This window comes from Ruegeria sp. D6 (genome assembly GCF_056534365.1).
The window spans coordinates 1242918-1300588 of the sequence record NZ_JBQFPH010000001.1; the positions used below are offsets into that span (position 1 = coordinate 1242918).

At 56.7% G+C, this 57671-nt stretch carries 48 protein-coding genes (1 of these 48 only partly in view); 30 read left to right on the plus strand and 18 right to left on the minus strand.

All coding sequences use genetic code 11. From position 1 onward, the window contains the following. Positions 1–18: 18 nt before the first annotated feature. On the plus strand, positions 19–2106 hold the full coding sequence (locus tag ACR0A1_RS06220; protein WP_170393301.1) for a dipeptide ABC transporter ATP-binding protein: 2088 nt from the start codon (positions 19–21) through the stop codon (positions 2104–2106). A gap of 115 nt (positions 2107–2221) precedes the next feature. Here the strand turns inward: ACR0A1_RS06220 and ACR0A1_RS06225 are convergent, their stop codons facing one another. The 3 genes from ACR0A1_RS06225 to ACR0A1_RS06235 all read right to left on the minus strand — a co-directional run bounded on the left by ACR0A1_RS06225 (position 2222) and on the right by ACR0A1_RS06235 (position 4967). Beyond that, positions 2222–3208 (minus strand): MBL fold metallo-hydrolase, encoded by a 987-nt coding sequence (locus ACR0A1_RS06225; protein ID WP_480866665.1) that lies wholly within the window; start codon positions 3206–3208, stop codon positions 2222–2224. 130 nt (positions 3209–3338) lie between these two features. After that, positions 3339–4301: a LuxR C-terminal-related transcriptional regulator gene (locus ACR0A1_RS06230; RefSeq protein WP_170405297.1), complete on the minus strand. Its 963-nt coding sequence runs from the start codon at positions 4299–4301 to the stop codon at positions 3339–3341. 87 nt (positions 4302–4388) lie between these two features. Next, complete coding sequence (locus ACR0A1_RS06235; RefSeq protein ID WP_170405293.1) at positions 4389–4967, minus strand: lytic transglycosylase domain-containing protein; 579 nt, start codon at positions 4965–4967, stop codon at positions 4389–4391. Between the two features lie 207 nt (positions 4968–5174). Between ACR0A1_RS06235 and ssb the strand changes: the two genes are divergently transcribed. Together ssb and ACR0A1_RS06245 are read left to right on the plus strand one after the other, a co-directional pair. Further along, a complete protein-coding gene (gene ssb / locus ACR0A1_RS06240; protein ID WP_170393305.1) occupies positions 5175–5660 on the plus strand; it encodes a single-stranded DNA-binding protein in 486 nt (161 codons plus the stop codon). Between the two features lie 18 nt (positions 5661–5678). Next, on the plus strand, positions 5679–6749 hold the full coding sequence (locus tag ACR0A1_RS06245) for a site-2 protease family protein (RefSeq protein ID WP_170510331.1): 1071 nt from the start codon (positions 5679–5681) through the stop codon (positions 6747–6749). Between the two features lie 3 nt (positions 6750–6752). On the opposite strand, the gene aroB is transcribed toward ACR0A1_RS06245, so the two are convergent. Continuing rightward, positions 6753–7865 carry a 3-dehydroquinate synthase gene (gene aroB / locus ACR0A1_RS06250; RefSeq protein WP_480866666.1) on the minus strand — a complete coding sequence of 371 codons (1113 nt, stop codon included), beginning with the start codon at positions 7863–7865 and terminating at the stop codon, positions 6753–6755. Next, complete coding sequence (locus ACR0A1_RS06255) at positions 7865–8452, minus strand: shikimate kinase (protein ID WP_170393308.1); 588 nt, start codon at positions 8450–8452, stop codon at positions 7865–7867. The genes aroB and ACR0A1_RS06255 overlap by 1 nt, the downstream gene beginning before the upstream one ends. Positions 8453–8670: 218 nt before the next feature. On the opposite strand from ACR0A1_RS06255, the gene ACR0A1_RS06260 reads away from it, so the two are divergent. The 8 genes from ACR0A1_RS06260 to ACR0A1_RS06295 all read left to right on the plus strand — a co-directional run bounded on the left by ACR0A1_RS06260 (position 8671) and on the right by ACR0A1_RS06295 (position 20086). After that, positions 8671–10197: a hypothetical protein gene (locus ACR0A1_RS06260; RefSeq protein WP_170595840.1), complete on the plus strand. Its 1527-nt coding sequence runs from the start codon at positions 8671–8673 to the stop codon at positions 10195–10197. 2 nt (positions 10198–10199) lie between these two features. Next, on the plus strand, positions 10200–11156 hold the full coding sequence (locus ACR0A1_RS06265) for a site-specific tyrosine recombinase XerD (RefSeq protein WP_480866668.1): 957 nt from the start codon (positions 10200–10202) through the stop codon (positions 11154–11156). Positions 11157–11219: 63 nt separating this feature from the next. After that, positions 11220–12527 carry an HlyC/CorC family transporter gene (locus ACR0A1_RS06270; protein ID WP_170393312.1) on the plus strand — a complete coding sequence of 436 codons (1308 nt, stop codon included), beginning with the start codon at positions 11220–11222 and terminating at the stop codon, positions 12525–12527. 105 nt (positions 12528–12632) lie between these two features. Continuing rightward, a complete protein-coding gene (locus ACR0A1_RS06275; RefSeq protein WP_480866670.1) occupies positions 12633–15050 on the plus strand; it encodes a GcvT family protein in 2418 nt (805 codons plus the stop codon). A gap of 31 nt (positions 15051–15081) precedes the next feature. Further along, positions 15082–15696 carry a nucleotidyltransferase family protein gene (locus ACR0A1_RS06280; RefSeq protein ID WP_480866672.1) on the plus strand — a complete coding sequence of 205 codons (615 nt, stop codon included), beginning with the start codon at positions 15082–15084 and terminating at the stop codon, positions 15694–15696. A 746-nt stretch (positions 15697–16442) separates the two neighbouring features. After that, positions 16443–17879 (plus strand): DegQ family serine endoprotease, encoded by a 1437-nt coding sequence (locus ACR0A1_RS06285; protein ID WP_480704618.1) that lies wholly within the window; start codon positions 16443–16445, stop codon positions 17877–17879. Between the two features lie 163 nt (positions 17880–18042). Next, the gene (locus ACR0A1_RS06290) at positions 18043–18723 is read left to right on the plus strand and encodes a response regulator transcription factor (RefSeq protein ID WP_170393316.1); all 681 of its coding nucleotides are present in this window, start codon (positions 18043–18045) and stop codon (positions 18721–18723) included. Further along, the gene (locus ACR0A1_RS06295) at positions 18680–20086 is read left to right on the plus strand and encodes a sensor histidine kinase (RefSeq protein ID WP_480866675.1); all 1407 of its coding nucleotides are present in this window, start codon (positions 18680–18682) and stop codon (positions 20084–20086) included. The genes ACR0A1_RS06290 and ACR0A1_RS06295 overlap by 44 nt, the downstream gene beginning before the upstream one ends. Positions 20087–20121: 35 nt before the next feature. Here the strand turns inward: ACR0A1_RS06295 and ACR0A1_RS06300 are convergent, their stop codons facing one another. Next, positions 20122–21345, minus strand: coding sequence for a cytochrome P450 (locus tag ACR0A1_RS06300; RefSeq protein ID WP_480866677.1), 1224 nt, complete (start codon positions 21343–21345; stop codon positions 20122–20124). A gap of 92 nt (positions 21346–21437) precedes the next feature. Between ACR0A1_RS06300 and ACR0A1_RS06305 the strand changes: the two genes are divergently transcribed. Beyond that, positions 21438–21785 carry a TfoX/Sxy family protein gene (locus ACR0A1_RS06305; RefSeq protein ID WP_170563089.1) on the plus strand — a complete coding sequence of 116 codons (348 nt, stop codon included), beginning with the start codon at positions 21438–21440 and terminating at the stop codon, positions 21783–21785. On the opposite strand, the gene rpiB is transcribed toward ACR0A1_RS06305, so the two are convergent. From rpiB to ACR0A1_RS06320, 3 genes are all read right to left on the minus strand, one after another. Then, complete coding sequence (rpiB, locus tag ACR0A1_RS06310; protein WP_170563093.1) at positions 21782–22231, minus strand: ribose 5-phosphate isomerase B; 450 nt, start codon at positions 22229–22231, stop codon at positions 21782–21784. The two genes, ACR0A1_RS06305 and rpiB, sit on opposite strands and share 4 nt — an antisense overlap. A gap of 118 nt (positions 22232–22349) precedes the next feature. After that, the gene (gene ndk / locus ACR0A1_RS06315; RefSeq protein WP_008757405.1) at positions 22350–22772 is read right to left on the minus strand and encodes a nucleoside-diphosphate kinase; all 423 of its coding nucleotides are present in this window, start codon (positions 22770–22772) and stop codon (positions 22350–22352) included. A gap of 104 nt (positions 22773–22876) precedes the next feature. Then, positions 22877–24079, minus strand: coding sequence for a multidrug effflux MFS transporter (locus ACR0A1_RS06320; RefSeq protein WP_170405251.1), 1203 nt, complete (start codon positions 24077–24079; stop codon positions 22877–22879). A gap of 105 nt (positions 24080–24184) precedes the next feature. Between ACR0A1_RS06320 and ACR0A1_RS06325 the strand changes: the two genes are divergently transcribed. The 7 genes from ACR0A1_RS06325 to ACR0A1_RS06355 all read left to right on the plus strand — a co-directional run bounded on the left by ACR0A1_RS06325 (position 24185) and on the right by ACR0A1_RS06355 (position 31109). Beyond that, on the plus strand, positions 24185–26038 hold the full coding sequence (locus ACR0A1_RS06325) for an ABC-F family ATP-binding cassette domain-containing protein (RefSeq protein WP_480866679.1): 1854 nt from the start codon (positions 24185–24187) through the stop codon (positions 26036–26038). Next, positions 26035–26655, plus strand: a complete 621-nt coding sequence (locus ACR0A1_RS06330; RefSeq protein WP_170393323.1) for a MarC family protein — start codon at positions 26035–26037, stop codon at positions 26653–26655. Before ACR0A1_RS06325 ends, ACR0A1_RS06330 begins: the two co-directional genes overlap by 4 nt. A 41-nt stretch (positions 26656–26696) precedes the next feature. Beyond that, the gene (locus ACR0A1_RS06335) at positions 26697–27278 is read left to right on the plus strand and encodes a retropepsin-like aspartic protease family protein (RefSeq protein ID WP_480561666.1); all 582 of its coding nucleotides are present in this window, start codon (positions 26697–26699) and stop codon (positions 27276–27278) included. Between the two features lie 49 nt (positions 27279–27327). Then, positions 27328–27954, plus strand: coding sequence for an ImuA family protein (locus tag ACR0A1_RS06340; protein ID WP_223118162.1), 627 nt, complete (start codon positions 27328–27330; stop codon positions 27952–27954). Positions 27955–27997: 43 nt separating this feature from the next. Further along, positions 27998–29212, plus strand: coding sequence for an MFS transporter (locus tag ACR0A1_RS06345; protein WP_170510795.1), 1215 nt, complete (start codon positions 27998–28000; stop codon positions 29210–29212). After that, entirely contained in the window at positions 29209–29805 is a 597-nt protein-coding gene (locus tag ACR0A1_RS06350; protein WP_480866682.1) for a YceI family protein, read from the plus strand. Before ACR0A1_RS06345 ends, ACR0A1_RS06350 begins: the two co-directional genes overlap by 4 nt. An 80-nt stretch (positions 29806–29885) precedes the next feature. Next, positions 29886–31109 carry an MFS transporter gene (locus ACR0A1_RS06355; RefSeq protein WP_480866684.1) on the plus strand — a complete coding sequence of 408 codons (1224 nt, stop codon included), beginning with the start codon at positions 29886–29888 and terminating at the stop codon, positions 31107–31109. 31 nt (positions 31110–31140) lie between these two features. On the opposite strand, the gene ACR0A1_RS06360 is transcribed toward ACR0A1_RS06355, so the two are convergent. The 3 genes from ACR0A1_RS06360 to ACR0A1_RS06370 form a co-directional block, all read right to left on the minus strand. Continuing rightward, on the minus strand, positions 31141–32814 hold the full coding sequence (locus tag ACR0A1_RS06360) for a flotillin family protein (RefSeq protein ID WP_480866686.1): 1674 nt from the start codon (positions 32812–32814) through the stop codon (positions 31141–31143). A 35-nt stretch (positions 32815–32849) separates the two neighbouring features. Next, entirely contained in the window at positions 32850–33566 is a 717-nt protein-coding gene (locus ACR0A1_RS06365; protein WP_170393710.1) for an OB-fold-containig protein, read from the minus strand. A gap of 206 nt (positions 33567–33772) precedes the next feature. Beyond that, positions 33773–34699, minus strand: coding sequence for a hypothetical protein (locus tag ACR0A1_RS06370; RefSeq protein ID WP_480866688.1), 927 nt, complete (start codon positions 34697–34699; stop codon positions 33773–33775). A gap of 210 nt (positions 34700–34909) precedes the next feature. Here ACR0A1_RS06370 and metG point away from each other — a divergent pair, with 210 nt between their 5' ends. The 3 genes from metG to ACR0A1_RS06385 all read left to right on the plus strand — a co-directional run bounded on the left by metG (position 34910) and on the right by ACR0A1_RS06385 (position 41238). Then, a complete protein-coding gene (gene metG / locus ACR0A1_RS06375; protein WP_480866689.1) occupies positions 34910–36628 on the plus strand; it encodes a methionine--tRNA ligase in 1719 nt (572 codons plus the stop codon). A 291-nt stretch (positions 36629–36919) separates the two neighbouring features. Further along, the gene (locus ACR0A1_RS06380) at positions 36920–38101 is read left to right on the plus strand and encodes an efflux RND transporter periplasmic adaptor subunit (RefSeq protein ID WP_170393332.1); all 1182 of its coding nucleotides are present in this window, start codon (positions 36920–36922) and stop codon (positions 38099–38101) included. Continuing rightward, entirely contained in the window at positions 38101–41238 is a 3138-nt protein-coding gene (locus tag ACR0A1_RS06385; RefSeq protein ID WP_170626018.1) for an efflux RND transporter permease subunit, read from the plus strand. The genes ACR0A1_RS06380 and ACR0A1_RS06385 overlap by 1 nt, the downstream gene beginning before the upstream one ends. Positions 41239–41317: 79 nt before the next feature. On the opposite strand, the gene glpD is transcribed toward ACR0A1_RS06385, so the two are convergent. Next, positions 41318–42895, minus strand: coding sequence for a glycerol-3-phosphate dehydrogenase (gene glpD, locus ACR0A1_RS06390; protein ID WP_480866878.1), 1578 nt, complete (start codon positions 42893–42895; stop codon positions 41318–41320). 189 nt (positions 42896–43084) lie between these two features. Between glpD and ACR0A1_RS06395 the strand changes: the two genes are divergently transcribed. From ACR0A1_RS06395 to ACR0A1_RS06410, 4 genes are all read left to right on the plus strand, one after another. Continuing rightward, positions 43085–43843 carry a DeoR/GlpR family DNA-binding transcription regulator gene (locus tag ACR0A1_RS06395; protein WP_170510387.1) on the plus strand — a complete coding sequence of 253 codons (759 nt, stop codon included), beginning with the start codon at positions 43085–43087 and terminating at the stop codon, positions 43841–43843. Positions 43844–43932: 89 nt separating this feature from the next. After that, the gene (locus ACR0A1_RS06400; protein ID WP_170393336.1) at positions 43933–44295 is read left to right on the plus strand and encodes a DUF3302 domain-containing protein; all 363 of its coding nucleotides are present in this window, start codon (positions 43933–43935) and stop codon (positions 44293–44295) included. A gap of 21 nt (positions 44296–44316) precedes the next feature. Then, complete coding sequence (locus tag ACR0A1_RS06405; protein ID WP_170393337.1) at positions 44317–45462, plus strand: HlyD family secretion protein; 1146 nt, start codon at positions 44317–44319, stop codon at positions 45460–45462. Between the two features lie 11 nt (positions 45463–45473). Then, positions 45474–47024, plus strand: coding sequence for an efflux transporter outer membrane subunit (locus ACR0A1_RS06410; RefSeq protein WP_480503170.1), 1551 nt, complete (start codon positions 45474–45476; stop codon positions 47022–47024). 3 nt (positions 47025–47027) lie between these two features. On the opposite strand, the gene mprF is transcribed toward ACR0A1_RS06410, so the two are convergent. Both mprF and ACR0A1_RS06420 read right to left on the minus strand, forming a co-directional pair. Continuing rightward, positions 47028–49634: a bifunctional lysylphosphatidylglycerol flippase/synthetase MprF gene (gene mprF, locus ACR0A1_RS06415; RefSeq protein WP_170405209.1), complete on the minus strand. Its 2607-nt coding sequence runs from the start codon at positions 49632–49634 to the stop codon at positions 47028–47030. 91 nt (positions 49635–49725) lie between these two features. Beyond that, positions 49726–50154, minus strand: coding sequence for an Lrp/AsnC family transcriptional regulator (locus tag ACR0A1_RS06420; RefSeq protein WP_170393340.1), 429 nt, complete (start codon positions 50152–50154; stop codon positions 49726–49728). Between the two features lie 86 nt (positions 50155–50240). On the opposite strand from ACR0A1_RS06420, the gene rocF reads away from it, so the two are divergent. From rocF to ACR0A1_RS06435, 3 genes are read left to right on the plus strand one after another with little or no spacing between them, the layout of a single operon-like run. Beyond that, complete coding sequence (gene rocF / locus ACR0A1_RS06425; protein ID WP_170510828.1) at positions 50241–51161, plus strand: arginase; 921 nt, start codon at positions 50241–50243, stop codon at positions 51159–51161. Next, positions 51161–52081 (plus strand): citrulline utilization hydrolase CtlX, encoded by a 921-nt coding sequence (gene ctlX / locus ACR0A1_RS06430; RefSeq protein WP_170393342.1) that lies wholly within the window; start codon positions 51161–51163, stop codon positions 52079–52081. The genes rocF and ctlX overlap by 1 nt, the downstream gene beginning before the upstream one ends. A 6-nt stretch (positions 52082–52087) precedes the next feature. Further along, positions 52088–53131, plus strand: a complete 1044-nt coding sequence (locus ACR0A1_RS06435) for an ornithine cyclodeaminase (RefSeq protein WP_304621968.1) — start codon at positions 52088–52090, stop codon at positions 53129–53131. A gap of 50 nt (positions 53132–53181) precedes the next feature. Here the strand turns inward: ACR0A1_RS06435 and ACR0A1_RS06440 are convergent, their stop codons facing one another. The 3 genes from ACR0A1_RS06440 to ACR0A1_RS06450 are packed head-to-tail and all read right to left on the minus strand — an operon-like array spanning position 53182 to position 56294. Next, positions 53182–54585: a TRAP transporter large permease gene (locus tag ACR0A1_RS06440; RefSeq protein ID WP_170393344.1), complete on the minus strand. Its 1404-nt coding sequence runs from the start codon at positions 54583–54585 to the stop codon at positions 53182–53184. A 3-nt stretch (positions 54586–54588) separates the two neighbouring features. Beyond that, positions 54589–55218 (minus strand): TRAP transporter small permease, encoded by a 630-nt coding sequence (locus ACR0A1_RS06445; RefSeq protein ID WP_170801114.1) that lies wholly within the window; start codon positions 55216–55218, stop codon positions 54589–54591. Positions 55219–55277: 59 nt separating this feature from the next. After that, complete coding sequence (locus ACR0A1_RS06450) at positions 55278–56294, minus strand: C4-dicarboxylate TRAP transporter substrate-binding protein (RefSeq protein ID WP_170405200.1); 1017 nt, start codon at positions 56292–56294, stop codon at positions 55278–55280. Between the two features lie 408 nt (positions 56295–56702). On the opposite strand from ACR0A1_RS06450, the gene acs reads away from it, so the two are divergent. Then, positions 56703–57671, plus strand: the 5' end (the start) of a protein-coding gene (gene acs / locus ACR0A1_RS06455; protein WP_223118173.1) for an acetate--CoA ligase. The gene runs 996 nt beyond the window's last position; the window shows 969 of its 1965 coding nt (coding positions 1–969); it begins with the start codon at positions 56703–56705; its stop codon lies off the right edge, out of view.

Consider the following 57671-nt stretch of genomic DNA (forward strand, 5'->3'; position numbering starts at 1 on the left):
CTCGCGAGGAGTAATAAGATGAACAAACTGGCGGATTATGACGGGCCAATCCTGGAGATCGACAAGCTTTCGATTTCCTTCTTTACCCGCCTTCGTGAGATCCCTGCCGTGATGGATTTCTCGGTCAGTGTGCAACCCGGCGAAGCCGTCGGTTTGGTGGGTGAATCAGGTTGTGGGAAATCTACCGTGGCGCTGGGTGTCATGCAGGATTTGGGCAAGAATGGCCGCATCGTCGGTGGCTCGATCAAGTTCAAAGGCCGCGATTTGGGCGAGATGACCACCGAAGAGCTGCGCGACATACGTGGCAATGAAATCGCGATGATCTATCAGGAGCCGATGGCATCGCTGAATCCGGCGATGAAGATCGGCAAACAGCTGATGGAAGTGCCAATGATTCATGAGGGCGTTGGTGCAGAAGAGGCCTATGCTCGTGCGTTGGAAGTGGTCACCGATGTACGCCTGCCCGACCCTGAGCGGATGCTGAACTCGTTCCCGCATCAGCTGTCAGGCGGTCAGCAGCAGCGGATCGTGATTGCGATGGCGCTGATGTCGAAACCTGCCTTGTTGATCTTGGATGAGCCAACAACTGCTCTGGACGTGACGGTCGAGGCCGCCGTGGTCGAGTTGGTCAAGGATCTGGGCAAGAAATACGGCACCTCGATGCTGTTCATTTCGCACAATCTGGGTCTGGTGCTGGAAACCTGCGACCGGCTGTGCGTGATGTACTCAGGTGAGGCCGTCGAGCGCGGCTCGATCAAGGATGTATTCGACGAGATGCAGCACCCGTATACCCAGGCGCTGTTCCGCTCGATCCCGCTGCCGGGCGCTGACAAGAACTCGCGCCCACTGGTCGCCATACCTGGGAACTTTCCCCTGCCCCATGAGCGGCCTCCGGGCTGTAACTTTGGTCCGCGCTGCGACTATTTCGAAGAAGGCCGCTGTGACGCCAAGGATATCCTGATGGAGGCGGTACCGGGCAACGACCGACACCACACGCGATGCTTGAAATTCCAGGAAATCGACTGGAACGCGCCAATCACCGTTGGTGAGCAGAAAGAGAAAGGCGAGATTGGCCGGACTGTTCTGAAAATGGATAACCTCAAGAAATACTATGAGGTGGCTGCGAATGCATTGTTCGGCGGTGGTGAGACCAAAGTGGTCAAGGCCAATGAGACGCTAAGCTTTGAAGCGCATGAATCCGAGACGCTTGCCATTGTCGGCGAATCCGGTTGCGGCAAATCCACTTTTGCGAAGGTTTTGATGGGGCTAGAAACAGCCACCGACGGGCAGATCCTGCTGGACAATCGCAATATCGAGGACGTGCCCATCGAAGAACGCGACGCCAAGACCGTTGGCGAAGTGCAGATGGTGTTTCAGAACCCGTTCGACACGCTGAACCCGTCGATGACCGTAGGCCGTCAAATCATCCGGGCGCTGGAAATCTTTGGCGTCGGTGACTCCGAGGCCGATCGCAAGAAGCGGATGCTGGAACTGCTGGATCTCGTGAAATTGCCCCGCGCCTTCGCGGACAGGATGCCACGCCAGCTATCAGGCGGTCAGAAGCAGCGCGTCGGTATCGCCCGCGCCTTTGCCGGTGATGCACGGATCGTGGTTGCGGATGAACCGGTGTCGGCACTGGACGTATCTGTACAAGCTGCCGTTACGGACCTGTTGATGGAGATTCAGCGCGAGCACAAAACCACGCTGCTGTTCATCAGTCACGACCTTTCAATCGTGCGCTATCTCAGTGACCGTGTGATGGTGATGTATCTGGGGCATGTGGTTGAACTGGGCACCACCGATCAGGTCTTTAGCCCACCCTATCATCCCTACACTGAGGCATTGCTAAGTGCGGTTCCAATCGCGGACACATCGATCGAAAAACAGCACATCGTGCTTGAGGGCGATATCCCCTCGGCCATGAACCCGCCGCCGGGTTGCCCGTTCCAAACACGCTGTCGCTGGAAATCAGAAGTGCCGGACGGGCGATGCGAATCCCATGTGCCTCCGGTGCAAACACTTGCGGATGGTCATCAGGTGAAATGTCACCTTGCCGAAGACATTCTGGCCAAAATGGAGCCGGTTATCAAAATTGCGGCCGAATAAATCCGCGCGAACGAAAGAAAAGGGCCGGTCAAAGACCGGCCCTTTCAATTTGCGTCACGTTTTTTGGGGAGACAGGCGACGCAGGTCGTGGGTGAGTGGCAGTTTCTGATCGTAATCAGCCCGTCATCACGTTGTTGCCGAAGTGCATGAACTCCTGATTCATACCCGCCACATCTCCGGCTTCCAGTTTTAGACTGGCGCTGTCGAGCATCTTGTAACTCTGCTGGCTTTTGACCCAATCGTCTGCGGCCTGCAGCGTCGTAAGCGTGTATGACGTAACCTCATTGAGGTAGTGCGTCGGGATGATGATCTTGGGCTTGAGCTTGGCGACAATATCGTTGCCCTGATCGAAGCTAAGGATGTGTTCCGATCCGTCGACGGGCAAAGTCAGCACGTCTACCTGTCCTATAGCATCCCAGAACTCCTGAGGCGGATTGTGGCGGTTGTCGCCCCAGATCAAGGTGCGAATGCCTCCGGTTTCGACAAGGTAGACCACCATGTCCATATGTCCGACGTTGTTGGGCGGACAAGCTTCCGCGCCAAACTCGGCCAAGGCGTTGGTCCATTCGTACCAACCCGGCGCAACGCAGGCATGTTTGTCAGCAAAACCTGTGATCTTAAGATCAGCAAATTCAAAAATGCCCGCCATCCTGTCTAAAACCATTGTGGAACTTGGCCGCTCGATAGCGTCATGGTCAAAATGAGCATGAGTGGACATAGTGATATCAACTGGGATCTGCGGGAACTCGTTGCGGAACCACAGGCCCCACGCGCCGGAGGGATCATCGCGCCAAGGATCAAACAATACGGTCGCTCCGTTTGGAGAGGTAATTTTGATCGCGCAGTGACCGTAATAATCGATTCCAACCGCTCCCGTGCTTGCCTGACCAGTCGAGCCCTGTAGATCGATTACGTGGTTATTATTGCCAGGCTGCAGCCAGGCCTGCGATTGCGCCTCGGCCGGTTTGCTACCCAACAGTGAGGCCCCTGCACCGACACCGGCGGCCCCGGCAGCCATAAAGAACGATCGACGCGACAGACCAGTTGCCAATGTGTCGCGTTCTCCGTTTAGAATTGTGGGTTTCAGATCTTTGCGATCCATTTTTTATCCTCCCGAGTTGAAAAGGCCCGGCTTGGTCCGCACCCTTGCGACCAGCCTAGCGCGCGTGGCACAGGTTGCTCAGATCAGAAAAATCGGGGGGTAATATGGGGGAAATCCCCATATTCAGAAATCACGAAATCGACAAAAGATGGCTTCGCAAGTTCTGGTCACGGCCTTCGAGGCCAAGTTTTCGACGAATATTATTCCGATGAAAATCAATTGTAGAAGTTTCGCGCGACATGGCCCGGGCGATATCTTTCGTGGTTTTGCCCGACATGACCAGCTGAGCAATTTCGATCTCGGTCGGCGTCATGACCGAAAACGCATCCGATAGTTTGTCGGAAATCATTGAAGTAATCTCTTGCAGATTGCGCTCGGCCAATTCCAGATAAACTTGCGAGGCGTCGCCTTCGGTCAATAGCCCGCGCAACTTGTCCAGATAAGGCAACACCATCGTGCGAACCTGATCTACGATATCCTGATCCCGGTCTTTCCGATCGTCGTCCAAACTGGTCAACAGCACCCGTAGCGCCGTGTTTGTTTCCTGCAGCTCCCGCGTCCTCGCCGCGACGCGGTGCTCCAGTTGCGCCAGAGTTTCATTCAACTTCACTTCCAGCGCTCGACGCAGGTAAACCTCTTGGATCAAAGCCAAATCCGATTCAACCATGCGCGCAAACTGTGCCAAACCTTCACGAAACAACAAGGCCCGGCGATTGCGGTGACGGTCCAAGACGCAGATTGTTCCGAATACCGAACCATCCGGCCACTTCAGCGGAAAACCGATATAGAAGGACATGCCATGCTCCATGTCCTCATTGTCGCTCCAGGCCGGGTCACATGTTGCGTCCTCGACAACAAATTCGCCGTCGCGTTCCAGAACGCCCTGACAATAGAGCTTGGGGTTCAGTCGAAAATTCATGCCGACCGGGTATGGGTTTTCTGGATGATCCGATGTGATCAGAACCGCATGATCCGGCGCTTCGGTCTTCATGATCAAAGTGGCGGGCACATCGGCCAGCTGCGAAACAAGGTCGACCAAACGCTGCCAGTTCGCCATTGTTTCGGGTGGTATGTTGGGTCGATCTTGGATCATCGTAATTCGCACAAGTCCGAAAGGTTATCCAATCAGACTAGGACAGCGTTTGGCGGTAGATCAAGAAACAGACACGCTGCGGCGCAGCTAGCCCCCCCAGATCACTTTTACGTAGTTCTGGGTTTCCTTGTAGGGTGGAATTCCGCCGTGCTTTTCAACTGCTTTGGGCCCTGCATTGTAAGCTGCCAGTGCAAGGCGCCAGGACTTGAACTTGCGGTATTGCCAGGAAAGATAACGCGCACCACCCTCCAGATTCTGGATCGGATCGTGCGGATTGACGCCAAGCAGCCGCGCGGTCTGGGGCATCAGTTGCGCAAGACCCAACGCCCCTTTGTGGGATTTGGCATTCGGGTTCCACCCGCTTTCTTGTTGAACAAGTCGCAGGAAAAGTTCTTCCGGCACATTATGTTGCCGCGCTGCTTTTCTGGCATGATCGAGATACTGGCCCCGATAGTTACCAGTGTAACGCTTGACGAATTTCCCACGCTCGGTCTTGGGTTTAAGCCGTTCAGAGCCGCGATATTGCGTAGCGGCCCGATTATCCAAAACCTTGGATTGCTTGAGGAATATCGCCTTACGATTCTTAGTGGACAGCGTTTCTGCCTGCGTCGCAAACGACGTCAGACAAAGACCCAATACCGAGATACCGCCGACCAGAAAACGCATTAATGCCAATCCTGCACCCTCAACAACCAATCAGATTATAGTTAAATCAGCCGGAAATGAAAGCTTGGTTAAGACAGTCCTAATGTTTTCCTGCTCAGCGTTGCACGATCAATCATGTTTCAACCAAGTCGTAGCCCGTATAGGGTCAGCACCAGAATACAGCGCCAGATTCGGGCGCCATCCAGTCAGAGTAAAACGAGGGAATATATGGCGGGTTCAGTCAACAAGGTCATTCTGATCGGCAATCTCGGTGCCGACCCCGAGGTGCGGTCGTTCCAGAACGGTGGTAAGGTGTGCAACCTGCGCATCGCAACGTCAGAGACATGGAAAGACCGCAACACTGGTGAGCGTCGGGATCGAACCCAATGGCACACAGTCGCCATCTTCTCGGAACCTCTGGTTCGCGTTGCCGAGCAGTATTTGCGTAAAGGCAGCAAAGTCTATGTCGAGGGCCAGTTAGAGACCCGCAAGTGGCAGGATCAGTCGGGGCAGGATCGCTATTCGACTGAGGTTGTCCTGCGCCCTTACCGCAGCGAGCTGACTATGCTGGATGCCCGCGGTGAAGGCGGTGGCGGCGGTGGTGGCTATGGCGGTGGTCAGGCCGGAGGAGGCTATGGTGATCCCTATGGCGGTCAGTCCAGCGCCCCTGCCCCTGCATCCGGCGGCATCGATGACGACGAGATTCCGTTCTAAACCAAACGGAGAAACAACATGGCATGGTCCTTCTCACTTGGCCGATTGCTCGGCTCGGAACTGAGGGTCCATGTCACCTTCTTCCTGCTGCTCGCCTGGGTTGGTTTTGCAGCGTATTCCAGCGGCGGTTGGCCCGCTGCGCTCAACAACATCCTGTTCGTTCTGGCTTTGTTTGCCTGTGTCGTCGCGCATGAATTCGGTCACGCGCTCATGGCAAAGCGATACGGGATTCGCACCCCTGATATCACTTTGCTGCCAATCGGTGGACTGGCACGTCTTGAGCGGATGCCAGAAAAACCGATGCAGGAGGTTTGGGTCGCCTTAGCAGGCCCGGCCGTAAACGTCGTCATCTGGGCCATCCTCGTGGTTTTAGGCGCGGGGATACAACTTGGATCGCTGGCCCAGATCGACTCGGCAGGCACGAACCTATTGAGCCGTCTGGCCTATGTGAATCTGCTGCTGGCGGCCTTCAACATGATCCCGGCATTTCCGATGGACGGCGGGCGTGTATTCCGCGCTTTGCTATGTATGAAGATGGAACGTGCCAAGGCCACGCGGATCGCCGCCCTTGGCGGTCAGATCGTAGCGGTCGGGCTTGGTTTTCTGGGGCTGACCTCTGGCAACCCGATCCTGGTTCTGATCGCCGTATTTGTCTTCATTGCCGCGAATTCCGAAAATCAGGACGTTGCGCTACGTTCAGTTGCGCGGCGTGTTAAGGCCCGGGATGCGATGATCACCGAGTTCAAGGCGTTGTCGCCCGATGATACGTTGGCGACGGCGGCTCAAGCAGTCATTCATACGACCCAGCACGAGTTTCCGGTCTTGGCCGAGGATGGCAGCCTTTTGGGTTTTGTCACCCGTGACCGACTGTTCGCAGCGTTAGCAAGCGACCATCCCCGATCCGAGCCTGCAGCGTCGATTATGGATAAGAACATACCACAAGTCGCACTCACCAGCGGATTGGACCAAGTTTTGAATGGCCTGCATAAAGGTGCACCCGCAATTGCTGTATGCACCAAATCGGGACACATGGTTGGCTATATCACCCGCGAAAACATCGGCGAGTTGATGGTAATCCAGGGGCGCTGAATCTCAGCAGGCGGCCAGCGCATCATCAAGCACCGAGACCACTGTCTCGCGCGGCACTTCTGAAGTGACGAATGCCTGCCCGATGCCTCGTGCCATAATGAAACGCAACTGGCCATCCACGACCTTTTTGTCCTGCGCCATCAGATCGACCAGTGTTTCTGCATCCGGCAGTTCACCCGGAATATCGGCCAGATCAGTCTTCATGCCCATGGCGCGCAAATGCGCCCTGACACGGCTTGGATCTTCTTGCGGGCAAAGCCCCAAGCGAGAAGAAGTTTCAAACGCCAGCGCGCACCCGATCGCAACGCCTTCGCCGTGCAGTAACCGATCGGAATACCCCGTTGCGGCCTCAAGCGCGTGGCAGAAAGTATGACCCAGATTGAGCAGCGCCCGGTCGCCCTGCTCGGTCTCGTCGCGTGCCACGATATCGGCCTTCATCTGAACCGAGCGTGTGACGGCCTGCACGCGCGCAGCCATGTCGCCGGATGCTAACAGAGGCCCGTTATCTTCAAGCCACTCAAAGAACTGGGCATCGCCCAACAGTCCATATTTGACGACTTCGCCATATCCAGCGAGAAAGTCCCGCGTCTGTAACGTACCCAGCACGTCCGTGTCGGCCAACACCAGTGACGGCTGGTGAAACGCTCCAATCAGGTTCTTGCCCTGTGGCGCATTTATCCCAGTCTTGCCGCCAACCGAGCTGTCGACCTGTGCCAGCAGCGAAGTCGGTATCTGAACAAAGCGTACCCCGCGCCGCATCACTGCTGCAGCAAATCCCGCCAGATCACCGATCACACCCCCTCCTAGCGCAACGACGATGTCGTTCCGTTCGACCTTCTCCGCCAGCAACCATTCTACCGCGCGCTCAAAATGCGGCCAGCTTTTGGTGGCCTCACCCGCTGGCAGTGCCAGAGCATTCATCTCGATCCCGGCTGAGGCCAGGCCTTCACGCAGTGCATCCAGATGCAGGCCCGCGACAGTCTCATCCGTCAGAACCGCGACACGCTTACGCTTTATCAGTGGAGCAATCCGTTCCCCAGATTGCGCCAAAAGGCCGGGGCCGATCTCTACATCATAAGAACGCTCGGCCAAATCAACATGTACGGTTTGATGCATTAAATTCGTTCCAATATATCCGGGCGCGTCACCAATGCGGCAATCACCCGATCCACCATATCTTCGATTGCGGTTTCGCCATCTGAGTCAGCCACCAGATCGGCCTGTTCATAGATCGGCACGCGCGCCTCGTACAAACCACGCAACGTTGCATACGGGTCTGCCGTACGCAGCAATGGGCGCGTGTCTTTATGTTTGACGCGATTCCACAACACGTTCAGATCGGCCCGCAACCACACAGATGCACCACGATCTGAGATCATTTTTCGATTGCCTTCTGCCAGAAACGCGCCGCCTCCAGTCGACAGAATGCCTTTTTCCTCGTCCAGAAGCCGCCCGATGATCTGACTTTCCTTGCTGCGAAAGAACGCCTCGCCATCACGGGCAAATATCTCGGGGATGGTCATGTTGGCTGCCGATTCGATCTCGGAATCGCTATCGAGAAAGGGAACGCCGAGCCGAGCCGCCAGAGCCCGGCCCACCGCAGTCTTTCCAGCCCCCATCATTCCGACCAAAACGACGGTTTTGTGCAGTTGAAACTGCGCGGCTGTGTCGGAACGCACCGTGTTATGCTTAATTTCGCTCATTTCGTCGTGAATGACGTGATCTTAAGAAAAATGCTAGTTATAACTTGGGCAAAAGCAAAAATTGAGGCAGCGTTCACCCATGGGCCGTTTAATCAAGTTCCTGATTTACCTCATCTGCCTGTGTTTCATCGGGCTGGTTGGGTATGCCTATGTCGGGCCGTTTTTTGGTGCGGACTTTTCCGCTCCTCAAAGTGAAGTCCGCGAACCGGTCATCTTGAATGCCGACTAGAACCACTCTTCTGGCGGTTTTTCTAGCCGGAACTGCGCACGCACAATCGACGGAGCCCTTGTCGATCATTGACTGGCTGACCGACCCCCCAGAAAATCTACCGGGCACAGTGCTGATGGAACCGCCTGTGACCCAGACAGGGTTGCAGCCGGATATTCAGGTCACCCCGCTTGAGGCGCTGTCGCCACCGCTGGGTTTGGTGGCCTCTTCCGTCACAGGTCTGCCGGTCAACTTGTGGCAGAACAGCGATGCGGATCGGTTGGCGGAACTGATCGCGCAGGTGCGGGTCAAGTCCAACCCCGCAATGCAGCGGCTGCTGTTCACCCTGCTCCTTTCCGAGGCACGTCCCCCGAGCGGAGGACAGGCAGAAGACAAATTGCTGATGGCGCGACTGGACCGCCTTATGCAATTGGGCGCATCCGATCCGGTACAATCTCTGGTTCAGCTGGCCGGTCCGACCGATACGCAAGCTCGTTTCAAACGCTGGTTCGATGCAACTTTGCTGACGGGTGACGAAGACCGGAGTTGCACCGCGCTGATCGCGCAGCCGAATTTGTCTCGGGATTACGCGGCGCAGATATTCTGCAAGGCCCGTCGTGGAGATTGGGCCTCAGCCGCGCTGACGCTCGAAGCCGCTCATGCGCTGCAGGTGCTTCCCGAAGACCAGCTTGCCTTGCTCGATCGCTTTCTCAGCCCGGAATTGTTCGAAGGGGCTGAGTATCTTCCTCAGCCCGACGACCCGAATCCGCTTACGTTCCGTCTGTTCGAAGCCATTGGTGAACGTTTGCCCACGGCTTCACTGCCACGGGCGTTCGCCAATGCCGATCTGCGCGATGTGGCGGGCTGGAAAGCTCAGGTCGAAGCTGCTGAACGATTGACGCGGATTGGCGCGCTGACACCCAATCAGTTGCTTGGCCTATATACCGAACGTTCGCCGGCTGCTTCGGGTGCTGTCTGGGACCGCGTGGCTGCCATCCAACGGTTCGAAACCGCATTGGAAACCGGAAATCCCGAGGCAGTTTCCAAAACTCTTGTTGAGGTCTGGGCTCAGATGAAAACCGTCGGGCTTGAGGTTCCGTTTGCCGAACTTTTTGCCCCGCGTCTGGCAGCAATGAAACTATCAGGTTCGGCCGCCAAGAATCTGCGGTGGCGTATTCTGCTGTTGTCCGAGCTTTATGAAGACGCGGCGCAAGATGTGCCCGAAGGTTCCGATGCGAATATGTTTCTGGCCGCCCTGGCACAGGGCGATCCGCAACGCGCGCCGTCGCCAACCCCTCTGGCGGATGCCATTTCGCAGGGCTTTGCCTGGTCCGCGCCCATCCCTTCGGATATCGACGGGCTGCTGAGTAACGATCAATTGGGCGAAGCCATTCTGGAAACGATGCAATTGTTCGCCCATGGCGCGCGCGGCAATCTGGTCGACCTGACCGCTGCAATCGCTGCGTTCCGCCGCGTGGGTCTTGAAGACACCGCACGTCGGGCCGCGTTGCAGTTGATGATCTTGAACGGGGCTTGAGCATGACCGCGCCCGCGTCTCAGGAGCTGTGGATTTCCACCTTCCTCGAAGCGCAAGCTGCCGAGCTTGGCGCTGCCACCAACACCCTGCTCGCCTATGGCCGGGATCTGAAAGATTTCTCTGATTGGTTGACGCGTCGGAAATCGGGCTTTTCCGAAGCGGATCGCGATCGGATCGAAGGTTACCTGATCGATTGCGATGCGCAGGGCCTGTCGCGCTCGACAAGGGCACGGCGGTTGTCGGCGATCAAACAATTGTATCGATTTGCTTTCGAAGAAGGCTGGCGCGAAAGCAACCCGGCCATCCAGATCAAGGGACCAGGGCGCCCCAAGCGATTGCCTAAGACACTGGACGTGCCCGAAGTTGACCGCCTGCTTGCAGCAGCGCGGCGCACGGGTCGTTCCGACGCAGACAAAATTCGCAACACGTGCCTGATGGAACTGCTCTATGCGACGGGGATGCGGGTGACAGAACTGGTATCGCTGCCGGTCAGTTCAGCCAGAGGTGATCCGCGCATGCTGCTGGTTCTCGGCAAAGGCGGGAAAGAGCGGATGGTTCCGCTGTCCCCCCCTGCCCGCGAGGCGTTGGCAGACTGGCTGCAAGCCCGCGATGCGGCCGAGGAAAAAGCCGTTTCCAAGGGAGGACAAGCGTCGCGTTTCCTGTTCCCGTCGCGCGGGAAATCCGGGCACCTGACGCGGCATCGCTTCTTTCTGCTGGTCAAGGAACTGGCCGTCGAAGGCGGTGTTTCGCCTGAAAAAGTCACACCTCACACGCTGCGCCATGCGTTTGCGACGCACCTGCTGGCCAATGGCGCGGATCTGCGCTCGATCCAGACGCTGTTGGGCCATGCAGATGTGGCGACGACCGAGATCTATACGCATGTTCTGGATGAACGCCTGTCGGAACTGGTGTTGGAACACCACCCGCTGGCCAAAGACGACTCCACAGATCAGGGCTAACCCCTTGATTGGCCGGGCCCGCACCCCCATAACGAATGCAGCAACACGAACAACCTAGGACCAATGGAACCCACTCCTTCTCTGCTTGATGGCGCATTCTGGATCACGACAGGATCCATTCTTCTTCTCCTTGTCCTATCGGGCTTTTTCTCGGGCTCCGAAACTGCGCTGACCGCATCATCGCGTGGCAAGCTGAGAGCGCAGGCTGACAAAGGCTCGCGCGGGGCGAAAAAAGCGCTGGAAATCACCGATGATAACGAACGTCTGATCGGCTCGGTCCTTCTCGGCAACAACCTTGTCAACATCCTTGCCGCTTCGTTGGCAACCGCCCTGTTTACTCGCCTGTTCGGCGAAAGCGGTGTGGCGCTGGCGACGCTCGTGATGACCCTTCTGGTGCTGATCTTTGCCGAGGTGCTGCCCAAGACCTACGCGATTACCAACGCCGAAAAAGCCGCCGCCTTGGTGGCACCCGTTATCAGCGTCGTCGTAACGGTGTTCTCGCCGGTGGTGGCTGCCGTCCGACTGCTAGTGCGCGGTGTATTGCGCCTGTTCGGCGTACAGATCGACCCCGATAGCAACATCCTTGCGGTCCGTGAAGAAATCGCTGGCGCATTGCAACTGGGCCATTCCGAAGGTGTGGTCGAAAAAGAAGATCGCGACCGTATTCTGGGCGCGCTCGATCTTGGCGACCGCGCGGTGGAAGAGATCATGCTTCACCGCTCGAATATTGAGATGATCGATGCGGATGACGAACCCGAGGCGATCCTGAAACAGTGTCTGGAAAGCCCACACACCCGCCTGCCTGTGTTCCGTGAAGAACAGGAAAACATCGTGGGTGTCGTGCACGCCAAAGACTTGTTCCGCGCAATGTATGCACAGGTAGGCGGCGCGGATGGTGATCCAGAGCGGCTTAAGAATTTCGACATCGCGAAGGTTGCCAACGATCCTTATTTCGTGCCCGAAACCACCACTCTGGACGACCAAATGCGTGAGTTTCTTCGCATGCACAGCCATTTCGCGCTTGTTGTTGACGAATATGGATCGCTGCGCGGGCTGATCACGCTGGAAGATATTCTGGAAGAGATCGTGGGCGAGATCGCAGACGAGTTCGACATCGACGAAGATGTCCCCGTTACCCGATCTGACGACGGACAGTATCTGGTCGAAGGCGCAATGACCATCCGCGACGCCAACCGCGCGCTTGACTGGTCGCTGCCGGATGAAGAAGCAAACACGCTGGCCGGTTTGGTGATCCACGAGGCTCAGATGATCCCCATTGTGGGCCAAGTATTCTCGTTCCACGGTTTCCGATTTGAGGTCACGGCCCGCGAAGGCAACAGGATCACCGCCCTCAAGGTTCGTCCTCTCTAAGCCCTACAGCGCGCGTATTCAGCAAACGACGCGCAGTGTCGCGAACGGAACAGTAATACGCCAGAGCCCTCGGCAGGCTCGGCCAAAAGCCGAGGGAGAAACATCGTGAAAACCACCACCCGTGTCGCAGTTATCGGAGGCGGCGTTGTCGGATGCTCGGTCCTCTATCACCTGACCAAGCTCGGTTGGTCGGATGTGATGCTGCTGGAACGGTCAGAGCTGACCAGCGGCTCGACCTGGCATGCGGCGGGCGGGTTTCACACCCTGAACGGTGACACAAACATGGCCGCCCTGCAGGGCTATACCATCCGGCTGTACAAAGAGCTGGAAGAGATCACGGGCATGTCGTGTGGACTGCACCACGTCGGCGGCGTCACGCTGGCCGACAATCAAGACCGGTTCGACATGTTGCTCGCCGAACGCGCCAAGCACCGATTCATGGGTCTTGAGACCGAGATCGTCGGGCCTGAGGAGATCAAAAAAATTGCTCCGATCACCAACACCGATGGCATCCTTGGTGCGCTGTATGATCCGCTGGACGGGCATCTTGATCCGTCGGGTACAACACACGCATACGCCAAGGCCGCGCGTATGGGCGGGGCTACGATCGAAACACATTGCATGGTGCGCGAGACCAACCAGCGCCCGGACGGAACTTGGGACGTGGTGACCGACAAGGGTACAGTTCACGCCGAACATATCGTCAATGCGGGCGGATTGTGGGCGCGCGAGGTCGGTGCGATGGCCGGGATCTATTTCCCGTTGCATCCGATGGAGCATCAATATCTGGTCACCGATAACATACCCGAGATCGAGGCCATCATCGACGCAGGTGGCGAGCACCCGCATGTGATGGACCCCGCTGGCGAAAGCTATCTGCGGCAGGAAGGGCGTGGACTGTGCATCGGCTTCTACGAACAGCCCTGCAAGCCTTGGGCGGTCGACGGCACCCCGTGGGAGTTTGGCCATGAATTGCTGCCCGATGACTTCGACAAGATCACCGATAGCATCGAATTCGCCTACAAACGCTTCCCTGTTCTCGCTGAGGCGGGTGTCAAATCCGTCATCCATGGGCCGTTTACCTTTGCCCCGGATGGCAACCCTCTGGTCGGTCCGGTGCCTGGCGTGCGGAACTACTGGTCAGCCTGCGGTGTCATGGCCGGTTTCAGCCAAGGCGGTGGTGTTGGCTTGACCCTTGCTCAATGGATGATCGAAGGCGAACCCGAACGCGATGTGTTTGCCATGGATGTGGCGCGGTTTGGCGATTGGATCAGCCCGGGCTATACGCGCCCCAAGGTGATCGAGAACTATCAGAAGCGGTTCAGCGTCGCTTATCCGAACGAGGAACTGCCTGCAGCGCGTCCCAACCGAACAACACCAATGTACGACATCTTCAGCGATCTCGGTGCCGTTTGGGGGCAGCAATACGGGCTGGAAGTACCAAACTACTTTGCCCAAGGCGATGAACCGGATTTCGAGACACCCTCGTTCCGCCGTTCCAACGCCTTTGAGGCCACCGGCCGCGAAGTTCGTGCCGTGCGTGGAGGTGTTGGGATCAACGAAGTCCACAATTTCGGAAAATACCGTATTACCGGTGCCGGTGCTCGTGCATGGCTGGATCGCATCATGGCGGGCCGCATACCCAAACCAGGCCGCGTTTCACTGACGCCAATGTTGTCGCATAAAGGTAAGCTGATCGGGGATTTCACCGTCTCCTGCTTGGGCGACGACCTGTTTCACCTGACCGCTTCATACGGCAGTCAGGCATTTCATACGCGCTGGTTCCTGCAAAACCAGGACCATGGCGTGGGCATCGAGAACATCAGCGACCGGTTGAATGGGTTTCAGATCGCAGGCCCCAAGGCCACCGAGGTTTTGTCGGCCTGCACCCGAGAAGCAGTCACCTCGCTCAGGTTCCTCGACGTGCGCGAGATGACAATTGGCATGACGGACTGCATCGTTCAGCGTGTCAGCTATACCGGCGATCTGGGTTATGAGATTTATTGCGACCCAATGGCCCAACGGCAACTCTGGTGGAGTTTGTGGCAAGCGGGTCAAGCCCATGACATGACCCCATTTGGCATGCGCGCAATGATGAGTCTGCGTCTGGACAAGTTCTTTGGCTCGTGGATGCGAGAGTTTTCACCCGACTATACAGCGGCAGAAACCGGGTTGGATCGGTTCATCTCATTCTGCAAGAACAGTGATTTCATAGGCCGAGCAGCGGCCGAGGCCGAGCGCGCATCTGGCGTTGATCGCCGCTTGGTGGCTTTTGAGGTCGACGCGGCAGATGCGGATGTAAACGCGTACGAACCGATCTGGTTAGACGGCGCTGTTGTCGGCTTCTGTACATCTGGTGGGTATTCGCACTTTGCGGGCAAGTCGATTGCCATGGGGTTCCTCCCGACTGAACAGGCCACCGAGGGACGTGCGGTTGAAATTGAAATTCTAGGTCAGATGCACAAAGCGCGTGTCATCACGACCCCACTTTTCGATCCCGATGGCGCAAGAATGCGGGGATGACTTAATCATCCACCGACGGCATGCTTGCGAAATGACCCAGATTCCCATCATCCTGCTCGCTGCCGGGCAATCCAGCCGCATGGGTGGTGCTGATAAGTTAATGCAACCGATTGAAGGCGTGCCGCTTCTGCGCCGAGTGGCTCAGCGGGCGCTTGCCGCAGGTCAAGTTATCATCGCCCTGCCCCCGGCCCCACATCCCCGATATACGGTGCTACAGGGCCTCGATGTTCAACTGGTCGAAATCCCAAATGCGCAAGAAGGCATGAATGCCAGTTTGAGAGGCGCAATGGCCTCCGTTCCAGCAAATGCACCTGCGGTCATGATCCTGTTATCGGACCTTCCGGACCTCACAACCCAAGACCTGAACAGCGTTCTCCGATCAGTCAAAACCCACCCTGACAATCTGATATGGCGTGGGGCTACTGACGAAGGCGCTCCCGGCCATCCTGTCGTCTTTGATCGTTCTCTATTTTCAGAGCTTTCGGAACTGAACGGTGACAGCGGCGCGCAGATTGTCGTGCAACGCTACAAGGGCAAGGTTCATCTGCATCGCCTGCCCGCCCAGAATGCGCTGCTTGATTTGGATACACCCGCCGATTGGACCCGTTGGAATGCGGGCCGACCGCAAAAGCAGCCCCTCAAATAAACGCGACCCGGTCAATAATGACCGGGTCGCATGCCCAAAAACAGGACTACCACTTTCACCAATCTCTAAAGCGCGGTCAGATCGCCAATCAGGCTTCCCGACGTTGTGCTGCTGAACCTAAACAAGACCCCCTCGTTAACATGCCGCTCAGCGCTATGGAGACTGAGATGCGCCTTTGACACCCCCTAGTGCCTAAGGCCCCCCTCACTTGGGCAACTCCAATGTCGCTGATCCGATGCGTTCAAACAATGTAAAATTGGATGAAATGGTAAATTTCAGCGCAGGTGCACTGGCTTTTGAGCAACAATGCAACACTCTGGATTCTACCAATGGTTGCATCGTCTTATACTTTTTCCAGAAGTTTCCGTCAGTTGCGCACTTAGAATACTGCTAACTTACCTATTTCAAAGGCATCGACGGGCGTGTTCGAAATTTGAACACTCCATCTCACGCAACTTTTAGGAGAAGTATTTTTGAGACCGCAAAAGCGTCGTTTCTTTGTTAACAAAAATGAATCAATTCAATGCTTTTTCGAAATTATTGACTTTATCGGCAACAATCCACCGATTCGCCACATAGTACCCAAGCTGATTCTTGCTACCCGAGCACGTTGAACGGAGTCATTAAAGCGGCAAAACGTGGCGAAATTAAGGTTTCTTAATATTTCTCTCAGGATATCCCAAGGTTGCCAGTGCATCTCCTGTCTCAATGCGCGGGATCAACCGCCGAAATAGACAGGAGTCAAAATGAGCATCCGTAAATCCTCACTGCTTATTCCACGCACATCCAGCTGGATGGGAGCTACCGCACTGGGTGCGGCCATGATGGCCACCACCGCCCTGCCCGCAATGGCAGACGAGGCTCTGGCCGATCTAGTCGAAACCGTCTCGCCTTCGGTGGTCACGATCACCGCCAAGCAAGATGCCAAACCGCGCCCCACACAAGGTCAGGAGTTCGACCTCGAAAACCATCCCTTTGGCGAGTTCTTTAAGCGGTTCGGCGGTCCTGAAGGATTTGACATGCCGCAGCGAGGCCCCAGCCAGGGTTTGGGATCAGGCTTTGTGCTGGATAAGGCAGGATACATCGTCACCAACCACCACGTTGTCGACAACGCCAGCGAAGTGACCGTACGTCTGAGCGATAACCGCACGTTCGAAGCTGAAATCGTTGGTACAGATCCGCTTACGGACATCGCCGTGCTTAAAATCGACGCAGGAGAAGACCTGCAAGCCGTTCAAATGGGTGACAGCGATGTCATTCGTGTGGGCGAGGACGTCGTCGCCATCGGCAACCCGTTTGGCCTGAATGCAACTGTTACGACCGGTATTGTTTCCGCGAAGGGGCGCAATATTTCGGAAGGCCCCTACGCCGAATTCATCCAGACCGATGCTGCAATCAACAAAGGCAACTCGGGTGGTCCGCTATTCAACATGGATGGTGAGGTGATCGGTGTGAACTCGGCGATCTATTCGCCCAGCGGCGGCTCAGTCGGGCTCGGCTTTGCGGTGACTTCGAATATTGTAGATCACATCACGGCTGATCTGCGCGATGACGGCGAGGTCAGCCGCGGTTGGTTGGGAGTGTCGATCCAGAATGTCAGCCCCGAACTGGCTGCTGCGATGGGTATCGATACGGCAACAGGTGCACTGGTATCGGATGTTGTACCTGACAGCCCGGCCGATGGCGTACTGCAGCAAGGTGACGTGATCCTGACCTTCAATGACGAAGCCGTTGATTCCAGTAGCGATCTTCCGATCCTGGTTGGCACGACCAAGGTAGGTACTGATAGCACGCTGACTGTTCTTCGAAATGGCAAAGAAGAACAGATCGAACTGACAATCGGTCAGCATCAGTCAGCCTCGGCGGCGACCGATAGCGTGGTTGAAGACAAGTTCGAAGGTACGTCGCTGGGCGTAACCGTGGCACCGCTGACCGAAACCGCCCGCGCCGAGATTGGCGTGGCCGAGAACATCGATGGTGTTGTTGTCACCGATCTGGAGCCCGAAAGCCCTGCGGCCAAGGCCGGATTGCAGCGTGGTGATGTGATCGTTCGACTGGGCAATCTGGATACCGTTACGCCAGACGCTTTGAAAGAAGCGCTGGAGAACGAAAAGACGGATCCAGCTCTGGTTTTGATCAATCGCGGTGGCAACCAGATCTTCGTCGCGGTCGAAATCGCCTAACCCTACACCTAAGCGCGCCACATGATGGGGAAATCTGGAGCGCTTATTCTGGCAGGCACGGATTGTCCACGTGCCGCCGGAACAGCCGGGTGCACCTTTGCACCCGGCATGTTTTTTTCAAAGAGTATGTGTGCTTAAATCCCATTGGGAAGGAGCCCTGACCATGAGCAGACGCTTGTTGATCGTTGAAGATGACCAAGACACACGGGACTTCATTGCCAAGGGATTTGGTGAAGAAGGCTATGTTGTCGAAGTCGCATCAGATGGCCGCGAAGGCCTGTACCACGCAACTGACGGCGGATTTGATGCGGTCGTACTGGACCGAATGCTTCCCGGGCTGGACGGGTTATCACTGATTAAGTCAATGCGTGCGGCTGGGTTGAAAACACCTGTTCTGATGTTAACCGCCATGAGTGCAGTGGACGAGCGAGTCAAAGGCCTCCGCGCGGGCGCAGACGATTATCTGGTCAAACCATTTTCATTCCAGGAACTTCATGCCCGGATCGAAGCCCTGTTGCGTCGACCGCAAGAAGCCGAAGAAACGCCTACCCTTGCCTGCCGCGATCTCGAAATGGATCTGTTGACCCGCAAGGTCACGCGCAACGGTCGTGAAATCACCCTGACCCCGCGCGAATTTCAAATTCTGGAGTTCTTTCTGCGCCGAAAAAACCGCGTCGTCTCGCGCACGATGTTGCTTGAAGGTGTGTGGGATTACCACTTTGACCCGAACACCAACGTGGTCGACGTCCATATTTCGAAACTGCGCCGCCAGCTTGATGAAGACGGAGCCGACCCGGTGATTGAAACAGTCCGAGGCGCCGGATACATGGTTTCGGATGGATAACCTGCGCCTGTCGCTGAAAAACTCTCGTACTCGGTTGGTTCTGGCCAGCATGGTGCTTAGCACTTTGCTGACGGCGACCGTTCTGACGATGGTGTATTTTACGGCCAATCGCACGATTTCAGGCGAGACGCGTTCGGTCGTTCAGGCCGAGCTTACGGGCCTGGCAGATGAATATGAACGGCGTGGCATGATCGGGTTGATCTCGGCCATCGACCGCCGCTTGCCGACAGCGGCTGAGCGGGATGCCTTGTACTTGCTGACAGGTCGGCAAGGCACGAAACTGGCGGGCAACCTGACGCATTGGCCGGAAGGGATAACTCCGGGTAGCGGCTGGGTCGACCTTCAGCTTCGCAAAGAAGATACGGATCAATATGTCCCGATCTCTGCCGCTTCGGTCCGGCTGCCGGGTGGCGAAAGGCTGCTTGTCGGGCGTGATTCATTGGCCAGACAGCAATTCGACCGGGTTCTGTTCCGGTCTGTTGCACTGGCACTTGCCACTGCATTGGCGCTGAGTTTGTTGACCGGCTGGCTGCTGACCCGGCTGGTGTTTTCACGACTGAAAGACATCGCCAATACAGCCGACAATATCGTTTCCGGCGATTTAGCTCTGCGCATGCCTCTACGTGGCACGGGCGATGAATTCGATCAGGTCGCAGGCACACTGAACAACATGCTGGATCGTATTGAAGAACTGATCAGCAACCTGCGCACAACCTCCAATTCGATTGCTCATGACCTGCGCTCTCCCTTGTCGCGGCTGCGGCAAAGGGTCGAATCCCTGGCTGAGCCCGGCAAAAGCGATCAAGATCGCGAGATCGACATGGCGCGCGCGACCGGAGAGATTGACCACTTGCTGCGCGTTCTCAGCCAACTGACCGAGATTTCGCGCGCCGAGGCCGGTCTGGGCCGCGAACAATTTGAACCGGTAAAGCTTTTGCAACTGGTCGGTGATGTGGTTGAGTTATACGAACCTGTCGCGTCTGATCAGAACATCCGACTCGAGGTCGTTGGAAACGCGAAACCCATCCAAGGCCACCGCCCTTTGCTGTCTCAAGCGCTGTCGAACCTTCTTGAAAACGCCATGCGCTACGCCCCGCCCGGCACAGCGATCACCATCGAAATTCAAGACGACGGCTACTATGCTTTACTCAGCGTTCGCGACCGGGGCCCTGGCGTACCAGAAAGCGATCTGCCTCGATTGCAGATGCCGTTTGTCACGCTTGATCCTGCAAGGACCGGGCGCAATGCTGGTCTTGGACTGGCGCTTGTGGCGGCAATTTCGCATATGCACGGCGGCACATTTCTTGCGCGTAACCGGAAGCCAGGGCTTGAGACAACTCTGAAGTTGTCACGCAATTCGTAATTACATGAAGAACATCTACTAGATTATTGAACAGATTATATAAGTGCAGACAACGACGCGTATCCGTGAAAACGAATGCGACCGCCCTGCACCCGTTTTCCTTGAATCTGGTAATCGGGAAATCGCTTCAGCAATCGATCCAGTGCAACACGACCTTCAAGGCGCGCCAAAGTCAGGCCAACGCAGACATGCGGCCCGCCCGCGAAGGCCAGGTGCCTGTTCGGCTTGCGTGTGATGTCAAATCGGGTCGGGTCGGCGAACACCTCGGGATCACGGTTCGCTGCCCCGATACAGAGATGCAGGTTCGTTCCTTTGGCGATCTGATGTCCTCGGATTTCAACGTCCTCCGTGGTTTCCCGGTTGCCAAATTGGTTGGGTGACCGAAAGCGCAAGACCTCTTCAACCGCCGGGGCAATCAATTCGCTATTTTCCAGTAGTCTTTGGCGTTGTTCTGGATAGTCATGAAGCAGCGCCAGCCCATTGCCGATCAGATTGGTGGTCGTTTCGTGACCCGCATTCAGGATAAAGATACAGTTTTGCAGAAGCTCAATCTCGCTCAGCATCTCGTCCGCGCCTTCGCCTCGGATCAGACGTGTCAGAACATCTGTTTCCGGATCTCCCGGATTTGCGCGACGACGGGCAACAAGATCCTGAAGATAGGTTTTGAATTCGCGAACAGCAGTGTGGCCCTTTTCCAGCTGAGCTTCTGTCAAAGCGGGTTCCAAAGCACCAAGGATGGCCAACGACCAATCGCGCAGAGGCGCGCGTTCGTTCATCGGTACATCCAGCAGATTGCCGATGATCTGGATCGGAATGGTCGAAGCAAAATCCGCGATCAGGTCAACCTGCCCCCTGCCCGCCATATCATCCAGCAGCGTATCAACGGTTTCGATCAGACCCGGCTCCATCCGCGCGATTGCCCGGGGCGTCAGGGCTGAGGTCATGATCTTGCGCACACGCGTGTGCAAAGGCGGGTCGGAGAACACCAATGAAGTTGTATGATGTTCGAATAACGGCGAGCCAACACCGAATTTAGGGCCAAACGCCGCCTCCTTATCCGAGGAATAAAGCGTCGTGTTGCGATAAATGGCATCCAGATCCGCATGGCGTGACAACAACACGGAACCGTCCGGCTGTCGCAATACTGGCGCATGCTCAAGCAGTGCATCGTAAAAGGGGAACGGGTCGTCGACAAACCCCTCGGGCGGGTTCATCAGGTCCAGATTTTGCGCGACATTCTCTAGGCTTAGATCGTTCATTCTTGACCCCTCCAATGCTTGGGTAGCGGAAAGGGAAGCCGCAAACAACCTTGAGCGGGTGACAGGCCGCTTCGGGCGGGATAAGACAAGGCATGTCTGATCCGATCTCCTCCATCCGCAATCTTGGCCCGGCATTCGAACAAGCCTGCGCACGAGCGGGCATTATGACAGCTCAGGAGTTGCGCGCGTTGGGAGCAGACGAGGCTTATTCGCGCCTATTGCAGGCCGGAACGCGCCCTCATTTCATCGGCTATTATGTATTGGTCATGGGCTTGCAAGGTCGCCCCTGGAATGACTGCAAGGGCGAGGAAAAGAAGGCCTTGCGCGAACGGTTCGATGCGATCAAGGCCGGAGTCAGCATAGCACCAAAGCATCAGATGATTGCCGATCTTGATGCTTTGGGGGTGCGTATATCGGCCAAGGATTTGGCGGCAGACTAGGCTTCGAGCGCCCCGATCATATCGACCCGCATTGCGTGGCGACCACCTTCAAATTCGGATGTCAGGAAAGCAGCCGTGATTTCCAGTGCTTGCTTTTCATCGAGAATCCGCGCCCCCAGCGAGAGCATGTTTGCGTCATTGTGCTGCCGGATCATCTGGGCCGAAAAGACATCACTGCAAACACCACATCTGACGCCGTTGATTTTGTTGGCCGCTATCATGATGCCCTGCCCGGTGCCACACAGGATGATACCAAAGCGACAATCACCCGATGCCACGAGGCGTGCGGCGGCGGCTCCGTGTTCGGGATAATGAGTGCTTTCCGATGTGGTCGGACCGATATCTACGGCCTCCCAACCTTGGGATTCAACGTAAGCAGAGATAGCCTGCCTGAGGTCGATTGCAGCGTGATCACTGGAAAGAACAATGCGTTTGTTTGTGCTCATGACGGCATTTCGCTCCTGTCGACTAAAGCAATGCGGACAAACACTCTTGAGCTCTGCCCTCATAAGAAAGGCCGCACCCGATATGGGGTACGGCCTAAAGCTGTGATCTGACGGCCGATTAACCGACCAGTTCGATGCCCGAGAAGAAGTAGGCGATCTCAACCGCGGCAGTTTCCGGAGCGTCCGAACCGTGGACCGAGTTTTCACCGACCGATTCAGCGAACTCGGCGCGGATGGTGCCAGGTGCTGCGTCTGCAGGGTTGGTTGCACCCATGACTTCACGGTTCTTGGCAATGGCACCTTCGCCTTCCAGAACCTGAACAACAACAGGGGCCGACGACATGAATTCGCACAGTTCGTCATAGAATGGACGCTCGGCGTGCACGTCATAGAACTTGCCAGCTTGAGCTTTGGTCATGTGGATGCGCTTTTGCGCAACGATGCGCAGGCCAGCTTCTTCGAACTTGGCATTGATCTTGCCAGTCAGGTTGCGGCGGGTTGCATCGGGTTTGATGATCGAGAATGTGCGTTCCAGTGCCATATTGGCCTCTCCTTGACTTAAGGGCGCGATACCCGCGCCGAAATCCATCGCGCGCCGCCTAACATGGTATTTGCCTCATGAAAAGCGTTATGATCGTTTATCACTCAGATCGCCTCGGGCAGTGGGTCGGTACGATCCAACCGGCGGACATAGAGCACTGCCAAAAGACCAGCAAAGCTGCTGCCGCACATCATACTCAGCACCAGATATGGCCCGTTTTCAGGGCTTACAAACGTCCCGGTCATCATGGTCAAGACAGCCCCCAATGCCACGATCAAGGCGCCTGATAATCCAGCCGCACTGCCGGCCAGTTTCGGACGTACCGACATCACCCCGGCCGAGGCATTTGCATTGGTCAAACCATTTCCGAAACCAACGCAGATGGCGGATCCAAAAAACACCCAGACCGAGCCCATATTGCCGATGAACAGCAGCAGCCCGCAAAATGGCCCAACCGAGGCCACGACCCGACCGAACAAGATCATTGTCGTCAGCTGGGTACGCTTTGCGATGCGCCCGGTAACAAAGTTGCCGACCATAAACCCGCCCGTGATGATACCGATGCCCAGACCCAGCATTGCTGGGCTCAGGTCGAACCAGGCTGCGGCGACCAGAGGCGCGCCGGTGATAAAACTAAAAAAACCGCCGATGGAGAACGCGGCGCATAAGGCGTAACCCCAGAACCTACGCGCGCGGAACAAATGCGGGTATTCCCGCATCTGCGCCGCGAAAGTCGACGAGCGGTTGGTGTTGGTTTCACCCATGTCAGCCCAAAGCAGCAACAGCACCCCTGCCCCAAGCAGCGAATACAGCACGAACCCGGCCCGCCAACCAAAAAGCATATCCAGCGCGCCGCCCAGCATTGGCCCGAGCATCGGTGCCAGTGCCATGGCCATTGCGACGTAGCCGAGCTTACTGGCGGCCTCGTTTGGTGGATATCGGTCGCGGATCGAAGCACTCGACAGCACCGGCCCGGCCACCACCGCCGCCTGAATCATCCGAAACGAAAGGAAAACCCAGATTGACTCGGCTAAGACGCATCCAATTGATGCGGCGACAAATATGACCATCGCGATCAACAAGACAGGTCTTCGCCCGTAGCGATCCGACAGCGGCCCGACGATCAACTGCAAGACCGCCGAGACAAATAGGTACCCTGCGACGGCCACGTTCATCAGGCCATAATCCACGCCGAAATCTTCGCTCATATGCGCCAGCGACGGCAGGAACATATTCAGTGTCAGAACCGAGAGCGCCGTTGCAAAGATCAGCGTTATCAGGGTCGGAGGAGATTGAGCCGCACGCATATCGAAACCGTTTGGAAGACGAACCGGAACAGCGCTAACACATTGCTTCTGGCTTGAACATGGTGACCTCTGGCGGCGTCTTGGATGCTCTGATAAGAGCGCCTCATGCTACGGATCGAGAACATCACATACGCCGTTGAAGGCCGTCCTCTGTTCGACGAGGCCAGCGCGACCATTCCCGATGGCCACAAGGTCGGCCTTGTCGGGCGCAATGGTACCGGAAAGACGACGCTCTTTCGGTTGATCCGGGGCGAGCTGTCGCTGGAATCAGGCAATATATCCCTGCCAAAACGCGCGCGGATCGGGGGCGTGGCGCAGGAAGTGCCATCCTCGGATGTCTCGCTGATCAACACGGTTCTGGCTGCGGATGTGGAACGCAGCACATTGATGGCCGAAGCAGACAGCGCGACAGATCCGGACCGGATTGCTGAAATCCAGACACGGCTGGCTGATATTGATGCTTGGTCGGCTGAGGCTCGGGCAGCCTCGATCCTCAAAGGACTGGGCTTTGACGATGAGGATCAGCTGAAACCCTGTTCGGATTTCTCGGGCGGATGGCGCATGAGGGTGGCGCTGGCGGCCGTACTGTTTTCGCAGCCTGACTTGTTGCTGTTGGACGAACCGACCAACTATCTGGACCTTGAAGGTGCGTTGTGGCTTGAAAGCTATCTGGCCAAATACCCTCACACCGTCATCATCATCAGCCACGACCGGGGGTTGTTGAACCGCGCCGTCGGATCAATTCTGCATCTCGAAGATCGCAAGCTGACTTATTACGCGGTTCCCTACGACAAATTTGCCGAACGTCGCGCTGAACGTCTGGCACAAGCAGAGTCGGAAAACGCCAAGGCCAAGGCCCGCATCGCACATCTGCAAAGTTTCGTGGATCGTTTCCGCTATAAGGCGTCAAAGGCCGTACAGGCACAGTCTCGTTTGAAGATGATCGAGCGCATCCAACTGGTTTCAACTCCGCAAGAGGCGGCTTTGCGCGCCTTTTCATTCCCCGAGCCAGAAGAGCTGTCGCCACCGATCATTCAGCTTGAAGGAGGCGTGACCGGTTATGGTGAGACCGAGGTTCTGCGACGACTGAACCTGCGTATTGATCAGGATGATCGCATCGCTCTGCTAGGCAAGAATGGTCAGGGCAAGTCGACCCTTTCGAAACTGCTATCTGACCGCCTACCCCTGATGGCGGGTAAAATGACCCGAAGCTCCAAGCTGCGCATCGGCTATTTCGCGCAGCATCAAGTAGATGAGCTGCATGTTGACGAAACACCATTGGATCACCTGCGCCGCCTACGCCCCAATGAGGCGCCCGGCAAGTGGCGCTCGCGTCTGGCGGGGTTCGGATTGAACGCGGATCAGGCGGAAACGTTAGTCGGGCGTCTTTCTGGCGGGCAAAAAGCGCGTTTGTCGCTGCTGATCGCTACCATCGACGCGCCGCATATGCTGATCCTTGACGAACCGACGAACCATCTGGACATCGAAAGCCGCGAAGCGTTGGTCGAGGCACTGACTGCCTATTCCGGCGCGGTCATCTTGGTCAGCCACGACATGCATCTACTGTCGCTTGTCGCTGATCGGCTATGGCTGGTCTCGGATGGTACCGTGAAGCCATTCGATGGCGATCTTGAAGCCTATCGCGCTCTTTTGCTGGCCCGCGAAAAACCGGTCAAAGATAAACTACAGGCGCCCAAACCCAAACGTGCGTCACGCGAGACCGTATTGGCCCTGCGTGCGGATCTGCGCAAATGCGAAGACCGGGTCGAGAAACTGACCAATATGCACGACAAGCTTTCTGCCAAGCTGGCGGATCCTGCGCTTTATGAAGATGACCGGATCAACGATCTGGAAACCTGGAACCGCAAATTCGCCGAGGTGGTCGAAGCCATGCAAAAGGCTGAAGCCCTATGGGTCGCCGCCGCAGAACGGTTGGAACAGGCAGAGAGCGCAGCATGATCGACATGGCCTTTTTCATAACGGCTTTCACCACGATGTTTGTGGTGATCGACCCTTTCGGAACCACGCCAATTTTCGTTGCCTTGACGCAGGACATGGATGCGGCCACACGCCGTAAGATTGCCATTCGCAGCTGCCTGACCGCGGTTTTCATCCTGATCGCCTTTGCCGCTTTTGGTGAAGCGGTTCTTGGATTCGTCGGCATCTCGATGGAAGCCTTCCGCGTTGCAGGTGGCGCGCTTTTGTTTCTGACTGCGCTGGACATGCTGTTCGACCGCCGTACCAAACGCCGCGAGGACCGCGCCGAGGAAGAAGATCATTCTGACCCTTCGGTGTTCCCTTTGGCCATCCCCCTGATCGCGGGCCCCGGATCGATCGCAACAATCATTCTTTTGGCCGGACAAAACCCGGGCGTCCCTGGGATCGCAGCGGCCTGCGCTGTTATGCTTGCCGTCATGTTGGTTGTATTTGTGTTCTTTCTGGCCGGAGGCATGATCGCCCGTATTCTAGGTAAGACCGGGCTGAACGTGCTGACACGGCTGCTGGGTATGCTGCTGGCTGCACTGTCGGTTCAGTTCATTCTTGATGGCCTCAAAGCCTTTGGTTTCGCCTCGTGAAACACCATATTGGTATGAGACAACTGATTTCGGGTGATTGAATGGACGGCTACGATATTGGGCGCTTGACCTATCTGGTTCTGCTGGGTGCGGCCCTGTTGATGTGGTTTATCACTCAGAACCGTCAGTCTTTGGGCAAAACCATGCAGCAGGTCGCGGCTTGGGTGTTTATCTTTATCGGTGTCATTGCCGTTGTCGGATTGTGGGATGACATCCGTTCAACCGTCAGCCCGACCCCGCAACTGACCGTAACTGATCAGCGGATTGAAGTGCCCCGCTCTTATGATGGACACTACTATTTACCAATGCTGGTGAATGGCACAGCGGTGACCTTTCTGGTCGATACCGGGGCCAGCAATATCGTCATCAGCCCGAAAGATGCCGAACGAATTGGAATCGATACGGATCAATTGAACTATCTCGGCCGCGCCTCGACGGCCAATGGCATTGTGCGTACGGCGCCGGTCCGGCTGGACAGCCTGTCTTTGGGTCCCATCACCGATCGCGGTATCCTGGCCTCGGTCAATGAAGGCGATCTGGGTCAATCCTTGCTAGGGATGGCGTATCTGCACCGCTTTTCGAACATCCAGTTCGCAGATGGGCGTCTAATCCTGTCGCGTTGACCGCATTCCCCAATTGAGAACAAAATGAGAACATGCTAATTTGATCAGCATGTCCACCAATCTTCTTGGCCGCAAGCCCGCGCGCACCCCACCCGGGGTGGCCCTGCACCCACAGATCAGTCTGCAACTGGCCCGTGTACACGAAGCCTGCGGCCCTGCCCGGCGTAGCTTTGCTCTGTGGGTGGCGGGGCAGACTCAAGGGCCAGTGATGTGGATTGCCCCGGCTTGGGAGGTGGCGCAGCTGCATCCCGAGGGCATGCTGCCTTTTGCCGATCCGTCCCGGTTTCTGCTGATCCACCCTGACAAACCTGAAGACCTGTTGTGGTGCATGGAAGAAGCCTTGCGCAGCGGTGCCGCCCCGTTGGTCATTGGCGATTTGCCCGGCCCGCCGGGTCTGACCCCGGTCCGGCGAATGCATCTGGCTGCCGAACAGGGCGGCATATCGGGACAGGCTCCGCTGGGGCTATTGCTGACGCCTGACGATGGTGGCGCACAGGGGATTGAGACGCGCTGGCATATGGTGCCCACCTATCGGCACGAGGCCTGCAGTTGGTGTCTGACCCGCCGCCGCGCCCGCGCCCTGCCCCCGGCCAGTTGGCACGTGACGCGGGCTGCTCCTCATTCCGGACTGCAGTTAAAGCAGATCAAATCCGAAGACGCCCCGATGATCACATAACTTGTGACTGGCCAAAACCGGACTTGCCCCCTAGCGTGCCGGCATGACACACCCGATCCATGACAGCCGATATTCGTGGCTTCGCCTGCTGATCACCCTGGCCATCGCAACCGTGGTCAATGTGGGTATGTGGGCTGTGATCGTCGTCATGCCCGCCATCGAGGCCGAGTTTGGCGCGGACCGAGCCGCAGCGTCGATGCCCTATACGCTCGCCATGATCGGCTTTGCCTTCGGCAACATGTGGCTGGGCAAGCTGGTGGACCGACTGGGCGTGACAATGGCGTTGATCGGCGCCGCTGTGCTGAGTGCGGTAAGCTATCTGCTGGCAACCCTTGCGCCGAATATCGCGCTGCTGTCGGTTGCGCATCTTCTGCTGGGGCTCGGTACGTCAATCGGATTTGGACCACTGATCGCCGATATCTCGCATTGGTTCATGCGCAGGCGAGGGATTGCTGTGGCACTGGTGGCCAGTGGCAACTACCTGTCTGGCGCGATATGGCCCACGCTGCTGTCGGGCATTCTGCAGCGCGACGGGTGGCAGCAGGTTTATCTGAGTCTCGCCGTCATCACCCTGGTCGCCGTCATTCCTCTGTCCCTGCTTTTGCGCAGACAGGTCCCCGTCGAGGCGCACGGCACGGCAGCAGCGGCAGCACAGGTCAAAGCACAAAGCGTCGGCTTTTCACCCCGCGCCCTGCAGTACATCCTTGGGCTGGCTGGCATCGGCTGCTGCGTGGCCATGTCGATGCCCCAGGTCCATATTGTCTCCTATTGTGTGGGCTTGGGCTATGGCCCAGCCGTTGGGGCCGAGATGCTGTCTCTGATGCTGTTGGGCGGCGTGGTTAGCCGCATCATCTCGGGGCTTGTCGCGGACCGGTTGGGAGGGCTTTCAACACTGCTGATTGGCTCGGTCCTGCAATGTATCGCTCTGTTCCTGTTTCTCCCTTATGATGGGATGGTTTCGCTTTATGTCGTCAGCATGCTATTCGGGCTGGCCCAGGGTGGTATCGTCCCCAGCTACGCGCTGATTGTACGTGAATATATGCCCCCGCAAGAGGCCGGTGCGCGCGTGGGTTTTGTTATGATGATGACTATCCTCGGCATGGCTCTGGGTGGTTGGATGTCGGGCTGGATCTATGACGTGACTGGCAGTTATCAGCTTGCTTTCATCAATGGCATCCTTTGGAACGGGCTGAACATCGCAATCGTGCTGATGCTCATGAAACGCTCGCGCCCGCGCGGTCGCACGGCGATGGCATGAGGAACCTTACCCGACGCAGCCTGATTGCAAGCCTTTGCGCGTTACCAATGGCACGGGCAGCGATGGCCGCCCTCACCCCATATGCGCTGGCAGCATCGCGCAGTTCCGTTGGCTTCACCTATGATTTGTCCGGCGCGCTTCAGACGGGCACGATGCCAGTACAGTCGGCCCAAATTCTGATTGATACCAATCGCTTGCAAAACAGCCGGGTCGATGTCGTGCTGGACGTGACCCGGGCGCGGACGAACCTACCATTTGCCCGAGGTCCGATGTTGGGAAAAAGTGTGTTGAACGCTGCCCAATACCCCACCATCCGTTTCATCACGACCAAGATTCAGTTGGGACCCACTGGCCGTATCTCGGAAGGTGCAACCGTGACCGGCGATCTGACAGTGCGCGGTATCACGCGCCCGGTGACTTTGAGCGCCAACCTGTATCGAAGACCGGGAAGCGCGGTGGATGATTTGGACACCCTGTCCATCCGGCTAGAGGGGGCGATCAATCGAAATGAGTTTGGCGCGTCTGGATATCCTGATCTTGTACAACCCACGATCGGCCTGGACATCCACGCCGAAATCATCCGGCAGGATTAACCACAAAAAGGCAAAAAACGACGTCAGGGCGTCGATTAGGCGCGCGCATTTCGTGGCGACAAGGTCAAGTTGCACCTATCATGCGTACGATCATTTCATTTGCCGCCCTCTTTCTTTCGGTCATTCTGCTGCAGCTCTCAACGGGCGGTGTCGGTCCGCTGGATGCAATCTCGGGGCTGACGCTTGATTTTTCGACCGAACAGATCGGTCTGCTGGGGTCATCGCACTTCATTGGGTTCTTTGTTGGTTGCTGGTGGGCTCCGCGGCTTATGGGCAGCGTCGGGCACTCGCGCGCATTTGCGGTCTGCACCGCTTTGGGCGCGATGGGGTTGCTGGGGCATACGCTGACTGAAAACCCTTATGTCTGGGCCGCGCTGCGTATCGCGTCGGGCACCTGTGTCGCCGGTTGTTACACCGTGATCGAGGCTTGGCTGAACGCCAAGGTCACCAACGAAACCCGTGGGCGCGCGATGGGTACGTATCGTATCGCCGATATGGGGGCCTCGCTTTGTGCACAGCTTATCATTGCTGTTCTGCCACCCGCCTCTTACGTTTCATACAACCTGCTTGCGATCCTATGCTGTGCATCGATCTTGCCGCTGGCCCTAACTCGCGCCAGCCAACCCAAGACACCGGACACCCCGCGCCTGCGTCCCAAGCTGGCCTGGCACAGCTCACCACTGGCTGTGGCGGGCGTTATCGTGGCTGCGCTTAGCTCGGCATCATTGCGCATGGTCGGCCCGGTATACGGTCAGGAGGTCGGATTGGGCGTAGATCAGATTGCCTTCTTTCTGGCCTCTTTCGTTCTGGGCGGCGCACTGGCCCAGTACCCCTTGGGTTGGCTCGCAGACAAGTATGATCGACGCTGGGTGCTGATCTGGCTATCCGTGGCAGCGGTGCTAAGCTGCAGTGTCACGATGTTGGCTAGCGGAACTGGAACGGTCGGCGTTATGCTGGCCGCCGGGTTCTTTGGCCTGACCACGTTTCCGATTTTCTCGGTTTCCTCGGCCCATGCGAATGATTTTGCCACGACCGAACAACGCGTTGAATTGGCAGCGGCCTTGATGTTCTGGTACGCGCTGGGGGCGATTGCATCGCCCTACATCTCATCCACGTTGATCCAGCAATTCGGCCCCGGAGCCCTGTTTGCTTTTGTTGCATTGGGTCATGTGTTTCTTATTGTCTTTGGCCTCGCCCGTATGCGTTCGCGCCCGACGCCCGAGAAACGGACGAATTATGTCTATGCACCGCGCACATCCTTTACCATCGGCAGGCTGCTCAAGGGTTCTCGCGAAAAGCAATGAAAAAGGGCCGGGAAATCCCGGCCCTTCTGTTTTACTGCTGGACCGCTGGCCCGTTGTCCTCGACCGCGTCGACCACCTCATCTGGGTCCACGGTGCTCTCAAGCGCACCGTTCACCACGCCCCCAACGCCGTTCTCCATGGACAAGCCAAGCTCTTCGCCCAGTTTCTTGAGCGCTGGCATCTGCACGGCCATTCCCATGATCGAATCCAACGCCTGATTGACAACCGGCTTTTCACCGCTTGAAACACCACCACCATTGGCAGCTCCGATCCCACCAACCTGATGGATTTTGATCGAGTCGATTTTTTCGGCCGGTTTGACCATTTCCGAGATGATCGAGGGCATGGTTTCAATGCGGGTCAAGTCGACCTTCATCCGGATCTGCTCAGGTGACAGGGCGTTGTCCGCCTCTACGATCGCACGCTTACCTTCCGCCTCGGCCAGCATGTCGTTCTTCTTGGCCTCGGCGCGAATGTTCAGCGCGTCTGCTTCGGCCTGCGCTTCCTCGCGGCGGGCTTCGGCTCGGTCTGCGGCGGCCTCTTTCTCGGCTTGCGCTGACAAACGGATCGCGGTCGCCTGGCGTTCGGCCTCACGGGTGGCTTCAATCAGAACAATCTGCTTCTGACGCTCGGCCTCGGCCACTTCGCGCGCCGTTGCCACGGCTTCGGTTGCTTTGGTCGCCTCGGCTCGAGCCAGATCGGCGGATGCGCGCGCACGGCTTTCCTCTTCGGATTTCTGCGCGATGATGATCTGGCGTTCCTGTTCCGCCACTTCGATCTCACGCTCTTTGGCGATCTCAGCATCGCGGATCTTGCGCTCGCGCTCAATCTCGGCGGAACGAATGGCCTCTTCACGGGCAATCCGGGCGCGTTCGGTTTCGCGTACCGAGTCTTCAGTTCGCGCAGCGATCTCCGCCTCTTGCGCCACACGAAGAGTTTCCACCTTCTGCGCCTGCTCGATGCGTGCCTGCTGTTCGTCCTGTTCGATCAGCAACTTCTGACGCTCCGCTTCCATCGCCGCACGACGCACCTCAACCTCGGCCTCGGCGTCGATCTGCGCGCGTTCTTTCTTGGATATGGCAATCACCTCGGCCAGCTTGCGCATACCCACGGCGTTAAAGGCGTTGTTTTCGTCGAGCGCTTCAAACGGCGTCTGGTCGAGCGCAGTCAGCGAGACCGATTCCAGCGACAAACCGTTCTTCAGCAAGTCTTCGGACACCGCATTCTGCACTTCCTGCACAAAGTCGGCGCGGTTTTCATGAAGACCATCCATGGTCATCTGAGCGGCCACGGCACGCAGACCGTCGATCAGCTTGCCTTCGATCATCTCACGCAGTTGCTCGACGTCAAAGGTGCGATCACCCAGCGTTTGCGCGGCGCGCGCGATGCCCTCTTCAGTCGCCATCACCGAGACGTAGAATTCGACACCCACGTCGACACGCATCCGGTCTTTGGTGATGAGCGCGGCCTCACCGCTGCGCTGCACCTCAAGGCGCAGAGTCTTCATGTTGACCGGGCTGACTTCGTGCAGCAACGGTACGATGATGACGCCGCCATCCATAATGACCTTTTTGCCACCCGCGCCGGTTTTCACCAGGCTGATCTCGCGCGTGGCGCGTCGATAAAGGCGGCCAAGTACAAGGCCTATGAACAAGAGTACGGCTAAAATAGTCACAACTGTAACGGCCAGGAATGATAGTTCCATGCAATATCCTCCGGATTGGGGTTAAGATTTTTTGGTTAAACTGACATGCGAACCAGAACGAACCGGTCGCGCCGTCGATCACGCAGAACAAGGACTTCTGTTCCCTGCTCCAGCGCATCTTTGTCCTGCAACGGCTCTGCGCGAAGGTAGTGCGTGTTGCCAAAGCGATCCATAACGCGGACTTCGGCTGGACGGCCTCGCGATGCGATACCCTGAGTGATCACGCCACGGCGGCGGGCCAGCATCCGTTCCGACATCGCTTCGGTTTCGGTTTTGGGCAGGAGGCGAGCGAAGACACCACCAAAGCCACGTGCGAACCATAGGCCGAATACTCCGGCCGGAATCGCGGCCAACCATGCAGGTAAGTCAAAGCCCAGCAGATCACGCAGCGCCAGTTGCAGGCCTATGCCACTCAGGCCGAAACCAGCCAGCAGCACAACGAGCCAGATCATGAATGGCATCTTGCCAATGCCCAACCAGCCAAACGGGCCGACGGGCGTAGCCGCAGGCACATCGGTTTCAATTTCGGCCAGTTCCAAGTCACTCAGATCGATGTCGGCGTCGATATCCAGATCAAAGTCGACGACGTCCAGATCGGGCGCGTCGACCATGTCCAGATCAACCTCGCCCTCGCCTGCCAGAAGACTTCCCCCGAAAACCAATGCGATCAGTTCAAGGCCCAGAAGACCGAACAGAAGCGCAAGCGCCAAGGTAAAGGGCACAAATGCGCCCTCTAGTAAAAAGTCAAACATCAGCAGATTGCCCTCGTTATTGTATACTTTTGTATACATTTTAAATGGGAAGTCATTGCTACAATTTCAAGAGGTTGTGATTCTGTGTTTCAACCTGAGGTTATTTACATCCAAATGTCAGTTACAATCTGCAACCATGACATTAAGCTCAATTTCTTTCGCCCGTGCGAAACGTATCACCTGTTCACATCTGCTGGAGTAATTCTCTAATCGGTGGGCTTTGGCGGTGGTGCCGGGATCATTTCATCCAGGATTGATCCCGCCTCATATCCCAGCAGGTCAACCCGCATCCGTTCCGGGTCTCCGAACACCCATGCACCAACATGCCTCTGCATTCGAACGTATCCGGCGTATCCGGCCAACGCGTCGTTCCCGTGTGCGTTCTCAGCGAACAGAACCTGCCCGGCAGCAACCTTTTCCGGCATCACGCGCTGTAGGTACAGTAGCACGACATTGACGTCTTTGACGCTCGAGCCGCCGTGATGCACCACATACATCTTGGCCCACTCCTCTTTGCTTATGGCTGCGCGTGCATCGGACACGGCGGTATGAAGTGCGTTCAACTCCGCACGTGCAGATTTCTCCATATTCTCTGCCCAGATGGGCCGCATGTCGTTGATCACCTGCGAAACCGCTTCACGTGTGATCTGATCCTTGTCGAGTGCACCTTGAGCAAATGCCCGGGCTGTTTCGAGCATTTTGCGCTGGCTCGCCAAGTCGCCCTCGGTCATGCCCAGTTCGCCCAATGTCGCAAGAAATACATCTATCTCATTGATGATAATTGCAAACTCCGCCTTCCAGCGCTCATCATCGGTATTTTCATCAGGCCATGGGGTCACCGCCCCGATCAATCCCAACACAACATGCGACGTGGACTTCAGATGTTGATAGGTTGGCGCATCCCTTGGATAGCTCGCCTCTCCGTCTTCGGTCATGACCGTGACATCACGTGCGATAATCATGACGGGCCGGGTTTCAGCCGTCAGTGCATCCTGGCCACGGTGAAAGATCGAGAGCATAGCGTGGTCAAAAGCGTGCACCGGATCATCTGTGGCGCTCTGGTCGGCGATGGCGCTGGAGGTAAATACAATAGCTGCAACGGCGGCACAGCAGCCCATCCATAAACTCTGCATAATGAAATTCCCCCTAAGCTGGGTTCTCCTGATCATCATACACCATTGGTACGCACGGTGCGAAATCGCTGACGAACGCGACACAAACTCTCGGGAATGCACGAAGTCGCGTAGTAATACCCGTTAAATTCAAGCGGGTATGAATGCGGGCTTTTGCTTACTGGCCACATAAGGTAGACGGGCGCGCAGACAGATACGTGGAAGCGCATTATGGCCCGAATTCTCATCACCTCGGCGATCCCTTACATCAACGGGATCAAACATCTCGGCAACCTGATCGGCTCGCAATTGCCTGCCGATCTGTACGCTCGCTATCAGCGCGGCCGGGGCAACGAGGTCATGTTCCTGTGTGCAACCGACGAGCACGGCACCCCGGCCGAGCTGGCCGCCGCCAAAGCGGGCAAACCGGTGGCTGAATATTGCGCTGACATGTACGCAGTACAGGCCGATATTGCCAAGCGCTTTGGCCTGAGCTTTGATCACTTTGGCCGCTCGTCCAGCGATCAGAACCATAAACTGACCCAACATTTCGCTGGCAAACTGGATGAGGCCGGGCTGATCCGGGAAGTCAGCGAAAAGCAGGTTTATTCCAACGCCGATGGCCGTTTTCTGCCCGACCGCTATATTGAAGGCACCTGCCCCAATTGCGGCTATGATCGCGCACGTGGCGACCAGTGCGAGAACTGCACCAAACAACTGGACCCGACCGACCTGATTGAGCCTCGCAGCGCGATCAGCGGCTCGACCGATCTTGAGGTGCGTGAGACCAAGCATCTGTATTTGCGTCAATCCGCAATGAAAGATCAGCTGGACGCGTGGATCGACAGCAAGACAGACTGGCCGATCCTGACAACCTCGATCGCCAAGAAATGGTTGCATGATGGCGACGGCCTGCAGGATCGCGGCATTACCCGCGATCTGGATTGGGGTGTACCAGTCAAGAAAGGTGATCAAGATTGGCCCGGGATGGAAGGGAAAGTCTTCTATGTCTGGTTCGATGCCCCCATTGAATACATCGCCTGCGCCAAGGAATGGGCCGACGCCAATGGTAAGTCTGATGCCGATTGGGAACGTTGGTGGCGCACCGACAAAGGCGCAGAAGATGTGCGTTACGTTCAGTTCATGGGTAAGGACAATGTGCCCTTCCACACCCTGTCTTTCCCGGCCACCATTCTGGGATCGGGCGAGCCCTGGAAGATGGTCGACCACCTGAAATCATTCAACTACCTGAACTATGACGGTGGCCAATTCTCGACCTCACAGGGCCGTGGAGTGTTCATGGATCAGGCGCTGGACATTCTGCCCGCCGACTACTGGCGCTGGTGGTTGCTAAGCCATGCGCCGGAAAGCAGCGACAGCGAGTTCACATGGGAGAACTTCCAGCAGTCGGTGAACAAAGATCTTGCGGATGTTCTGGGTAACTTTGTCAGCCGGATCACTAAGTTCTGCCGCTCGAAATTCGGTGAAGCAGTGCCCGAAGGTGGTGCGTATGGCGAACGTGAACAGACCCTGATTGCTGAGCTTACTAGACGAGTACGTGCCTACGAAGGCCACATGGAAGCGATGGAAGTGCGCAAATCCGCGCAAGAGCTGCGAGCGATCTGGGTCGCGGGCAACGAGTATCTGCAGGCTGCCGCACCATGGTCTACCTTTAAGGAAGATCCTGCACAGGCTGCGGCGCAGGTGCGGCTGGGGCTGAACCTGATCCGCCTCTATGCAGTTCTGAGCGCGCCGTTCATTCCCGATGCGTCTGCAAAAATGCTTAGTGCGATGAACACACTCGATACCAGCTGGCCCGAAGATATCGATGCCGCGCTGCGCGCCCTGCCCGCTGGCCATGAATTTTCGGTTCCCGACGTGCTGTTTGCCAAAATCACGGACGAACAGCGCGAAGACTGGCAGAATCGGTTTGCGGGAACGCGTGAATAACAACAAAATTCGATTTATGAATGCCGCAGCGGAGCCCTGAAACGTCTCCGCTGCTGGTTTTTGGCAGAGAAAATTCGCCCGCCCCAATTGACATCGGGCAGATAAACGCCTGCGGATGCAGGCTAAGTCTGCAGACTGGAAAGAAATTTCGGGTCGATTCTTGCCAACGCACTACCTCAACACGCTTGAGAAACTGCGTCAAACCCGCCATCCTGCCTATAAAATCAATCGACTCATCCGGGGGTTTCTGTTGCCCGGTTGTGCAATCTTTACTTTGAACGAGGCGCCAACATGTCCCTTGCATTTAAGAAGCCAGCACTCCGCCCACGCGGCTATTTCAGGGCACTAGGCGTTTCTGCCGCTTTGTTTGCATGTTCCAGCCTGCCTCAGATAGCGGTCGCGCAGGATCAGGGCGATGCCCCTGCGCCCAAGGTGTCGATCGCCGCAGCTTATACCGAAGAGATCACCGATCAGGCCACCTTCATTGGACGGGCCGAGGCAATCGACAAGGTCGATATTATCGCGCGCGTCAGTGGTTTCCTGGACAGCCAGAACGTCGACGATGGCTCTCCGGTGAATGAGGATGACCTGCTGTTCACGATCGAACCGGATCTTTACGAAGCCACGCTTGAGGCGCGTAAAGCCGATCTGGACCGGGCGCAGGCAAACCTTGAACTGGCCAAAGTCGATCTCGCCCGCAAGGAAGAGCTGTACAAGCGCGACGCTACACCGGAATCAGAACGTGACATTGCCCGAGCCAATGAACTGGTCGCCGAGGCCGAGGTCAAAGCCGCCAATGCAGCGATCCAACAGGCCGAGCTTGATCTGAGCTACACACAGATCCACGCCCCGTTTTCGGGCCGCATCGGCCGCGTGGAAACCAGTGTCGGTGATGTTGTGGGCCCCAACAATCCGCCGCTTGTCACCCTGGTCAGCGAAGCCCCCATCTATGTGAATTTTTCGTTGAATGAAAAGCAGTTCACGTCGGTTCTTGAACAATTTGGTGAAGACCCGGCCACGCTAGCTGAAAGCAGCCAAAGCCCGAATGTTCATGTGACTCTGCCGAATGGTACTGAGCTGGATGAAACCGGCGAAATCATTTTTGTCGACAACCGCATTGATCCACTGACCGGCGCCATTACGATCACGGCTCAATTCGACAATGCCAAGCGTCTGCTCGTTGATGGTGCCTTCGTGAACGTTCAGATCGAAGCGCTTGAGCCGACGCTGCAGGTATTGATCCCTCAAGCAGCGCTGCAGCGTGATCAGCGCGGCGAATTCGTTCTGGTCGTCAATGACAAGCAGATGGTTGAACAGCGCTACATCACAACCGGAGATACCGTGGACTCGGCGATTATCGTCACAGATGGCCTGCGCGAAGGCGAAAGCGTCATCGTCGAAGGCCTGCAACGCGTGCGCCCCGGCGTCGCCGTTGATGCAGTCGTCGCGTCCGAGCAGCCGGAGAATAACTGATGTTCTCAGCCCTGTTTATCAGCCGGCCCAAGCTGGCGCTTGTCATTTCGCTGGTCCTGACCATTTTGGGCGGGATCGGTTATCTGGTTCTGCCGGTTGCGCAGTTTCCCGATATCACGCCGCCGGTGGTCAGCGTAACGGCCACCTATACAGGTGCAAATGCCGAAACCGTGGAAAACACCGTGGCCGCCCCGATCGAGGCGCAGGTCAACGGTGTGGACGACATGATCTACATGACGTCGACCTCATCGGATAACGGCTCGTATTCGTTGAACGTTACGTTCGAGGTGGGCACCGACCCCGATATCGCCTCGGTCAACGTACAGAACCGTGTGGCACAGGCGATGGCATCGCTGCCGTCCGAAGTGACTTCATCCGGTGTTGTCACGCAAAAAGCGTCAACCAACATGTTGTTGCTGGTCACGCTGACCTCGCCCAATGGCACATATGACAGTGTGTTCCTGTCGAACTATGCCTCAATCAACTTGAAAGACGCTCTGGCGCGAGTTCAGGGCGTGGGTAAAGCGGATGTTCTGACCAATCTGGAATACGCCATGCGGATCTGGATGGATCCGGACAAGATGGCCGCGCTGTCAATCACTCCGGGTGATGTGATCAATGCCATCCGCGAACAGAATATCGAAGTCTCTGCGGGCTCAATCGGGTCGCCTCCTGTGCCTGAAGGACAAACCTTTCAGTACACGATCAAGACCAAAGGCCGCCTGACCTCGGCCGATGAATTCGGAGATATTGTAATCCGTACAGGCGAAGCCGGTGCGATTGTGCGCGTCAAAGACATTGCGCGGGTTGAATTGGGGGCGCAGTTCTATTCCGCCTCGGGCTATTTCGAAAGCGTTCCTGCGACCGTTATCGGCATCTATCAGGCCCCCGGCGCAAACGCCCTTGCGGTATCCGAACGTGTTGAGGCTGAACTTGAGCGCCTGTCACGGTCCTTTCCCACAGATGTCGAATACGATGTTCCATTCAATACGACGGATTTCGTGGAACAGTCGCTCAATGACGTGGTCTCGACCCTCATCCTGACATTCATATTGGTGATCACAGTTGTGTTCATCTTCCTTGGCAGTTGGCGGGCGACGATCATTCCTGCAGTGGCAATTCCGGTCTCATTGATCGGGACATTTGCATTCTTGCTGGCCTTTGGCATGTCGCTGAACACAATCTCTCTGTTCGCGCTCGTGCTGGCCATCGGGATCGTTGTGGATGACGCCATCGTTGTGGTGGAAAACGTCGAGCGTATCATCGCCGACGAAGGCCTATCCCCTGCCGAAGCGACCCGCAAAGCCATGGGTCAGATCACCGGCCCTGTGATCGCAACCACGTTGGTACTGCTGGCCGTGTTCGTGCCGGTGACGTTCATGCCCGGCATATCCGGGCGATTGTATTCGCAGTTTGCCGTCACGATCTCGACCGCTGTTGTGATCTCGTCGATCAACGCTCTGACGCTTTCACCGGCCCTTTGCGGGCTGGTGCTGCGGGCGCGTTCAGGACCGCCCAAGGGGCTGCTGGCCGTGTTCGAGGGATTTATCGGCGGCATGCGCAGCGGCTATGTCGCCATTGTGCGGAAGCTACTGATCCTGCCGGTCATTTCGCTTGGGATCATCGCGGCCTTCGCGGCAGGCACCGGGACCATTATGGGCAACACGTCCAAAGGGTTCATTCCGCTGGAAGACAACGGATATCTGTTCGTCGATATCCAGCTTCCCGATGCGGCGACGCTTGAACGGACCGAGGCGGTTTCTGCGCGGATCGATGAACAGATTCAACAGATCTCCGGCGTATCCAGCACCGTTCTGGTCAATGGGTTCTCACTGTTGAACGGGACCACTACCAATGGCGCAGCCATCTTTGTCAACCTGACCAACTGGGAAGAGCGGCAGGAACCCGAGCTCAGCGCGGATGCGATCCTGAACCAGGTTCTGGCGATTGCATATGGTGAGTCTGCCGCATCGATTGTTGCGTTCAACCCGCCACCCATTCAGGGCCTTGGTATGTCTGCAGGGGTTGAAATGGAAGTGCAGCAGACCGGTGGCGGCTCGCCGCAGGATCTGGCCTCGGCCGTTGGGTCGTATGTCTATGCCGCAAACCAGCGTCCTGAGATCGCGCAGGCCTACACCACCTTCCGCGCGAACGTGCCGCAATTGTTTGTCGATCTGGATCGGGAAAAGGCCAAAACCCTGCAAGTCTCGGTGGCCGAGATTTTCCAGACCATGCAAGCGCAGCTTGGCTCGTATTACGTGAATGACTTCAACCTGTTTGGTCGTGTCTATCGCGTAATGATCCAGGCCGAAGGGTCATACCGGAATAAGGTCGATGATATCTCGGAGCTTTATGTACGTTCCACCAAAGGTGAGATGGTGCCGCTTGGCACGCTGATCGATATCGAGAACGTGCTGGGTCCGGTCCTGCTAAAGCGGCATAACCTGTTCCGCTCGGCCACTGTAACAGCGGTTCCGGCACCGGGGCTCTCCACCGGGGACGCCATCAATGTCATGACCGAGGAGTCGGCGACCGCCCTGCCCCCCGGCTATGCCTATGAATGGACCGGAACGGCGCAGCAGCAGCTGGCCTCGGGCGGTCTGGTCGTGGTGATCCTTGGGTTGGCGATCCTGTTTGGGTACCTGTTCCTTGTCGGCCAATATGAAAGTTGGACGATGCCCGTTTCGATCCTAATGTCGGTGACCGTGGCCTTGTTCGGTGCCGTCGCAGCGGTGGCGATCGTTGGCAGCGACATCAACCTCTACACGCAGATCGGGATGATCATGCTTGTCGGGCTTGCGTCAAAGAACGGGATTCTGATCGTCGAATTCGCGATGGAGCAAAGGGCCAAGGGGCTGTCAATCAAGGAGGCCGCGGCCGAAGCCGCATATCAGCGTTTCCGCGCTGTGATGATGACCGCCCTGTCCTTCCTTTTGGGCGTGGTTCCCCTGCTGGCCGCGAACGGGGCCGGAGCTGCCAGCCAGAAGGCCATCGGCGTCGCCGTGTTCGGCGGCATGCTGGCTGCGACGCTGTTCGGGGTGATTCTGGTTCCCGTGCTCTACGCCGTGATGCAGAGCCTGCGCGAGTGGGTCAAAGGCAGCAAGAACGATCCGGAACCGTCAGAGGAAGCTGCGTAGGGCCGGCATTGAAATCGAAATACGCCCCGCACATCTGCGGGGCGTTTCTTTTTTTTGCACGGATCAACCGATCCGCGCGCTAGTCAGTTAACCGTTTGACCATCCAGTCGTCTATCCGGCCGATCTGCTCGAGGCTGAGCCTTAGACCCAGCTTATTGCGCCGCCACACGACATCCTGAGCGGTGCGCGCGTATTCCTTGTCCATCAGCCAAACCAGTTCCGCCTCGGTCAACGTCGCGCCAAAATCGTCACCCAGATCGCTCTGATCCTTTGCCGGACCCAGAAGGTCCCAGGTCTCGGTGCCATAGGCCCGGATCAATCGACGGGCCCAAAAATCGGTCAGGAACGGGTACTCCGCTATCAATTTTCCGATCAAATCCTGCACGCCGTCGACCGGAAAATCCCCGCCGGGTAATGGGACGCCTGCGGTCCATGGTCCGCCAATATCCGGGAAATGCTCTCCAATCTTCTCCAGCGCGCTTTCCGCGAGGCGTCTGTAGGTGGTGATTTTACCACCAAAGACATTCAACACCGGAGCCCCGCTCTCGGCATCAACTTTCAGCGTGTAATCGCGGGTAGCCGCCGTGGCACTGCTTGCGCCGTCATCATATAGCGGACGGACGCCTGAATAGGTCCAGACAATATCTTCACGGGTAACGGGCTTCGCGAAGTAATTCGATGCGAAAGCGCACAGATACTCCTGCTCGGCTTCGGTACATACCGGAGGCTCGGAGGGGTCAGAATGATCCTGATCCGTGGTTCCGATCAAGGTAAAATCCTGCTCGTACGGGATCGCAAAGATGATGCGCCCGTCTTCGCCCTGAAAGAAATAGCACTTGTCATGGTCAAACAGCTTGGGTGTCACGATATGGCTGCCACGCACCAGACGGACGCCTTCTCGGGAATTGACCCGGATCTTGGTCTGGATGATGTCACCGACCCAAGGTCCGCCCGCATTGATCAACATCTTCGCAAGGACGGTTTCGGTCTTGCCGCTATCCCGATCCCGAATCGTAACCTGCCACAGTTCATCGATCCGCTCAGCCGAAAGAACCTCGGTCCTGACCATGATCTTGGCACCACGTGCCTCGGCATCGCGGGCGTTCAGGACCACCAGCCGCGAATCCTCGACCCAGCAGTCCGAGTATTCATAGGCGGTTTCAAATTTGTCTTGCAGCGGAGCCCCCTCGGGTGCCGCGCGCAGGTTCAGCGAACGTGTACCCGGCAGGATTTTGCGACCGCCCAGATTGTCATACAAAAAAAGGCCAAGCCGTATTAGCCACGCAGGACGACGCCCGCGCATCCATGGCATCACCGTACTGAGCAACCGTGAGGTCGGCGTTTCAGAGTCAAAACGCATATCGGCGTGATAGGGCAGCACGAAACGCATGGGCCAACTGATATGGGGCATAGCGCGCAGTAAGGTCTCGCGTTCGACCAGCGCTTCACGCACCAAACGAAATTCAAAAAATTCCAGGTACCGTAGCCCGCCATGAAACAGTTTGGTCGAGGCTGACGACGTCGCCGAGGCAAGATCGTTCATTTCAGCCAAGGTGACCGATAGGCCCCGACCTGCCGCATCACGTGCGATACCGCACCCATTTATACCCCCGCCGATCACAAAAAGATCGGTAACTTGGCTGCTGTCCGATGACATATCCAATTGATTCCCCAACGTGGCAGTTTCAAGCGCATTAGCAGCATGATGGTTCGTATCGTCAACTTTATTTTTCGATAATGTTCGTTTTAGCTGAAACAACGAATATTAATAAATGCAACTAACGAATTCCCTTGCTTAACCGCAAAATTAGAACAAAAACGAAAACTCCGGAACTCAGGACCGCCCATGTCACTATCATTTCGCCAATCGGACATTCTTTTAGTCGCCGAGCAAGAGGGCCGCGTTACTGTCGAAGGGCTGGCCGAGCGTTTTCACGTGACGGTCCAGACCATTCGCCGTGACCTGACTGAACTGTCAGAAGCTGGTAAGTTGGATCGGGTTCACGGGGGTGCCGTTCTGCGTTCTGGCGTGTCTAATATTGGATACGAAGACCGGCGCGCCCTGAACCATGAAGCCAAGACACGCATCGCTGAACGCTGCGCGGCCGACATCCCCGAGGGCAGCTCGATCTTTATGAACATAGGCACCTCGACTGAGGCCGTTGCCCGCCAATTGCTGAAACACAAAAACCTAATGGTCGTGACCAACAATATGAACGTTGCCAATATACTGGCCGATAACCCCGATTGCCAGATCGTCGTTGCAGGCGGTGTGCTGCGCAGATCAGATAGTGGGTTGGTCGGGAATCTTGCGGTCTCGACCATCCGCCAGTTCAAATTCGATCACGCGATTATCGGCTGTTCCGCATTGGATGCGGATGGGGATCTAATGGATTTCGATCTCCAAGAAGTACTGGTCAGTCAAACTATCATTGAACAAGCCCGGCAGATCAGCCTAGTTGCGGATGCTTCAAAGTTTCAGCGCACCGCGCCCGCACGCATCGCCTCATTATCCGATGTTGATATGGTTTATACTGATCTACCGCTGCCCGGCGACCTCCATCAGAAGTGCATAGACTGGAACACCAAAATTATTGAATGCTGATGCATCCTTCCGATCAGCCAGAAAGTGATTGATTAGCTGGACAACAGCGCCCGAGGATGGAACAGTTTCCAACAACAGGAGGCGCGAGCATGGGACTTTTGGGGCAGCCGCTGGGCTACTATGACTATCTGACATTTGTTGCACTTATCTTGCTGCTGGCAGCGGTGATGGCGTTGTTCCTATTCATAATGGGTCTGCCCGGACGTATCGCGATCAAACGCAATCACCCCCATGCCGAAGCGGTCAAGATCATGGGATGGATGGGATTTTTGGCGATTGTCCCTTGGGTGCATGCCTTTATCTGGGCGTTTCACGACGGCGTCACCGTCGACATGCGCCGCGGCCCTGATGAAGAACGCAAGGCCATAAGGGATGAAATCAAGCGTCTGGGAGGCACCGTCAAACCGGAATACCAGGACCCACTTGATACCGACGAAACAAAGCAAGCCTAAGGCCAAAGGAATTCAGCACTCATGTTCGTCGCCCTAGGCATCACGCTTTTCTACATTATTTTTGTCTGGTTCATCTTCTTCAAGGTGCAATGGCTGAAATTCAACATCATGTGGGGGATCGTCTCATTCTGGGTCGGCGCTCATCTGCTGCTGATCTTTTTGGTCGCGCTGCGCTTCTTTCAGCCCTTTTCCGTCGACAGCCACGTCGTGCGCTCCACCATCCAGATCGTCCCGCGTCTGACTCAGCCCACAATCCTGTCCGAGGTTTTGGTCGAGCCCAACACCTGGGTCACTAAGGGCGATCCGCTGTATAAGTTCGACGACACGGTGTTTTCGCTGGCCGTGGACAAGGCGAATGCACAGCTGGTGGCGGCGCAGCAAAACGCGAAGATCCTTGAACAGGATGTCATCGCCGCTGGTGAAGCGGTCGAACGCGCAAACGCGCAGTTGGCCTATGCGCTGACCGAGCAAGCGCGATACGAGAATCTCGTTCCCGCCGGAGGTGCCCGTCAGGATGAACTAGACCGCTGGAACGAACAGGTCGCGGAAGATCAGGCGAAGATTAAGGAAGCTCAGGCCAATCTTGAGAAGGCCAACCTTGCGCTGGATTCGCAGATCGACGGCGTGAATACCGGCATTATTGAGGCTGAGGCGCAGCTGGCCGAGGCCGAGTATTTTCTCGACAACACAACGATCTATGCCCCCGAAAATGGCATGATCGTTTCGCAACAGGCCCGCCCGGGGATGGTTGTGGGGGAAATTCGTCTGGGTGCCATTGCCAGCTTTGTCACCGAAGAAGACCCCTATATTCTAGCCACTTTCCGCCAGCAGAACCTGAAATTTGTCGAGGTCGGCCAACCAGTCGAAGTTGCTCTGGACCTCTATCCCGGAGAAATTCTGACCGGCAAGGTTGAGGCGGTCTGGTGGGCTACACGTCAGGGCCAATACTTGCCCTCAGGCCGCCTGCCCGGCTTTGAGCTGCCAAAACTGCCCGGTCGGATCGCTGTTCAGATCTCGGTCGATGTGCCTGAGGGGCATACTTTTCCTGCAGGTGGCCACGCTGCGGTGGCGATTTACACCGGCATGGGAAAAAGCTTTGAATTTCTGAGGCGCATCAACATTCGCCTCTATTCCTTCGCCAACTTCATCCGGCCACTGGATATCTGAGGATGCGTACGATGACACTCCGCCGGTTGTTAGGCACTGCCCTTTGCGCTGCCACCCTCACCGCCTGTACACCGGTGGGGCCTGATTTCGTGCGCCCAAACTCTCCGGTCGTGAAGCAATGGATGGAGGTCAACAACCCCAGCGCGGGCCAGAGCGGCCTGACCTCACGCAGCGCTCCGGTTGTGCGCTGGTGGGAGACATTCAATGATCCGACGCTGAACAAACTGATCGCCGAAGCCTATGCGCAGAACCTGACCTTACAGGTCGCAGGTGCCCGCGTACTTCAGGCCCGCGCGCAGCTTGGTATCGCATTCGGAGAGCTCTACCCGCAATCGCAGGCCGTGGGCGGTTCGCTCCAACGCCGACAGATCAGCGACAATCTTGGGCCGATTTCGGATATCCGGCGGATCATCCCTTTGGACACCGAATTCTCGACCTCGCAGGTTGGGTTTGACGCGCAATGGGAACTGGACGTATGGGGCCAGCAACGTCGCGGCGTACAGGCCGCGCGATCGAACCTGGCACTGCAGGTTGCTAATTATGACGACGCACTGGTCACGCTGACCGGGGACGTAGCGGCGCTTTATATCAACATCCGTTCGTTGCAAGAGGCTCTGCGCATCGCGCGGGAAAACATCACGATTCAGCAGGCATCGGCAGACCTCACTCAGCTGCGCTTCAACAACGGCGTTACAACCGAGTTGGATGTGCAGGAATCGACTGCCCTGCTCAACAACACCAAGGCACTCGTGCCCGAGTTGGAAAGCGATATCCAACAAGCCAAGAACGCACTGGCGGTTCTGTTAGGAAAAACGCCGTCTCAGATGGCGGGCTTGATCGGAAACTCGGGTCGCATTCCAACAGGGCGCAGCAACGTAGCTGTGGGAGTCCCCGCCGAATTGCTGCGGCGGCGGCCCGACGTCCGCGCCGCCGAGTTGGCGGCAGCCACCCAATCGGCGCAGGTCGGGATCGCGTTAGCTGATCTCTATCCGCAGTTCATTCTGTCGGGTGCGATCGGTTTGCAGGCCTCGGGTGGGCGCGATCTGTTCAGCACCAACAGCGCCACAGGATTGGCTAGCGCAGGCGTTGTCTGGAATGTCCTGAATTATGGCCGCATTAAGAACAATGTCCGCGCGCAGGATGCCGCCTATCAAGCGTTGATCGCCAATTACCAGAACACTGTGCTGACCGCCTATTCCGAGGTCGAAAGCGCGATGGTTGCTTACGCACAGGCGCGCAAACAGGTCACCTTTTATCAGCGCAGCGTCGAAGCTTCGCGCAAGGCGGCTGAAATCGCGGTCGATCAGTACCGAGACGGCATCGCCAGCTATTCGCGTATCCTGAACACGCAGACCGCGCTATTACGATCGCAGGCGAACCTGATCGAGGCCCGGCAGGAGGTCTCATCCAATCTGGTCGCGATCTACAAAGGTCTGGGTGGTGGTTGGCAGATTCGGCAGAATCAGGAATTCCTACCCGAGACGGTGCTGGCCGAGATGGCCTATCGCACCGATTGGGGTGATCTGTTGGAGAAAACGCCAACACGCGCCAGCTTGAACTAAGGCCTATTTCGTCAACCCGCGCAGGCCACCCGAGATCAGGATGTTAACTTCGTAGAGGATACGTGGCGCGGCCAACCCGCCGGGGCTGGCCAGATAGTTGGGGCTCCATTCCGGATCGAATTTCTGCTTGAAGGCGCGCAGGCCTTCGAAGTGGTAGAATTGTTCGCCATGTTCATAAACGAACCCACCGATCCGATTCCAAAGCGAGGCCAACTGCCGGTTTTCGATCCCTGAAAATGGCGCGGCGCCCAGCGAGAACCAGTGGAATCCCTGCTCGGACCCCCAGACCATCATCTCAGCAAACAGCGCATCCATGACAAAGCTGGGGCTATCCGGTTCATAACGCATCAAATCCAGAGACAGTTCGGATTTGTTTCCGCCTTGAAACAGGTTGGCAAAGGCCATGATCTTGCCCGTCTCATCCCGCAGAACCGCATGGTCGAAATAGGAAAGGTAGGCATCATCAAAGCCGCCCAAGGCAAAACCCTTTTCCTCACCTGCCTTTTGCGCCAACCAATCGTCCGAGATCTGACGAAGTTCGGGCAACACCGGTGCAAGCTGTTCTTTGGGGATAATTTCGAACTTGTACCCCTCACGCTCAGCCCTGTTCTTCGCCTGCCGGAACCGTTTTCGCGATTTTCCGTCCAGCGAAAAATTCTGCAGCGGTACGCGGGCCACTTCTCCGATCTTCAGGATCGACAGGCCGAGGTCCAGGAATGTCGGCAGATATTTGGTCGATACACTGTAGAACGCACAAAGCTTGCCTTCGCGATCGGCCATTTCTCGCAATTGCCAGATCAGTTGCTGCCCCGCTTGCTCATCACCCACAGGCTCTCCTTTGGTGATCAGCGCATTGCCAGTATCTGCATAGGCAAGGAATGCGGTTTCGTCAGGCGAGATCAGGAATTGCTTATCACCCGTCAGTGAAATCTGAGATTCGGTGTCTTCGCTCTCCATCACGAGACGTTCGACAACTTCGGGGATTTCAGTCCTAACCGGCGCGGGGATTTCACGGCCGAACAGCGAGTTCACCGCCACGATGCCAACGATCACGGCCACCACGAGGCTGGACCGCAGGAATCGCGAGGCGTCTCCACTCCAGGCAAAGTCCCACCACAGCGCGTTTTGATATTCGACATGGGAATAAGCGAACAATCCAATCCAGAAAATCACCGCCAGCAACGCGACGACGCTGACCAGCCAAGGGATATTTAGCCGAAAGATAGATGCACCGCTTACCCGGTAAAACGCACCCCGAAACATCGCCAAAAGGCCAATCGTGAACAGCAATGAAAGGGCTTCATGCGTATCAAGCCCTTTGGCGAGCGAGGCGAAGAAACCCGCCACCATCAAAAGCATGGCAACAACCCATGCCCGATAGAGCTTGCGGAATAGGCCACGTGAGACAAGCAGCAGAAGTACACCCACGGCGCTGCCTGCAAGATGAGATGCCTCGACAAATGACAAAGGCAAAACCTCTCGCAGTACGCCAAGGTTCTGCGTACTGGAAGGCAAAGCCCCTGAAACCAACAGGATAACTCCTGCCACAGCCGCGACGCCGGCAGCCACCATCGGGACAATGGGGCGAATTGCGCGATAGACCCAAGTGACCGCGCCCCCGATGCGATGGCGCTGTGTCAGCACCGACGCGACCGCGATCGACAGGCTGGCGATGGCAAACGGAAGGAAGGTATAGACCAGTCGGTAGAGCAGCAGCGCAGCGATCACATCAGACCGGCCCGATGCCCCTAGACCAGCGATCAGAGTGGCCTCGAACACACCGATTCCACCCGGTGCATGGCTAAGGATACCCACCGCTATTGCGCCTATATAGACCGCGAAGAAATACGGGTAGCCAACCCCCAGATCGTCCGGCATGAGCACATACAGCGCCATTGAAGCGCCGAACAGATCGCCTACCGCCGCGATTGTCAGCAGACTCGCCAGCTTGCCGCCCGGCAGGTTGAACCCAAACCCACCATAGGCCAATCGCCGCCCTCCGCTTGAAAGCCAGACAAACAAGACCGCAAGCCCCGCCAACATGCTCAGACCGATCACAGTTTCCGTCGTTTCACTGATCGGCAGGACCTTGGAAATGCCATCCGGGTGTATTGTAAGCAACAGGCCCAAAAGCAGGATCAGTCCCATCCAGAACGCCACCCAAGAGGTCGCGATCACCCCGGCCACGCGGCCAAGATCAAGCCCCAGCGACGCATAGATACGGTATCGGATCGCGGTGCCGGTGATATAGGAGAATCCCAGGCAGTTCGATACCGCATAGCCGCTTGCACCGGCCATCCCCGCAACGGGCAGAGGCACTTTTCCATCGGCGACGCTCTGCACGGCAAGCACATCGTAGAACGAAAGCGACAGAAAACTGAAAGCCGTCCAGCACATCGCAAAAAACATGAATTTCCATGGTTTCGCTGCGATATCGCTTTGGATATCTGACCATTTCACATGCGCAGAGAGGTCATGCAGAACCGCAAGCGCGATTCCTGTAATCAGCAACGGAACCGCAATCTTGACCAGCGGCTTTTCCAACAGCCCTGTCACATACTCGGCCAGACGTACGGCGCGTGTCTCTTCCGTTGTCGGCTGTGTCGTCATTCCGTTCGCCCCTGCCCCGCGATCCTCAGATCAGTGTCAATTCAAAGCTTTGCACGAATTTTCCATCCGGCAAAGGGCCTTGGGCAACGCGTCACGAACGGCCCTTGCGTGTCGAAAGCAACAGATTGGTCTCAGATCGTGTGACACCCTCCATCCGACGGATCTGGAACAGGACTTCATCAAGCTCATCCAGTGTATCGGTTCCGATCTCTGCGATCAGATCCCAACTTCCATTGGTTGAGTGCACCGCCCGAACTTGACGCATCGCAGCGATCCGCGATCTGATCCGCTCGGTCCCGCGGCCTGCGATCTCAAGCATCATCAATCCACGAACAGGGCTTTCCGATACGCCCTGCCGTGTCACAACGGTAAAGCCGACGATTTCGCCAGACTGCTGAAGCCGCTTTAGTCGGCTGCGCACGGTTGTTCGGGTCACCCCGAGCAGTTCAGCCAGTTCCGACAACGATGCCCGAGCGTCCCTGTGCAGTGCGTTCAATAAGCGATTGTCCAGTTCGTCCATGCGTGATTACCAAATCGGAATTAGCCAATTCACTTTGACCAATTTGATCTCTTTTCTCAACTCATATCGTATCGATAGATAGACTTATGAGCAAAATGAACATCATTCTCGCCGGAGCGCCTATGGATGCCGGCAAACACCGCCAAGGCTGTCGGATGGGTCCAGATGCCTATCGGGTCGCGGGTCTCGCCCAAGCGCTGTCAGATCTCGGGCATTCTGTGTCGGACATCGGTGACACGCGACCAGATGCCGTCGACATTTCGGAAGACACCCATCTGTTCTCTTTACCGGAATGCGTGGGCTGGACACAGGCGCTAAGCCGCACGGCACAAGAGGCCGCGCTTGAAGGCCTTCCTATTTTCATGGGCGGTGATCACGCCCTGTCGATGGGCACGGTGGCAGGAATGGCGGCACATGCAGACCGTATCGGGCGCCCTCTTTTCGTGCTCTGGCTGGATGCACATAGCGATTTTCATACGCCCAGCAGCACGGCCAGCGGCAATTTGCATGGAACGCCGGTCGCTTATTTCACTGGCCAGTCAGGCTTTGACGCCTTTCCACCGCTGATATCGCCGATCCCAACGGATCGCGTCGGTATGATCGGTCTGCGCTCGGTCGATCCCGCCGAACGTGCGGCATTGGAAAAAGATCACGCGATGCTCGCCGATATGCGCAGCATCGACGAGCACGGGATCAAGACACCCCTACTGGCCTTCCTTGACAAAGTACGCGCAGCAAACGGCATCCTGCATGTCTCGCTGGATGTGGACTTCCTTGATCCCTCGATTGCGCCTGCGGTTGGAACCACTGTCCCAGGTGGCGCAACCGAGCGCGAGGCGCATCTGGTCATGGAATTGTTGCATGAAAGCGGTCTCGTTTGTTCGCTGGACCTCGTCGAGCTGAACCCGTTCCTGGATGAGCGCGGCCGAACCGCAAAACTGATGGTCGATCTTGCAGCCTCGCTGATGGGTCGTCGCATCTTCGATCGCCCAACCCGGAGCTTCTGATGATTTCTCTTCAATCTCCTTCAGCTGTCGTGATGGTGCGCCCGCACGCATTTGCGTCGAATCCTGAAACCCGCGACGACAATGCATTTCAAACACTGGCAAATCGATCTGCTGCAGCGACGTCTGCTGCCGCGCGGGATGAGCATGACAAAGCAGTAGAACAGCTTCGCGCTGCTGGTGTGACCGTTCATGTGTTTGACGACGAAGGCGAACGTGACACACCCGACAGCGTGTTCCCAAACAACTGGTTTTCGACCCATCCAGGCGGTCATGTCGCTGTTTATCCGATGTTCGTTCCATCGCGCAGACGCGAAAGACGCTCAGATGTAATTGAGTTACTGAAGCGGGAATATCGAGTGCAAGACGTCATCGACTATTCCGGCCTCGAACAGGACGACCTCGCGCTTGAGGGCACTGGCGCAATGGTTCTGGATCACGTGGGCCGTATTGCCTACACTGTTCGATCCAACCGCGCCGATCCGGTGTTGTTGGAGCGTTTCTGTACGCATTTCAACTATGAGCCGATTGCCTTTGATGCAAAGGACGCTGAAGGCCGTGATGTCTATCACACCAATGTCCTGATGGGGATCGGCACGCACTACGCCCTTATCTGTTTGGACATGATTTCCAACCCAGAACGTCGGGCAACAGTTCGGGCACGGCTTGAGGAATCTGGCCGTACTGTCATCGATCTGTCCCATGAGCAGATTGCAGATTTTGCAGGAAACGCGATTGAGCTTAGTGGCAATGATGGTCTTGTCCTGGCGTTGTCTAGCCGAGCGCTACAGGCTCTTACACCTGCTCAAGTCGCGATCATCGAAGCCAGTGCAACTCCACTGCCGCTCTCGGTTCCCACAATTGAAACAGCCGGTGGATCCGTACGTTGTATGATCGCTGGTATCCATCTTTCCCGCCGATAGGAGTCTTTGATGCAACCTTCTGATAAGGCCCTCGTGCCATTTGTATCCGTCGACAACATGATGCGTCTGGTCCATCACATCGGGGTCGAACAGATGATCACGCAGATTGCCGCGCAGATCGAATCCGATTTTAAACGCTGGGAGAGCTTTGACAAAACGCCCCGCATCCCGGCCCACTCACCACATGGGGTGATCGAACTGATGCCAACCTCGGATGGTGAGGCGTACGGGTTCAAATACGTCAATGGGCATCCCAAGAACACGTCTGAGGGCCTGCAGACCGTGACCGCGTTTGGCCTGCTGGCTGATGTCTATACCGGTTACCCGACATTGTTGACCGAAATGACGATGTTGACTGCTTTGCGGACAGCGGCAACCTCTGCGCTGGTCGGCAAATATCTCGCGCCCAAATCCGCGACGACGATGGCGATGATTGGAAACGGCGCGCAATCCGAGTTCCAGTGCCTCGCCTTCAAAGCCATGTGCGGAATCGATACGGTCCGGCTCTACGACACAGACCCGAACGCGACGGCGAAATGTGCAGCCAATCTGCAGGGCAAAGGGCTGACGGTCGTGCCCTGCAAAACGCCGGAGGACGCAATCGAAGGCGCTCAGATCATAACGACCTGCACCGCTGACAAGAAATACGCCACCATCCTGACCGACAACATGGTCGGCCCCGGTGTGCACATCAACGCGATTGGCGGTGATTGCCCCGGCAAAACCGAACTGCACCGCGATATCCTTCTGCGCTCGAATATCTTTGTAGAATACCCCGAGCAAACGCGGATCGAAGGTGAAATTCAAGCTCTGGAGAATGATCACCCTGTCACCGAGATGTGGGAAGTTATGACCGGACAAGCCACAGGGCGCACCGATGATCGACAGATCACGTTGTTCGACAGTGTCGGCTTCGCGATCGAGGACTTCTCGGCACTACGTTACATCAAAAGCGCGATTGAAGGCACTGATTTCTATGAGGCATTGGATATGCTGGCAGACCCTGACGACCCGCGGGATCTGTTTGGGATGTTGATGCGGGCAGGATAAAGAACCCGCACTTCTAAAACTGTGCCCCGGCCTTTGGCCGGGGCTTTTTCTTATCCCGCAAGCGATGGCAGGTAGAGAACAATCCCTGGAAAGGCCACCAGCAGTGCGATGGTCAGAGCATCGGCAATGAAGAACGGCGTTACACCTTTGAAGACATCCTGAACACTAAGATCGGGCCTCACGCCTGCGACAACAAAACAGTTTAGACCAATAGGAGGTGTGATCAGGCAGAACTCGGCCATTTTGACCACCAAGATACCAAACCAGATCGCACACATCGGCCCGGACATACCAAAGGCGCTGTCTGCTGCGCTGACAGCCTCGCCTCCGTTCAGGGCCATAACGGCGGGATACACAACCGGAAGTGTCAAGAGCAGCATACCGATCGCATCCATGAACATGCCCAGCACGGCATAGGCCAGCAGGATGCAAATGAGGATCAACATAGGCGACATTTCGAGCGAAGTGATCCAGTCGGAAAACGCCCCCGGCAGATCTGCGAAACCAAGAAAGCGCACGTAGATCAAAACACCCCAAATAATCGCGAAAATCATGGCGGTCAGTTTGGCGGTTTCAAGCAAGGCCGATTTGAATTCAGGCCAGCGCATGCCGTGGATCAGGGCAAAGCAGAACACGATGAAGGCCCCGATGGCCCCGCCCTCGGTCGGGGTGCCCCAGGCCTTGTCGCCGAAAGGGTTGTAAACAAAGCAGATAATGATGAGGATCACCGCCACAATGGGCAGTGCGCCCGGAAGAGCAGCAAATCGTTGTTTCCAGGTAAACCCGGTGACCGGCGGTCCGACGGACTTGAAGATCACGGCGATACCGACGATCAGCAAGCCATAGATCACCGCCGAAAACGCGCCAGGGATGAAGCCTGCGAGCAGCAGTTTTCCCACATCCTGCTCGACAATGATGGCGTAAATCACAAGGATCGCGGATGGGGGGATTAGCGAGGCCAAGGTTCCGCCAGCGGCAACCACACCGGCGGCGAAACGTTTATTATACCCGACGGCCAGCATTTCAGGGATGGCGATGCGCGCAAAGACGGCTGATGTGGCGACCGATGCACCTGATACGGCGGCGAAACCGGCGGTCGCAAAAATCGTTGAAACCGCCAACCCGCCAGGCACCCATGCCACCCAGCGTTTTGCCGCCTCAAACAAGGCGCGGGTCAGGCCAGCGTAGTAGGCTAGATAGCCGATCAGGATGAATGTTGGGATCAGGCTCAGCGTATGAGACGCCACCTTGGAATGTGGCACCTGGCCAGCCGTTTTGACGGCCACCGTCAGTGCCTTACCAAACCGCTCGGGATCATACCCAAACTTTGCCCAGAATATCCAAACAAGGCCAACCAACCCTGCCAGACCTGCAGCAAATGCCACCCGCATGCCAGTGACGACAAGAACCAACAGTCCGGCAGTGACCCAAAGGCCGATATCAATCGTGTCCATGGGTCAGTTACGTCCTTCGAATTGTTCGGCCTCGGCTGCAGCCTGTGCGGCGGCATCCTGTATCAGCGGTACGGCCACCGGTGCCTCGAGCCCCAGTATGAAGGCGCGTCCATAGCCCCAGACCTGCAAGATTAGCCGGGCACACAGCACCGAAAAAGCAACGGGCGCCAGCAGCTTGGCTGGCCAAATAGGAATCCCGATATCAATCGAGCTGTCGCGACTCCACATCGGAGCGCCGAAGTCAAAGGACCGGTCGAAGTGGGACCAACTACCCCAAACCAGCGCCAGCATCAGCAGCAGTATCAACAGAACCGAGATCAGCTCGAACAACCACAGCGCCCGCCCTTTCAGGCGCGAGATAACGATATCCATTCGGATGTGCCCGCCATCGCGCTGCACAAACGAAATACCCAGAAACGCGATCAGGGGCATCGCCTGTTCAATCCAGTCAACATATCCGGGCAAAGGCGCGTTTAACGCGTTTCGGCCGCTGACTGACACAACAGCCAGCACCATCAGCCCGAAAACCGCGAAACCGCTGATCAGCGCCATAAAACGCTCTAGACGTAACAAACGGTGATCCAACCGGCTTAGAAGACTGCCATCCTCAAGCACCGTGGCATGTCCTGCCATCTCAGCATTCCTTTGATTGAAGGAAATGCCGGGTGCCTAATGACACCCGGCTGTGGCGATCAGTTACCGCCGCGCTGCTGTTGCAGTGTCGATTGCACAAGATCATAAAGATCCTGCGCAGGTAGACCCTGAGCGGTCATGTCTTCGATCCACTTCGCGCGAATCGGATCAGCGGCTTTGGCGCGAAACTCCTCAAGCACGGCATCGTCAATCTCGACCTTTTCAACGCCTTTCTCTGCCAGCACACCATCCCACTTTTCAAGCAGTCCACCGTAGTTGGCCAGATAGTGATCGATAGCCTCATCAATCGAGCTGTCCAGCGCTTCGCGATGTTCGGCTGGCAGCGCTTCATAAGCGTCGATATTCACCACCACCGGACAGTTTACCGTTCCAGGATTCAGATTGGCCGTCCACCAGTCAGCTTCGTTGATCGTCCCGAATGACAAATGCGCATGCTGAGCGAAGGCCACGGTATCGACCACGCCGGATTCCATCGCATTGTAGGCTTCGGTCGCAGGCACGGACGTAGGTACGCCACCAACCGCCTCAAATGCTTGCCCCAAACCGCCAGTTGCGCGTACGCGCATACCGTCGAACTCGGCAAGCTCATCACGGGGGTCACCGGTACCGACAAGGTTATATTGAGGCATCGGTGAAGTCATGATGATGCGCGCGTTCCACTGCGCCATCTCGTCCTTGACTGCTGGATGATCATAGACTGCGTGGCTGACGGCCACCTCTTCATCCAATGTGTTTACGCCAAGGAAGGGCAGTTCCAAAACGGTGATCGCGCGGTTCTTATCGCGGTGATAGCCGGCACAGAACTGCGCCATCTCGAACGCGCCGATCTCGATTCCATCCAGGTTTTCCTTGGGCTTCGATAATCCGCCATAGCTAACATTGATGGTGAAATCGCCGCCGGTTTTTTCGTTCACCAGTTCAGCCAGTTTCTCAACATGCTCGGTAAATGCGCGGCGCTTACCCCAGACCGAGGCATTCCATTCGGTCGCGGCTGCTTCGGTGACAAACGCCACACTCAGGGCGGCAAAAGCCGCACCGCTCAACATCTTTTTCATAGTGGTATCTCCCTTAGTTGCGCCCCCTATCGGGATGCTTGATTGTGAAGCTAGCGCCAAGTCTAGAAGCTGCCAACCCCTGCGAGGAGAAGTGGTGTTATCGCCACCAGACTTCGAGATTAAAGTGAAGCTATCGGCCAAAGCCCCAGACACATGCCAATGAGCGCTGATGTCATTACAGCTATCTTATTGTTTTAAAATATATTTCATGCATAATTTCAGAGTTGTTTACAATATTAGTGCCGGAAATGAAATTTCTTTACAAAGAAATCCAAGGATTATGGCAATTTATTTATTTCTTTTCTGATCCCCGTATTATTCAACTTGGGGAGGAACCGGATCGACATTGCCTGATCGGCTGGCAAAATCGATCCCATGTAATCCAGTCCAGAGGGAGGAGCCTCAAAGATGACTACCGCTGCCCAGGCAGATGCCAAGACATATCCGCCATCCGCAGAAACTGTCGCCCGTGCGCATGTCGACGCCGACAAATACGCAGATATGTACGCTGCGTCGATCAACAACCCCGAAGCATTCTGGGATGAGCAAGGCAAGCGCGTTGACTGGATCAAGCCTTATACTCAGGTCAAAGACGTCAGCTATGATTTTGGTTCGGTTGGTATCAACTGGTATGCGGACGGCACGCTAAACGTCTCGGCCAACTGTCTTGACCGTCATTTGAATACGCGCGGCGATCAGACAGCGATCATCTGGGAACCGGATGATCCAAACGACGAAGCTCAGCACATTACCTACGCCGAATTGCACCGTCGCACCTGTCGCATGGCCAATATTCTCGAGTCGATGGGCGTGCGCAAAGGTGACCGCGTTGTGATTTATCTGCCGATGATCCCTGAAGCAGCCTATGCGATGCTGGCTTGTGCACGGATCGGAGCAATCCATTCGATTGTATTTGCTGGGTTTTCACCCGATGCGTTGGCAGCCCGAGTCAACGGATGTGATGCCAAGGTCGTCATCACCGCCGATGAGGCACCACGTGGTGGCCGAAAGACTCCGCTGAAGTCCAACGCAGACGCGGCCCTGCTGCACTGCAAAGACAGCGTGAAATGTCTGGTGGTCAAACGCACCGCTGGGCAGACCACTTGGATCGATGGCCGCGACTATGATTACAACGAAATGGCGCTTGAAGCGGATGACTATTGCGCACCCGCTGAGATGAATGCCGAAGATCCGCTGTTCATTCTCTATACTTCCGGTTCGACTGGTCAGCCCAAAGGTGTCGTCCATACGACCGGCGGTTATCTGGTCTATGCCGCGATGACGCATGAGATCACATTCGACTACCATGAAGGCGACGTCTACTGGTGCACCGCCGATGTCGGCTGGGTCACCGGTCACAGCTATATCGTCTACGGA

What these genes read in the sequence shown, in the direction of transcription:
- ACR0A1_RS06400 (WP_170393336.1), top strand. Translation starts at nt 43,933, where the DNA reads ATGGGACTTTTGGGGCAGCCGCTGGGCTACTATGACTATCTGACATTT.
- ACR0A1_RS06330 (WP_170393323.1), top strand. Translation starts at nt 26,035, where the DNA reads ATGATCGACATGGCCTTTTTCATAACGGCTTTCACCACGATGTTTGTG.
- ACR0A1_RS06320 (WP_170405251.1), bottom strand. Translation starts at nt 24,079, where the DNA reads ATGCGTGCGGCTCAATCTCCTCCGACCCTGATAACGCTGATCTTTGCA.
- rpiB (WP_170563093.1), bottom strand. Translation starts at nt 22,231, where the DNA reads ATGAGCACAAACAAACGCATTGTTCTTTCCAGTGATCACGCTGCAATC.
- ACR0A1_RS06325 (WP_480866679.1), top strand. Translation starts at nt 24,185, where the DNA reads ATGCTACGGATCGAGAACATCACATACGCCGTTGAAGGCCGTCCTCTG.
- ACR0A1_RS06255 (WP_170393308.1), bottom strand. Translation starts at nt 8,452, where the DNA reads ATGAGCGAAATTAAGCATAACACGGTGCGTTCCGACACAGCCGCGCAG.
- ACR0A1_RS06355 (WP_480866684.1), top strand. Translation starts at nt 29,886, where the DNA reads ATGCGTACGATCATTTCATTTGCCGCCCTCTTTCTTTCGGTCATTCTG.
- ACR0A1_RS06445 (WP_170801114.1), bottom strand. Translation starts at nt 55,218, where the DNA reads ATGGCAGGACATGCCACGGTGCTTGAGGATGGCAGTCTTCTAAGCCGG.
- ACR0A1_RS06420 (WP_170393340.1), bottom strand. Translation starts at nt 50,154, where the DNA reads ATGGACGAACTGGACAATCGCTTATTGAACGCACTGCACAGGGACGCT.
- ACR0A1_RS06405 (WP_170393337.1), top strand. Translation starts at nt 44,317, where the DNA reads ATGTTCGTCGCCCTAGGCATCACGCTTTTCTACATTATTTTTGTCTGG.
- ACR0A1_RS06365 (WP_170393710.1), bottom strand. Translation starts at nt 33,566, where the DNA reads ATGTTTGACTTTTTACTAGAGGGCGCATTTGTGCCCTTTACCTTGGCG.
- ACR0A1_RS06410 (WP_480503170.1), top strand. Translation starts at nt 45,474, where the DNA reads ATGACACTCCGCCGGTTGTTAGGCACTGCCCTTTGCGCTGCCACCCTC.
- mprF (WP_170405209.1), bottom strand. Translation starts at nt 49,634, where the DNA reads ATGACGACACAGCCGACAACGGAAGAGACACGCGCCGTACGTCTGGCC.
- ctlX (WP_170393342.1), top strand. Translation starts at nt 51,161, where the DNA reads ATGATTTCTCTTCAATCTCCTTCAGCTGTCGTGATGGTGCGCCCGCAC.
- ACR0A1_RS06280 (WP_480866672.1), top strand. Translation starts at nt 15,082, where the DNA reads ATGACCCAGATTCCCATCATCCTGCTCGCTGCCGGGCAATCCAGCCGC.
- metG (WP_480866689.1), top strand. Translation starts at nt 34,910, where the DNA reads ATGGCCCGAATTCTCATCACCTCGGCGATCCCTTACATCAACGGGATC.
- ACR0A1_RS06220 (WP_170393301.1), top strand. Translation starts at nt 19, where the DNA reads ATGAACAAACTGGCGGATTATGACGGGCCAATCCTGGAGATCGACAAG.
- ACR0A1_RS06230 (WP_170405297.1), bottom strand. Translation starts at nt 4,301, where the DNA reads ATGATCCAAGATCGACCCAACATACCACCCGAAACAATGGCGAACTGG.
- ACR0A1_RS06265 (WP_480866668.1), top strand. Translation starts at nt 10,200, where the DNA reads ATGACCGCGCCCGCGTCTCAGGAGCTGTGGATTTCCACCTTCCTCGAA.
- ACR0A1_RS06350 (WP_480866682.1), top strand. Translation starts at nt 29,209, where the DNA reads ATGAGGAACCTTACCCGACGCAGCCTGATTGCAAGCCTTTGCGCGTTA.
- ndk (WP_008757405.1), bottom strand. Translation starts at nt 22,772, where the DNA reads ATGGCACTGGAACGCACATTCTCGATCATCAAACCCGATGCAACCCGC.
- ACR0A1_RS06335 (WP_480561666.1), top strand. Translation starts at nt 26,697, where the DNA reads ATGGACGGCTACGATATTGGGCGCTTGACCTATCTGGTTCTGCTGGGT.
- ACR0A1_RS06360 (WP_480866686.1), bottom strand. Translation starts at nt 32,814, where the DNA reads ATGGAACTATCATTCCTGGCCGTTACAGTTGTGACTATTTTAGCCGTA.
- ACR0A1_RS06300 (WP_480866677.1), bottom strand. Translation starts at nt 21,345, where the DNA reads ATGAACGATCTAAGCCTAGAGAATGTCGCGCAAAATCTGGACCTGATG.
- ACR0A1_RS06305 (WP_170563089.1), top strand. Translation starts at nt 21,438, where the DNA reads ATGTCTGATCCGATCTCCTCCATCCGCAATCTTGGCCCGGCATTCGAA.
- ACR0A1_RS06345 (WP_170510795.1), top strand. Translation starts at nt 27,998, where the DNA reads ATGACACACCCGATCCATGACAGCCGATATTCGTGGCTTCGCCTGCTG.
- ACR0A1_RS06225 (WP_480866665.1), bottom strand. Translation starts at nt 3,208, where the DNA reads ATGGATCGCAAAGATCTGAAACCCACAATTCTAAACGGAGAACGCGAC.
- ACR0A1_RS06385 (WP_170626018.1), top strand. Translation starts at nt 38,101, where the DNA reads ATGTTCTCAGCCCTGTTTATCAGCCGGCCCAAGCTGGCGCTTGTCATT.
- ACR0A1_RS06260 (WP_170595840.1), top strand. Translation starts at nt 8,671, where the DNA reads ATGCCGACTAGAACCACTCTTCTGGCGGTTTTTCTAGCCGGAACTGCG.
- ACR0A1_RS06270 (WP_170393312.1), top strand. Translation starts at nt 11,220, where the DNA reads ATGGAACCCACTCCTTCTCTGCTTGATGGCGCATTCTGGATCACGACA.
- rocF (WP_170510828.1), top strand. Translation starts at nt 50,241, where the DNA reads ATGAGCAAAATGAACATCATTCTCGCCGGAGCGCCTATGGATGCCGGC.
- ACR0A1_RS06245 (WP_170510331.1), top strand. Translation starts at nt 5,679, where the DNA reads ATGGCATGGTCCTTCTCACTTGGCCGATTGCTCGGCTCGGAACTGAGG.
- ACR0A1_RS06290 (WP_170393316.1), top strand. Translation starts at nt 18,043, where the DNA reads ATGAGCAGACGCTTGTTGATCGTTGAAGATGACCAAGACACACGGGAC.
- ssb (WP_170393305.1), top strand. Translation starts at nt 5,175, where the DNA reads ATGGCGGGTTCAGTCAACAAGGTCATTCTGATCGGCAATCTCGGTGCC.
- aroB (WP_480866666.1), bottom strand. Translation starts at nt 7,865, where the DNA reads ATGCATCAAACCGTACATGTTGATTTGGCCGAGCGTTCTTATGATGTA.
- ACR0A1_RS06440 (WP_170393344.1), bottom strand. Translation starts at nt 54,585, where the DNA reads ATGGACACGATTGATATCGGCCTTTGGGTCACTGCCGGACTGTTGGTT.
- ACR0A1_RS06340 (WP_223118162.1), top strand. Translation starts at nt 27,328, where the DNA reads ATGTCCACCAATCTTCTTGGCCGCAAGCCCGCGCGCACCCCACCCGGG.
- ACR0A1_RS06380 (WP_170393332.1), top strand. Translation starts at nt 36,920, where the DNA reads ATGTCCCTTGCATTTAAGAAGCCAGCACTCCGCCCACGCGGCTATTTC.
- ACR0A1_RS06450 (WP_170405200.1), bottom strand. Translation starts at nt 56,294, where the DNA reads ATGAAAAAGATGTTGAGCGGTGCGGCTTTTGCCGCCCTGAGTGTGGCG.
- glpD (WP_480866878.1), bottom strand. Translation starts at nt 42,895, where the DNA reads ATGTCATCGGACAGCAGCCAAGTTACCGATCTTTTTGTGATCGGCGGG.
- ACR0A1_RS06285 (WP_480704618.1), top strand. Translation starts at nt 16,443, where the DNA reads ATGAGCATCCGTAAATCCTCACTGCTTATTCCACGCACATCCAGCTGG.
- ACR0A1_RS06395 (WP_170510387.1), top strand. Translation starts at nt 43,085, where the DNA reads ATGTCACTATCATTTCGCCAATCGGACATTCTTTTAGTCGCCGAGCAA.
- ACR0A1_RS06370 (WP_480866688.1), bottom strand. Translation starts at nt 34,699, where the DNA reads ATGCAGAGTTTATGGATGGGCTGCTGTGCCGCCGTTGCAGCTATTGTA.
- ACR0A1_RS06235 (WP_170405293.1), bottom strand. Translation starts at nt 4,967, where the DNA reads ATGCGTTTTCTGGTCGGCGGTATCTCGGTATTGGGTCTTTGTCTGACG.